General features: G+C 64.9%; 45 protein-coding genes, 3 tRNA genes and 1 pseudogene (1 of these 49 only partly in view). 20 read left to right on the forward strand and 29 right to left on the reverse strand.

Annotated features, from left to right (window positions below; genetic code table 11):
* A protein-coding gene (gene oadA, locus NFI08_RS01400; RefSeq protein WP_108449928.1) for a sodium-extruding oxaloacetate decarboxylase subunit alpha crosses the window boundary here: on the reverse strand, positions 1-1,030 show its 5' portion. 782 nt of this gene lie to the left of the window's left edge; 1,030 of the gene's 1,812 nt are visible here — the first part of the coding sequence; its start codon is at positions 1,028-1,030; the stop codon falls past the left edge of the window.
* A 72-nt stretch (positions 1,031-1,102) separates the two neighbouring features.
* Complete coding sequence (locus NFI08_RS01405; RefSeq protein ID WP_045991122.1) at positions 1,103-1,351, reverse strand: OadG family protein; 249 nt, start codon at positions 1,349-1,351, stop codon at positions 1,103-1,105.
* A 187-nt stretch (positions 1,352-1,538) separates the two neighbouring features.
* Here NFI08_RS01405 and NFI08_RS01410 point away from each other — a divergent pair, with 187 nt between their 5' ends.
* A complete protein-coding gene (locus NFI08_RS01410) occupies positions 1,539-2,570 on the forward strand; it encodes a tRNA dihydrouridine synthase (RefSeq protein ID WP_045991123.1) in 1,032 nt (343 codons plus the stop codon).
* Between the two features lie 52 nt (positions 2,571-2,622).
* Here the strand turns inward: NFI08_RS01410 and NFI08_RS01415 are convergent, their stop codons facing one another.
* The 11 genes from NFI08_RS01415 to NFI08_RS01465 form a co-directional block, all read right to left on the reverse strand.
* Complete coding sequence (locus NFI08_RS01415; protein ID WP_349586680.1) at positions 2,623-3,489, reverse strand: urea carboxylase-associated family protein; 867 nt, start codon at positions 3,487-3,489, stop codon at positions 2,623-2,625.
* A 291-nt stretch (positions 3,490-3,780) separates the two neighbouring features.
* Positions 3,781-3,857, reverse strand: a tRNA-Arg gene (locus NFI08_RS01420).
* Positions 3,858-3,923: 66 nt separating this feature from the next.
* A tRNA-Arg gene (locus NFI08_RS01425) sits at positions 3,924-4,000 on the reverse strand.
* Between the two features lie 83 nt (positions 4,001-4,083).
* A tRNA-Ser gene (locus NFI08_RS01430) sits at positions 4,084-4,176 on the reverse strand.
* Between the two features lie 85 nt (positions 4,177-4,261).
* A complete protein-coding gene (csrA, locus tag NFI08_RS01435; protein WP_045991125.1) occupies positions 4,262-4,456 on the reverse strand; it encodes a carbon storage regulator CsrA in 195 nt (64 codons plus the stop codon).
* Between the two features lie 188 nt (positions 4,457-4,644).
* Complete coding sequence (locus NFI08_RS01440; protein ID WP_045991126.1) at positions 4,645-5,895, reverse strand: aspartate kinase; 1,251 nt, start codon at positions 5,893-5,895, stop codon at positions 4,645-4,647.
* Positions 5,896-6,008: 113 nt separating this feature from the next.
* A complete protein-coding gene (alaS, locus tag NFI08_RS01445; RefSeq protein ID WP_349586685.1) occupies positions 6,009-8,615 on the reverse strand; it encodes an alanine--tRNA ligase in 2,607 nt (868 codons plus the stop codon).
* 183 nt (positions 8,616-8,798) lie between these two features.
* Positions 8,799-9,272: a regulatory protein RecX gene (locus NFI08_RS01450; RefSeq protein ID WP_287164339.1), complete on the reverse strand. Its 474-nt coding sequence runs from the start codon at positions 9,270-9,272 to the stop codon at positions 8,799-8,801.
* 145 nt (positions 9,273-9,417) lie between these two features.
* Positions 9,418-10,488 carry a recombinase RecA gene (gene recA, locus NFI08_RS01455; RefSeq protein WP_045991129.1) on the reverse strand — a complete coding sequence of 357 codons (1,071 nt, stop codon included), beginning with the start codon at positions 10,486-10,488 and terminating at the stop codon, positions 9,418-9,420.
* Between the two features lie 293 nt (positions 10,489-10,781).
* The gene (locus tag NFI08_RS01460; protein ID WP_045991130.1) at positions 10,782-11,282 is read right to left on the reverse strand and encodes a CinA family protein; all 501 of its coding nucleotides are present in this window, start codon (positions 11,280-11,282) and stop codon (positions 10,782-10,784) included.
* Positions 11,283-11,472: 190 nt separating this feature from the next.
* Positions 11,473-11,631 carry a YqaE/Pmp3 family membrane protein gene (locus NFI08_RS01465; protein ID WP_045991131.1) on the reverse strand — a complete coding sequence of 53 codons (159 nt, stop codon included), beginning with the start codon at positions 11,629-11,631 and terminating at the stop codon, positions 11,473-11,475.
* 342 nt (positions 11,632-11,973) lie between these two features.
* Here NFI08_RS01465 and mutS point away from each other — a divergent pair, with 342 nt between their 5' ends.
* On the forward strand, positions 11,974-14,574 hold the full coding sequence (mutS, locus tag NFI08_RS01470; RefSeq protein ID WP_485477605.1) for a DNA mismatch repair protein MutS: 2,601 nt from the start codon (positions 11,974-11,976) through the stop codon (positions 14,572-14,574).
* Between the two features lie 251 nt (positions 14,575-14,825).
* Positions 14,826-15,149, forward strand: a complete 324-nt coding sequence (fdxA, locus tag NFI08_RS01475) for a ferredoxin FdxA (protein WP_045991132.1) — start codon at positions 14,826-14,828, stop codon at positions 15,147-15,149.
* Positions 15,150-15,909: 760 nt separating this feature from the next.
* On the opposite strand, the gene eno is transcribed toward fdxA, so the two are convergent.
* The 12 genes and pseudogenes from eno to pilM all read right to left on the reverse strand — a co-directional run bounded on the left by eno (position 15,910) and on the right by pilM (position 32,320).
* Positions 15,910-17,205 carry a phosphopyruvate hydratase gene (eno, locus tag NFI08_RS01480; RefSeq protein ID WP_108132316.1) on the reverse strand — a complete coding sequence of 432 codons (1,296 nt, stop codon included), beginning with the start codon at positions 17,203-17,205 and terminating at the stop codon, positions 15,910-15,912.
* Positions 17,206-17,308: 103 nt separating this feature from the next.
* Positions 17,309-18,160 (reverse strand): 3-deoxy-8-phosphooctulonate synthase, encoded by an 852-nt coding sequence (gene kdsA / locus NFI08_RS01485; protein WP_108449773.1) that lies wholly within the window; start codon positions 18,158-18,160, stop codon positions 17,309-17,311.
* Between the two features lie 5 nt (positions 18,161-18,165).
* Positions 18,166-19,821: a CTP synthase gene (gene pyrG / locus NFI08_RS01490; RefSeq protein ID WP_045991135.1), complete on the reverse strand. Its 1,656-nt coding sequence runs from the start codon at positions 19,819-19,821 to the stop codon at positions 18,166-18,168.
* A gap of 175 nt (positions 19,822-19,996) precedes the next feature.
* A complete protein-coding gene (locus NFI08_RS01495; protein ID WP_045991136.1) occupies positions 19,997-21,415 on the reverse strand; it encodes a glutamate synthase small subunit GltD family protein in 1,419 nt (472 codons plus the stop codon).
* 34 nt (positions 21,416-21,449) lie between these two features.
* The gene (gltB, locus tag NFI08_RS01500; protein ID WP_108449771.1) at positions 21,450-25,895 is read right to left on the reverse strand and encodes a glutamate synthase large subunit; all 4,446 of its coding nucleotides are present in this window, start codon (positions 25,893-25,895) and stop codon (positions 21,450-21,452) included.
* 554 nt (positions 25,896-26,449) lie between these two features.
* On the reverse strand, positions 26,450-27,568 hold the full coding sequence (aroB, locus tag NFI08_RS01505) for a 3-dehydroquinate synthase (protein ID WP_108449770.1): 1,119 nt from the start codon (positions 27,566-27,568) through the stop codon (positions 26,450-26,452).
* A complete protein-coding gene (gene aroK / locus NFI08_RS01510) occupies positions 27,565-28,113 on the reverse strand; it encodes a shikimate kinase AroK (protein WP_045991139.1) in 549 nt (182 codons plus the stop codon). Before aroK ends, aroB begins: the two co-directional genes overlap by 4 nt.
* A pseudogene (locus NFI08_RS01515) lies at positions 28,113-29,402 on the reverse strand (type IV pilus secretin PilQ); the annotation flags it as partial. The pseudogene NFI08_RS01515 and the gene aroK, both read right to left, overlap by 1 nt.
* A gap of 122 nt (positions 29,403-29,524) precedes the next feature.
* Entirely contained in the window at positions 29,525-30,016 is a 492-nt protein-coding gene (locus NFI08_RS01520) for a pilus assembly protein PilP (RefSeq protein ID WP_108132312.1), read from the reverse strand.
* The gene (locus NFI08_RS01525) at positions 30,013-30,702 is read right to left on the reverse strand and encodes a type IV pilus inner membrane component PilO (RefSeq protein WP_108449768.1); all 690 of its coding nucleotides are present in this window, start codon (positions 30,700-30,702) and stop codon (positions 30,013-30,015) included. Before NFI08_RS01525 ends, NFI08_RS01520 begins: the two co-directional genes overlap by 4 nt.
* Entirely contained in the window at positions 30,699-31,271 is a 573-nt protein-coding gene (locus tag NFI08_RS01530) for a PilN domain-containing protein (RefSeq protein ID WP_108449767.1), read from the reverse strand. The genes NFI08_RS01525 and NFI08_RS01530 overlap by 4 nt, the downstream gene beginning before the upstream one ends.
* On the reverse strand, positions 31,268-32,320 hold the full coding sequence (pilM, locus tag NFI08_RS01535; protein WP_045991143.1) for a type IV pilus assembly protein PilM: 1,053 nt from the start codon (positions 32,318-32,320) through the stop codon (positions 31,268-31,270). The genes NFI08_RS01530 and pilM overlap by 4 nt, the downstream gene beginning before the upstream one ends.
* A gap of 239 nt (positions 32,321-32,559) precedes the next feature.
* On the opposite strand from pilM, the gene NFI08_RS01540 reads away from it, so the two are divergent.
* Complete coding sequence (locus tag NFI08_RS01540) at positions 32,560-35,088, forward strand: penicillin-binding protein 1A (RefSeq protein WP_108449766.1); 2,529 nt, start codon at positions 32,560-32,562, stop codon at positions 35,086-35,088.
* A gap of 147 nt (positions 35,089-35,235) precedes the next feature.
* The gene (locus NFI08_RS01545; protein WP_240184292.1) at positions 35,236-35,940 is read left to right on the forward strand and encodes a DUF481 domain-containing protein; all 705 of its coding nucleotides are present in this window, start codon (positions 35,236-35,238) and stop codon (positions 35,938-35,940) included.
* A gap of 209 nt (positions 35,941-36,149) precedes the next feature.
* On the opposite strand, the gene NFI08_RS01550 is transcribed toward NFI08_RS01545, so the two are convergent.
* Both NFI08_RS01550 and rpmE read right to left on the reverse strand, forming a co-directional pair.
* Positions 36,150-37,421 (reverse strand): malic enzyme-like NAD(P)-binding protein, encoded by a 1,272-nt coding sequence (locus NFI08_RS01550; protein ID WP_108449764.1) that lies wholly within the window; start codon positions 37,419-37,421, stop codon positions 36,150-36,152.
* 502 nt (positions 37,422-37,923) lie between these two features.
* Positions 37,924-38,136 (reverse strand): 50S ribosomal protein L31, encoded by a 213-nt coding sequence (gene rpmE, locus NFI08_RS01555; protein WP_045991147.1) that lies wholly within the window; start codon positions 38,134-38,136, stop codon positions 37,924-37,926.
* Positions 38,137-38,305: 169 nt separating this feature from the next.
* On the opposite strand from rpmE, the gene NFI08_RS01560 reads away from it, so the two are divergent.
* The 13 genes from NFI08_RS01560 (at position 38,306) to tatC (ending at position 50,788) form a co-directional block, all read left to right on the forward strand.
* Positions 38,306-40,531: a primosomal protein N' gene (locus NFI08_RS01560; RefSeq protein ID WP_108449763.1), complete on the forward strand. Its 2,226-nt coding sequence runs from the start codon at positions 38,306-38,308 to the stop codon at positions 40,529-40,531.
* Positions 40,532-40,670: 139 nt separating this feature from the next.
* Positions 40,671-42,356, forward strand: a complete 1,686-nt coding sequence (gene argS / locus NFI08_RS01565) for an arginine--tRNA ligase (RefSeq protein WP_108449762.1) — start codon at positions 40,671-40,673, stop codon at positions 42,354-42,356.
* 3 nt (positions 42,357-42,359) lie between these two features.
* Complete coding sequence (locus NFI08_RS01570) at positions 42,360-43,094, forward strand: SPOR domain-containing protein (RefSeq protein ID WP_108449761.1); 735 nt, start codon at positions 42,360-42,362, stop codon at positions 43,092-43,094.
* Between the two features lie 274 nt (positions 43,095-43,368).
* Positions 43,369-43,887, forward strand: coding sequence for an ATP-dependent protease subunit HslV (gene hslV, locus NFI08_RS01575; RefSeq protein WP_045991151.1), 519 nt, complete (start codon positions 43,369-43,371; stop codon positions 43,885-43,887).
* A gap of 2 nt (positions 43,888-43,889) precedes the next feature.
* The gene (hslU, locus tag NFI08_RS01580) at positions 43,890-45,212 is read left to right on the forward strand and encodes an ATP-dependent protease ATPase subunit HslU (RefSeq protein WP_349586705.1); all 1,323 of its coding nucleotides are present in this window, start codon (positions 43,890-43,892) and stop codon (positions 45,210-45,212) included.
* Positions 45,213-45,335: 123 nt separating this feature from the next.
* Complete coding sequence (locus NFI08_RS01585) at positions 45,336-45,719, forward strand: gamma-butyrobetaine hydroxylase family protein (protein WP_045991153.1); 384 nt, start codon at positions 45,336-45,338, stop codon at positions 45,717-45,719.
* Between the two features lie 128 nt (positions 45,720-45,847).
* Entirely contained in the window at positions 45,848-46,594 is a 747-nt protein-coding gene (gene ubiE / locus NFI08_RS01590) for a bifunctional demethylmenaquinone methyltransferase/2-methoxy-6-polyprenyl-1,4-benzoquinol methylase UbiE (RefSeq protein ID WP_045991154.1), read from the forward strand.
* A 7-nt stretch (positions 46,595-46,601) separates the two neighbouring features.
* The gene (locus tag NFI08_RS01595; protein ID WP_108449759.1) at positions 46,602-47,240 is read left to right on the forward strand and encodes a ubiquinone biosynthesis accessory factor UbiJ; all 639 of its coding nucleotides are present in this window, start codon (positions 46,602-46,604) and stop codon (positions 47,238-47,240) included.
* A complete protein-coding gene (gene ubiB, locus NFI08_RS01600; RefSeq protein ID WP_108449758.1) occupies positions 47,240-48,862 on the forward strand; it encodes a ubiquinone biosynthesis regulatory protein kinase UbiB in 1,623 nt (540 codons plus the stop codon). The genes NFI08_RS01595 and ubiB overlap by 1 nt, the downstream gene beginning before the upstream one ends.
* Positions 48,863-48,884: 22 nt before the next feature.
* Positions 48,885-49,217 (forward strand): phosphoribosyl-ATP diphosphatase, encoded by a 333-nt coding sequence (locus tag NFI08_RS01605; RefSeq protein WP_045991156.1) that lies wholly within the window; start codon positions 48,885-48,887, stop codon positions 49,215-49,217.
* Positions 49,218-49,274: 57 nt separating this feature from the next.
* On the forward strand, positions 49,275-49,538 hold the full coding sequence (tatA, locus tag NFI08_RS01610) for a Sec-independent protein translocase subunit TatA (RefSeq protein WP_349586711.1): 264 nt from the start codon (positions 49,275-49,277) through the stop codon (positions 49,536-49,538).
* A 6-nt stretch (positions 49,539-49,544) separates the two neighbouring features.
* Entirely contained in the window at positions 49,545-50,015 is a 471-nt protein-coding gene (tatB, locus tag NFI08_RS01615) for a Sec-independent protein translocase protein TatB (RefSeq protein ID WP_045991158.1), read from the forward strand.
* The gene (gene tatC / locus NFI08_RS01620; protein ID WP_045991159.1) at positions 50,012-50,788 is read left to right on the forward strand and encodes a twin-arginine translocase subunit TatC; all 777 of its coding nucleotides are present in this window, start codon (positions 50,012-50,014) and stop codon (positions 50,786-50,788) included. The genes tatB and tatC overlap by 4 nt, the downstream gene beginning before the upstream one ends.
* Positions 50,789-50,956: 168 nt before the next feature.
* On the opposite strand, the gene elbB is transcribed toward tatC, so the two are convergent.
* Positions 50,957-51,622, reverse strand: coding sequence for an isoprenoid biosynthesis glyoxalase ElbB (elbB, locus tag NFI08_RS01625; RefSeq protein ID WP_108449754.1), 666 nt, complete (start codon positions 51,620-51,622; stop codon positions 50,957-50,959).
* A 204-nt stretch (positions 51,623-51,826) separates the two neighbouring features.
* Here elbB and hemB point away from each other — a divergent pair, with 204 nt between their 5' ends.
* Together hemB and ppk1 are read left to right on the forward strand one after the other, a co-directional pair.
* On the forward strand, positions 51,827-52,834 hold the full coding sequence (gene hemB, locus NFI08_RS01630) for a porphobilinogen synthase (protein WP_108132299.1): 1,008 nt from the start codon (positions 51,827-51,829) through the stop codon (positions 52,832-52,834).
* A gap of 113 nt (positions 52,835-52,947) precedes the next feature.
* Positions 52,948-55,104, forward strand: coding sequence for a polyphosphate kinase 1 (gene ppk1 / locus NFI08_RS01635; protein ID WP_485477606.1), 2,157 nt, complete (start codon positions 52,948-52,950; stop codon positions 55,102-55,104).
* Between the two features lie 338 nt (positions 55,105-55,442).
* On the opposite strand, the gene NFI08_RS01640 is transcribed toward ppk1, so the two are convergent.
* The gene (locus NFI08_RS01640; protein WP_108449752.1) at positions 55,443-57,572 is read right to left on the reverse strand and encodes a PhoX family protein; all 2,130 of its coding nucleotides are present in this window, start codon (positions 57,570-57,572) and stop codon (positions 55,443-55,445) included.
* Between the last annotated feature and the right edge of the window lie 99 nt (positions 57,573-57,671).

A 57,671-nucleotide genomic window follows, 5' to 3' on the forward strand; every position in this document is an offset into this window, starting at 1 on the left:
TGGGGGTCACCAGCGGAATATAGCCGAGGTCTTCACGGACCCGAGGAATCTCCTTGAGCACCTCATCGAGACGGTCACCGGCGCCCTGCTCCTTCAACTGGCCTTCCATGTTGGTGAGCATGCCACCGGGCACCTGGGCCACCAGAATGCGCGAGTCGATGCCCTTGAGCGAGCCCTCGAAAGCGGCGTACTTCTTGCGCACCTCACGGAAGTAGGCGGCGATATCTTCCAGGGCCTCCAGGTCCAGGCCGGTATCGCGCTCGGTGTCCTTGAGCATCGCCACCAGCGATTCGGTGGGGCTGTGGCCGTAGGTCATCGACATCGAGGAGATGGCGGTATCGACGTTGTCGACGCCTGCCTCGGCGGCCTTGAGCGCGGTCGCCGATGAAAGCCCGGTAGTGGCGTGGCAGTGCAGATGGATGCGAATATTCAGCGCCGACTTGAGTTTGGTGACAAGCTCGAAGGCGTCATAGGGAGTCAGAAGCCCCGCCATGTCCTTGATCGCCAGGGAGTCGGCGCCCATGTCGGCGATGGACTTGGCCAATTCCACCCAGCTGTCCAGGGTGTGCACCGGGCTCTTGGTGTAGGAGATGGTACCCTGAGCATGGCCATCGTTGGCCTTGACCGCCTGGATCGCACGCTCGAGGTTACGTGGGTCGTTCATCGCATCGAACACGCGGAAGACATCGACCCCGTTGGTCTTGGCGCGCTCGACGAAGCGGTCGACCACGTCATCGGCATAGTGGCGATAGCCCAACAGGTTCTGGCCCCGCAGCAACATCTGCTGGGGCGTATTGGGCATGGCTTCCTTCAACGCCCGTATCCGCTCCCACGGATCTTCGCCGAGGTAGCGGATACAGGCGTCAAAGGTGGCGCCGCCCCAGGATTCCAGCGACCAGAAGCCGATCTTGTCGAGCTTCTCGGCGATGGGCAGCATGTCGTCGATACGCATGCGGGTGGCGAACAGAGACTGATGGGCGTCGCGTAGCACGACATCGGTGATGCCTAGCGGGCGTGCAGATTCGCTCATGGCTGGGTCCTTATCGTTATGAAGCGCTTTGTCGAAATTCACGGTCAGGGTCGTCGCCTGGTACGGACGACCTCAGCGACGCTGGCGGTAGCGGTGAACCGCGGCCGAGATCGCCGCCATCACCGCATCGTCCTGTCCCGGCGCGGCGGGTGCCGCCCCGCGCTTGGGCGCCTCGACCGGCACCGGTTCGGGAAAGTAGCGACCGATGACACGAGACATCAGCGTGGTGGTGATCACCAGCACCGTAAGAAAAACAAAAACAAAACCCATGCCGAGCGCCATCAGGCTGAGGCCCTCGTTGAGCAACTGAGTGTCTTGCATGCGGGATCCTCCGCGTTGTAGCGCCAAAGTTGCCTTGATCTTTCTGGATCATACGGCTTGCGCAAAAATTTTGATGCTATACCCTGCCACATCCCCGGCACAGCACCATGGTCTAAAGGTAGCAGTTTTGGTTGTTAAATTACTACATAAACAGGGGTTAGACGAAGGTCGCATCGGGCTCGCGCCCATGGAGGGCGTGATCGACGCCCATACCCGCGACCTGCTGACCCGCGACGCCGGCTTCGACTGGACGGTCACCGAGTTCGTACGGGTGGTGGACGCGCGTCTGCCGCCTCGAGTGTTCTACAAGCACTGCCCAGAACTGGCGACCGAGGGCGTCATCACCCCCAACCACATCCCGGTGCACCTGCAACTGCTCGGCTCCGACCCCGACGCCCTGGCCGCCAATGCCCGCCAGGCGCTACGCCTCGGCGCCATCAGCCTGGACTTGAACTTCGGCTGCCCAGCCAAGCTGGTCAACCGCCATGACGGCGGCGCCTCATTGTTGCGCGATCCGCGACGCCTGGAGCGTGCCGTGGACGCCGTCCACCGTGCCGTGGGCGACAGCATCCCGGTCACCGCCAAGATCCGCCTGGGCTTCTCCGACCGCCGCCGGGCGCTGGACTGCGCCCTGGCCGCCGAGGCCGCCGGCGCCACCCAACTGGTGGTGCATGCCCGCACCCGGGACGAGGGCTATCGCCCGCCAGCCCATTGGGAGTGGATCGGCCGCATCAACCAGCGCCTGCGCATCCCGGTCGTCGCCAATGGCGACATCTGGACCCTCGAGGACTACTGGAAGGCACGCACCCTGTCCGGCTGTCGCGACGTCATGCTTGGCCGCGGCGCCCTGGCCGACCCGAAACTCGCCCCGCGCATCCGCCACTGGCAGTGCACCGGAGAGCGCCTGCCGGCCACGACATGGGCCCAGCGAGCCGGTATCCTGACGTCCTATGCTGCAATGCAGCGTACCACACTCCCGGCAAAAGTGGTGGTATCGCTACTAAAGCAGTGGATGAACCACATGAAGGCGCGCGACCGCGAGGCCGCCTCCCGCTTTCAGGCCCTGCGCCGCATCACCGATCTCGATGAATTCCTTGCGGGGCTCGGCGCCCAGCGCATCGAATCAGACGCAGCGCCAGAAACCGCACCTGACGCCACACTGCGCCAGAATCTCGCCTCACCCAAGCACCGAAGCGAGGCAGTCGCCGCCGCCCAATAGGGATAGGCAGGCCAACCTCCCCTCCCAGAAAGGAATCCGATCGGAGCAGCGCCTAGCTCTTGTCCTTGAGATCGGCCCAATCCACATCGGGATCACGCCGCCCGTGGGCGCCTGCATAGGCCGGAGATTCGGGCGGCTGCCACTGCGCCAGCCGCTCGGACTCGATCTCGAACACTTCCACCGCCAAGGGGTGGCAGGTGGACAGCGGATCCCTGGCGTCCGGCCCCCATAGATCCACCGACAGATCGCCACCGGGACAGCAGGACAGCGCGCACAACAGGTCGATCTCGGCAAACAGCTCAAGATAGTCCCCAGGCCGCGCCGGGCAGGCCTTCATGAAGTACTGGTCATCGTCGTTGAGCCCGGTGCACTGGAAGACATTGAGCACGTCATGCACGTCAAACTCGGTCAACCCCCAGGGCGCGACCGCCCTCACCAGGTTGGAATGGCAGTGAAAGTCGAAGTCCTCGCCGGTCAACAGGCGATTGACGTAGGGATCGCAGCGGGTTCCCAGCAGGTCATGCACACGCCCGCCTTCGGCGTCCTCACCGTAGCCTGCCAGAGTGTCGTCGATGATGGTGGCCATGGGACGCAGAAAGGGCAGCGTCGACCACAGCCTGTCGTAGGTGCTGACATGGGCCCGCTGCAGCTGACGGGTGCGCGAGGCCCACATGCGCTCGCGCGGGTCATGGCGATGCCACATGTTGAAGTCACCGACCTGGGCGCCATCGACGATGGCGATGCGAAAGACCTGCCCCGCCTTGACCTCCCATGCCAGCCCATCACGAATCGGGACCCGGTGACTGGCCACCCGCCGCCGCCTCCCCGCCCGCTCGGTCAGGCCGTCATAGAAGGCGCGATCCACGTCGAGCACTGACCCCCTGGTCGCCTGATACGCCGCCGCCACCTTGCCGCCCATGCGCCGCCCTCCCGATGCGTGAATGTCAGGCTTCAGCCTAGACCAGGCCAGGGGAGACAACGACCGACGCTCGACACAGCACCGTTCATAACGGATCGACACCAGTCAGCCGGTCAGCACGGAACTTGTCTGGACACTTGGCAGGAAACAGCATAAAAAAAGGCGCCCATCCTTCGACAGGCGCCTAAACGATCGCAACCGGCAGTGGTCGCCAGCCGGTCAGCACGAAACTGGACAGGAAACTTGGCAGGAAACAGAAAACCCGCCCTCCGAAGAGAGCGGGTCTGAATCTGGCGCGCCCGGGAGGATTCGAACCTCCGACCACCTGATTCGTAGTCAGGTACTCTATCCAGCTGAGCTACGGGCGCGTAGGCAATGAAACTCATTGCGATGTCGTATTCCAGGAAACTATCGGAATGCAACCTGGGAGAAGATGGCGCGCCCGGGAGGATTCGAACCTCCGACCACCTGATTCGTAGTCAGGTACTCTATCCAGCTGAGCTACGGGCGCGTATCAATCTCTTGATGCACCAGGCATCCAACATGCCTGATCATCGGTACCCATGAAGCCGCTTCACGACATGCATCGTAAAATGGCGGAGAGGGAGGGATTCGAACCCTCGATGAGGCTATAAACCCCATACTCCCTTAGCAGGGGAGCGCCTTCAGCCACTCGGCCACCTCTCCCTCATCGGCACGGTGCGTATCCTACCGAGACGTAAGGCCTTTGTCCAGCCCGAGGCGAAAAAAGTTCTCCGCTCGGCCACCACCTTCACTCATCATCGGCAGCGCCATCGTCAGCCTTCTCGCGCTGGATGCGCTGGTAGATCTCTTCACGGTGGACGGCAACGTCCTTGGGCGCATTCACGCCGATACGCACTTGATTTCCCTTCACCCCCAGAACGGTGACGGTGATATCGTCCCCGATCATCAGGGTTTCGCCGACGCGGCGTGTCAGGATGAGCATGACTGATCTCCTTCTCAGACTTGTTACGTGAGTCGCTACGCCGTCACGCTTCCGGACGACGTGCCCTCTTTCTTGGTGGCGAGCACTAGCGACTCATGACACCTGATTGTGCCGTTTAAGGGAAGCCCCCGGCCGAATTGGCGAGGGGACTCCTTAAAGCGTAGAAGGTGTGCGCCGCGCCGAGAAACTTATTCGCTCTCGATATCGGCCTTGTCGAGACCAAATGCCTTGTGCAGCGCACGTACTGCCAATTCCATCTGCTTCTCGTCGATCACCACGGAGATCTTGATCTCCGAGGTCGAGACCATGCGGATGTTGATGTTTTCCTCGGACAGCACGCGGAACATCTTCGAGGCGACCCCGGCGTGTGAGCGCATACCCACCCCTACCAGAGACACCTTGGCGATATTATCGTCGCCACGCAACTCGCCACCGCCCAGATCGGGGATGACCTGCTGCTCGAGGATGCGCATGGTCTGCTTGTAGTCACCCTTGGCTACGGTGAAGGTGAAGTCGGTGTAGTCACCGGCCGGCGCCACGTTCTGCACGATCATGTCGATCTCGATGTTGGCGTCGGCGATCGGGCCCAGGATGCGCGAGGCCACGCCCGGCACGTCCGGCGTGTTGAGCAGGGTCAGCTTGGCTTCGTTGGCGGTGAAGGCGATGCCTGAGATCAGCGGTTCTTCCATGGAATCCTCGTCTTGTTCGGAGTCTGCAACGATCAGGGTGCCGGGGCCGTCCTCGAAACTGGACAGCACGCGCAGCGGAACATTGTACTTGCCGGCAAATTCGACGGCGCGAATCTGCAACACCTTGGAGCCGAGGCTGGCAAGCTCCAGCATCTCCTCCACGGTGATCGAATCCAGGCGCTGGGCCTTGGAGCAGACCCGCGGGTCGGTGGTGTAGACGCCGTCCACATCGGTGTAGATCTGGCACTCGTCGGCCTTGAGCGCGGCCGCCAGCGCCACACCGGTAGTGTCCGAGCCGCCACGACCCAGGGTGGTGATATTGCCTTCCTCATCGACCCCCTGGAAGCCGGCGACCACCACCACCTGGCCAGCGTCCAGGTCTTCACGCATCTCGTCGGTCTCGATGCGCTGGATACGCGCCTTGGTGTGGGCGCTGTCGGTCATGATGCCGACCTGAGAGCCGGTGTAGGACGTTGCCGGCACGTCCAGCTTGTGCAGCGCCATCGCCAGCAGCGAGATGGTCACCTGCTCGCCGGTGGACACCAGCATGTCCATCTCACGGGGGGTCGGCTCGTCGTTGATCTCGTTGGCCATCCCGATCAGGCGGTTGGTCTCGCCGCTCATGGCGGAGACCACCACCACGACCTGATGGCCCTGGTCGCGGAAGCCCTTGACCTTCTCGGCCACGGCCTTGATGCGCTCCACCGAGCCGACCGACGTCCCACCGAACTTCTGTACGTATAGTGCCATATGCCGTCTTCCTCGCTCGTTGGATTCAATGAATGAAACTGTTGTCTCTGCGAAGTTTTGTCAGGGCAGAAAAAAGGGCCGGGGACCCTCTCGAGCCCCCGACCCCAGAGGGATCACAATTTGGCGTCCACCCAGGCCGGGACGCTCTCCAGCGCCGCCGGCAGTGCATTGACGTCACTACCGCCGGCCTGGGCCATGTCGGCACGACCGCCGCCCTTGCCGCCGACCTGCCCGGCGACGTGATTGACAAGCTCCCCGGCCTTGACCCTGGCGATCAGATCATCGGTCACCCCGGCGATCAGGCTGACCTTGCCGGCGGCCTCGTCGGCCACCCCCAGCACGATGATGCCGGAGCCCAGCTTGTTCTTGAGCTGGTCAAGCACGCCACGCAATTCCTTGCCCGACACGCCATCCAGGTGCGTCGCCAGTACCTTGACGCCTTTGACCTCGGTGGCGCTTGCCAGCATGTCGCTGCCGGCGGCGCTGGCGAGCTTGGCCTTGAGCCGCTCGAGCTCCTTCTCCAGGCCGCGATTACGCTCGACCAGGCTGTCGACGCGCTCCTCGAGCTGCTCGGGCTTGGCCTTGAGGCGCTCGGCCACACGCGCAAGGCGCGCCTCCTGTTCGCCGAAGTAGGCCAGCGCCCCCTCACCGGTGATCGCCTCGATCCGCCGCACGCCTGAGGCGATGCCGCTCTCGGCGACGATATGACAGCAGCCGATGTCGCCACTGCGGGCCACGTGGGTACCACCACACAGCTCGATGGAGAAGTCGTCGGCACCGATGGTCAGCACCCGCACGCTGTCGGCGTACTTGGCCTCGAACAGGGCAGCGGCGCCCTTCTCCTTGGCCTCATCGAGGGTCATGCTCTCGATCCGGGTCGGCGCATTGGCCAGCACCTGCTGGTTGACCAGGCGCTCCACTTCCTTGAGCTGTTCGGCGCTCATCGCCTCGAAGTGGCTGAAGTCGAAACGCAGGCGCTCAGGCGTCACCAGCGAGCCCTTCTGCTGGACATGATCGCCCAGCACAAGACGCAGGGCCTTGTGCAGCAGGTGGGTCGCCGAGTGGTTACGCACCGTCGCCGCACGCAGGCTCTCGTCCACCTGGGGCGTGACCTCGCTGCCGACCACCAGCTCACCTTCGAGCAACACCCCCTGATGCAGGTGATGCCCCGCCTGTTTCTGGGTGTCCTTGACCAGGAACCGTCCGCCCTCGACGTTCAGGTAGCCGGTATCACCGACCTGGCCACCGGACTCGCCGTAGAAGGGGGTGCGGTCCAGCACCACCACGGCGGGATGCTCAGGCGTCAGGCGGTCGAGCGCATTGCCTTCGCTGTCATAGAGCGCGACCACCCTGGCGCTGTCCTCGAGGCGGTCGTAGCCGGTGAACTCGGTCTGGCCCTCGAGCTCGATGGTGGCGCTGTACTCGGCGCCGAACTGGCTGGCCGCCCGGGCCCGCTCACGCTGCGCCTCGAGCTCCCGCTCGAAGCCTTCGGCATCCAGGGTGACGCCACGCTCACGGCAGACATCGGCGGTGAGGTCATAGGGAAAGCCGTAGGTGTCGTAGAGCTTGAACACCGTCTCGCCCGGCAGGGTGTCACCGTCGAGCGCGGCCAGCGCCTGCTCCAGCAGGCCCATGCCATGATCCAGGGTGCGAGCGAACTGCTCTTCTTCCTTCAGCAACACGCGCTCGATCTGCGCGCGAGCCTGGCGCAGTTCCGGGTAGGCCTCGCCCATCTCGGCGTCCAGCGCCGCCACCAGGCGATGGAAGAAGGCTCCCTGGGCGCCCAGCTTGTGACCATGGCGGATTGCCCGGCGAATGATCCGCCTGAGCACGTAACCACGACCTTCGTTGGAAGGCAGCACGCCGTCCGCGATCAGGAAGGCACAGGAACGGATATGGTCGGCGATCACGCGCAGCGACGGCGCCTCCAGGTCGCTCGCACCGGTCGCCTCGGCGGCGGCCTTGAGCAGATTCTGGAACAGGTCGATCTCGTAGTTGGAGTGGACCCCCTGCATGACCGCGGCGATGCGCTCCAGCCCCATGCCGGTATCAATGGACGGCTTGGGCAGCGGCTTCATCTCGCCGCTGGCGTCGCGATCGAACTGCATGAACACCAGGTTCCAGATCTCGATGTAGCGATCACCGTCTTCCTCCGGACTGCCGGGAGGGCCGCCCCACACCTCGGCGCCATGATCGTAGAAGATCTCGGAGCTGGGACCGCAAGGGCCGGTGTCGCCCATCTGCCAGAAGTTGTCTTCGTCCAGCTTGGAGAAGCGCTCGGGATCGATACCGATCTCGTCTTTCCAGATGCGTTCGGCCTCATCATCACTGACGTGGACGGTGACCCACAGCTTCTCCTTGGGCAGTCCCAGCACCTCGGTCAGGAAGGTCCAGGCAAAGCCGATGGCGTCGCGCTTGAAGTAGTCGCCGAAGCTGAAGTTGCCCAGCATCTCGAAGAAGGTGTGATGACGCGCGGTGTAACCGACGTTGTCCAGATCGTTGTGCTTGCCACCGGCGCGCACGCAGCGCTGGGAGGAGGTAGCCCGCACATAGTCCCTGGGGTCACGCCCGAGAAAGACGTCCTTGAACGGCACCATGCCGGCGTTGGTGAACAACAGCGTCGGATCGTTGCCCGGCACCAGCGAACTGGACGGCACGCGGGTATGACCCTGTTCTTCGAAGAACCTCAGAAAGGCCTGTCTGATATCTGCGCTTTTCATGAAATATCCGTGGCGATGAGCGATAGAGCGCGTCGAACCGGCCCACTGCCGTGGCACGCCGGAGCATCCGAGCATGAAACCGCGACCCGGGGCTGTCGCAAAAGGGGACATTATAGCGTAGTTGTCAAGCGACTAAAGTGGGTCGTGCAAAACCGCATCCGAGAAGGCCCGTCTGGCGGCGGTTCAATCATCGCCGAGGGCCCGTATCGCCTCGCGCACATGGTCGAAGTCGAAACCGCGCCCGGCCAGAAAGCGTTCACGTCGAGCACGTTCCCTGGCATCCGCTGGCAGCTCTCGGCCGAAGCGCCGCTCCAGCGCTTCGCTCGCCAGTCGATACCAGTCGACGGACTCCTCGTGCTCCAGTTCTGCCAGCGCCTCCCTGGCCAACGCTCGATCGACGCCCCTCTGGCCCAGTTCCGCCAGCATCTTCACCGGCCCCTGCCCCCGCATCAACCGGCCGCGCAGAAAGCTCTCGGCGAAGCGCCGGTCGCTCTGCAGGCCTTGATCGGCAAGCACTTCCAGGGCCTGGTCAATGTCCTCGAGGACGTGCCCCTTGGCCAGCAATCGCCCTCGCAGCTCTTCACGGCCGTATTCGCGTCGAGCGAGCAGATCGATGGCGTGCTCACGTGGGGACATCTGGCTGGCAGCCTTGTGCATGTCATCTCCTGTTGGCACGGGACGGCGAGCACTGACGGCGCGAGTCCCCTTTCACAAACGCCTCGGGCCCCTGTCGAGGGGCCCGAGGAAAATCGTACGTTGCGACGTCACAGGCCGGCGTGCCGGCCTGCCGCGAGTCGACCTGCTACAGCAGATCGTCGCCAAGGTCGTCGCCAGCGGGCGCCGCGGCTTCCGCTTCCTTCTCGCTCTTCTTCGGCTCCGGCTGGGTCAGCAGCTGGGCACGAATCTGGGACTCGATCTCTTCCATGATGGCCGGGTTGTCCTCGAGGAACTGGGCGGCGTTGGCCTTGCCCTGGCCGATCTTGTTGCCCTGGTAGCTGTACCAGGCGCCGGCCTTGTCCACCAGCTTGCACTGAACGCCAAGGTCCACCACCTCGCCGGCGTGGTAGATGCCCTTGCCGTAGAGGATCTGGAATTCGGCCTGACGGAAGGGCGGCGCCACCTTGTTCTTGACCACCTTGACCCGGGTCTCGTTGCCGGTGACCTCGTCGCCCTGCTTGACCGAGCCGGTACGACGGATATCCAGACGCACGCTCGAGTAGAACTTCAGGGCGTTACCGCCGGTGGTGGTCTCGGGGCTACCGAACATCACCCCGATCTTCATGCGGATCTGGTTGATGAACACCACCATGCAGTTGGCGTTCTTGATATTGCCGGTAATCTTGCGCAGCGCCTGGGACATCAGTCGGGCCTGCAGGCCGACGTGGGAGTCGCCCATCTCGCCTTCGATCTCGGCTCTGGGCGTCAGCGCCGCCACCGAGTCGATGATGATCACGTCGACGCCACCGGAACGCACCAGCATGTCGCAGATTTCCAGCGCCTGCTCACCGGTATCCGGCTGCGACACCAGCAGATCATCCAGATTGACGCCAAGCTTCTCGGCGTAGCTGGGATCGAGGGCATGCTCGGCGTCGATAAAGGCGCAGGTTTTGCCGTCCTTCTGGGCCTGGGCGATCACCGACAGTGTCAGGGTGGTCTTGCCCGAGGACTCCGGACCAAAGATCTCCACCACTCGACCATAGGGCAGACCGCCGATGCCAAGTGCGATATCGAGACCCAACGAGCCGGTGGATACCGACGGCATCACCACCCTGGGAGCGTCTCCCAGACGCATCACCGTACCCTTGCCGAACTGGCGATCGATCTGGGAAAGGGCGGCGTCCAGCGCCTTGCTGCGGTTCTGATCCTGCGCCATTACGGAGCTCCTGTAGACAATGGATCGGGGTCGAGCGCCTTGCCCGAATCCCCATCGGGCCCTGCGCCGGACCCTGGCAATTACTGTATGACTGAACAGTAGTATGACGAAATTTTCGGACGACGACCAGCCCTTCGAGGTGACGAATCGAGCGCATAGGGCAAATCAATAGTGGATGAGGGGTTGATCGCTGCGCTGGCACACCCGCGGGGCCGGAACGCTTGCGCCACACGCCCGGCGCACGGCGCTGGGCGCTACGCCCACGGCCACCTCAAGGGCACCGCCGGCTGGGCTCAGGTCAGGCTCTCGAGCCGCCTGATCAGGCCTTCGAGCGCATGGACCACGGCGGCCTGGCGAACCTCATCGCGACCGCCGGCAAAGCGCTGGCGATCGGCCTCGAGCCGCCCGTCGACGGCGAAGGCAAACCACACCGTACCGACAGGCTTTTCAGCGCTGCCGCCATCCGGACCGGCGACGCCACTGACCGAGACGCCAAGTCGGGCACCACTGTCGCGACAAGCACCCTCTACCATCGCCTCCACCACCGGCTGACTGACGGCGCCATGGGCGTCCAGGGTCTCGCCGGGCACCCCCAGCAGCCGCTGCTTGGCGGCGTTGGAGTAGGTCACGTAGCCGGTCTCGAAGTAGCGTGAACTGCCGGCGATATCGGTAATGGCAGCGGCCACGCCGCCACCGGTACAGGACTCGGCGGCGGTCACCGAGACCCCACGCTCGACACACAACTCACCCAGCCGAATCGCCAGGCGACGAACACGATCGTCTGCATTTGTCATCGCAGGCCCGTCTCTTGTGGTGAAAACAGGGTGTCACGATACGACATCACGACAACAATGACAGGCTCGTCGTCGCCTCGGAAACGTCTTGCCACGACAACCGCGACAACAAGCCGACAGGTACAGCGCCCACCAACGCATCGCGGCGACCGAGGTCGCCGCGACAGTGATACCCGTCATCCAGGCAGGTTCAGCGCTTGGCAATGATCCAGATGGCGTGAACGATACCGGGAATATAGCCCAGCAGGGTCAGCAGGATATTGAGCCAGAAGTGCAGACCAAAGCCCACCTGCAGGAAGACGCCCAGCGGGGGCAGCAGGATCGCGAGAATAATGCGTACAACGTCCATATGACAGCTCCTTTGAATAGTCCGTAAAGACAGTTCCTTGTAGGCGACTCCTTGAGAGAGTCCCGCAAGGGAAGAGAGTTCCTTGAAAATCGCTCCGCACTCACCAGAAAAGGCGTCGACCGATCACCCACAAGGGTAGACGGACACCCTCTGGCCCCACAAATGCTGCATCGTGGATACATCATGCTGACACGCCTGGCCCCCGGGAAGAAAGCCCGAGACGGATCTCGGCACAGCGGTACAGGCGCGCCCTGCGCCCATGCTATCCTTGACGCCTTTCGCCAGCGTCCCTCGCGATGCCGGCCCGCCGCCGACGACTCATCAACATCGCTTCGAGATCCCATGAACGACATGGCCAAGCCCAGCGCCCCCAGCCATACGCCGATGATGACCCAGTACCTGCGGATCAAGCGCGAGCACCCCGAGGTGCTGCTGTTCTACCGCATGGGGGACTTCTACGAGCTGTTCTACGAGGACGCCAAGCGCGCCGCCGCGGCCCTCGACATTACCCTGACCCAGCGCGGGCAGTCCGCCGGCAAGCCGATTCCCATGGCCGGCATTCCCTATCATAGCGCCGAGGGCTACCTGGCACGCCTGGTCAGCGCCGGCGAGTCGGTGGCGATCTGTGAACAGATCGGCGACCCGGCCACCTCCAAGGGGCCGGTGGAGCGCAAGGTGGTGCGTATCGTCACCCCCGGCACCCTCCACGACGAAGCCCTGCTCGACGCCCGCCGCGATAACCTGCTGGTGGCGATCGCGCCCCAGGGGGAGCGCATCGGCCTGGCCTGGCTCGAGGTTTCCAGCGGCCGCTTCAGCGTGCTCGAGGTGGAAAGCGAGGCAGAGATGCTGTCGGAGCTGACCCGCCTGGACCCGGCGGAGCTGCTGGTACCGGAAAGTACCGAGCTGCCGCCGGCGCTTGGCGAACGCCGGGGCCTGCGTCGTCAGAGCGACTGGCTGTTCGACCACGAGAGCGCCCATCGGGTGCTGTGTGACCAGTTCGGCGTGCAGGACCTCAAGGGGTTCGGCTGCGCCCACCTGCACGCGGCGATCATCGCCGCCGGGGTACTGGTGGACTACGCCAGAGACACCCAGCGCAGCGCCCTGCCCCATGTCACCGCCATCGGCGTCGAGAGTCGCGACGACACCGTGGTCATCGACGCTGCCAGCCGGCGCAACCTGGAGATCGACACCAACCTTGGCGGGGGCGGCGACAACACCCTGGCCAGCGTGCTCGACACCACCACCACCGCCATGGGCTCACGCCTGCTCAAGCGCTGGCTCAATCGACCGCTGCGTGATCGCGAGCAGGTCATGGGGCGCCAGGCGGCCATCAGCCTGCTGCTCGACCATGACGGCCATGAGCCTCTGCGCGACGACCTCAAGGCGATCGGTGACGTCGAACGCATTCTGGCCCGGGTGGCCCTCAACAGTGCCCGCCCGCGGGACCTGGCACGGCTGCGCGACGCCCTCAACGCCCTGCCGGCACTCGAGGCGAGCCTTGCCGGCTACGCCGACGGCACCACGCTCGACGGCCTGCGTCAGCACATTCGCCCCTTCCCGGAGCTGGCCGAACTGCTGACCCGAGCCCTGGTCGACAATCCTCCCGTGGTGATCCGCGACGGCGGCGTCATCGCCGAAGGCTTCGACGACGAGCTCGACGAGCACCGGGGCCTGGCCGAACACGCCGGGGACTACCTGGTGAAGCTCGAGACCCGCGAACGCTCGCGCACCGGGCTTGCCGGGCTCAAGGTCGGCTACAACAGGGTTCACGGCTACTACATCGAGATCCCCCGTGCCCAGGCCAAGGAGGCCCCGGCCGACTATATTCGCCGCCAGACGCTGAAGAACGCCGAACGCTTCATCATCCCGGAGCTCAAGGAGTTCGAGGACAAGGCGCTGTCGGCCAAGTCCCGCGCCCTGGCCAGGGAAAAACTGCTGTACGACAGCCTGCTCGACAGCCTCAACGCCGAACTTGCCAGGCTCCAGGCGACGGCCAGGGCGCTGGCCGCACTCGACGTGCTGTGCACCCTGGCGGAGCGAGCCCGGGCGCTGGATTTCGTCCGCCCGACGCTGTCAGAGACCCCAGGCTTCGATATCCGCGGTGGTCGCCATCCGGTGGTCGAACAGGTCAGCGACGGCCCCTTCGTGCCCAACGACCTGCGCATGGACGACGATCGCCGCATGCTGGTGATCACCGGCCCCAACATGGGCGGCAAGTCGACCTACATGCGCCAGGCGGCCCTGATCACCCTGCTCGCCCACAGCGGCAGCTTTGTGCCCGCCGACACCGCCACCATCGGCCCGGTGGATCGCATCTTCACCCGCATCGGCTCCAGCGATGACCTGGCCGGCGGGCGCTCCACCTTCATGGTGGAGATGACCGAAACCGCCAATATCCTGCACAACGCCACCGACCACAGCCTGGTGCTGATGGACGAGATCGGCCGGGGCACCAGCACCTTCGACGGCCTGTCACTGGCCTGGGCCAGCGCCGAACACCTGACCCGTACCCGCGCCTTTACCCTGTTCGCCACCCACTACTTCGAGATGACGGCGCTGGCCACAGAGGCGCCGGCGGTGACCAACGTCCACCTGACCGCCGCCGAACACAATGATGGCATCGTCTTCATGCACCGGGTCGAGGACGGCCCCGCGAGCCAGAGCTATGGCCTGCAGGTGGCCCAGTTGGCCGGTGTGCCCCAGACCGTCATCGCCGAGGCACGGACCAAGCTTGCCGCCCTGGAGCAGCAGGAGATCGATCATGGCCGCAGGAGCGCTGATCCGGATGGCGGAAGCCGACACCACCAGTCCACCCCCCAGCAGGCGGACCTGTTCGCCAGCGCCCCCCACCCTCTGGTGGAAGAACTCGGCGGCCTGGCGGTCGACGACCTCAGTCCACGCCAGGCACTGGAACTGCTGTACCGCTGGAAGTCGGCACTGTGAGGCCCTTGTGAGGCATACTCTTGCCCGATAGCGGCGCGAGGACTAGAATGTGGCACCCAAGGACCGTAGATTATAAAAAGCCATTTCTATATAACATTAAGGCTTAAGACGCGCCGGCATGTTACGCCGGACGCGAAGGTTGCATGGCCTGCATGGGCGCCACGCCGCACGCACGTCACCAACGACCCGGGCGAAAGCCACCACTGTACAGAGAGGCCGGCAAGGCGCTGGCCCGAGGAAGGGAGACTGGCATGACATTCGTCGTCACCGAAAACTGCATCAAGTGCAAGTACACCGACTGTGTCGAGGTCTGCCCGGTGGACTGCTTCTACGAAGGCCCCAATTTCCTGGTGATTCACCCCGACGAATGCATCGACTGCGCCCTGTGCGAGCCGGAATGCCCGGCCGAAGCGATCTACTCGGAGGATGAACTGCCCGAGGGCCAGGAACAGTTCCTGGAGATCAATACCGAGCTGGCGGAGGTGTGGCCCAACATCACCGAGAAGAAGGATCCGCCGGAAGACGCCGAGCAGTGGGACGGCAAGCCGGGCAAGCTGGAAAAGCTCGAGCGCTGAGCCTAGCCGCCAGGCAGTACCTGAACAAACGCGACAGCCGCCTTATCCGGGCGGCTGTCGCGTTTGTGTAACGGCAATCTTGAAGGAGGGTGTCCGGCCCTCTCGCCCCCGGACAAGCATCGACCGGCGCGGATTTCTGCCTGACATCGGCGCAGGAAGGACGTGGTGCAATGGCCTTTCGAAGCAGGTGCCCGACAGGCAGGCATAAAAAAAGGCGGCCCGTAGGCCGCCCGCTCCAAGCGTTTCCTTGGGCGGCTCCCTCCGCCCTACTCCCTGAGCGCCCTCCGTGCCCAGAAGCGACTTCCTGTCGCACCAGGCGCGCTCTTGACTCCTGAACGCATCCCGAAAACACCTACCTGAACCGAAGAGTGGCAAGTCCGGCCCATCCGGGTGTCAACCACCGAGGACATCCATGCCCCTTCACTGCCGACGTCGACTCCACCTCCTTGCGGAAACGATGCCGAAACAATGAAGTTTCCGTGGGACAGACGGGCGACTTGCCGCCGCGAAGCCTGACCTCTCGATTCGTGTGGCCATTCTGTCAGTTTCTGGGGTCATCACAAGCACCCTGCTTTTCTCACCCATGACGCAGACCGAGAGGGCTTGGCGGGAAAAGTAACTAAAAATCAATATGATAAAAAAGACTCGCAGCACGACTGCGAGCCTTTTCGACGCCAAAATAGTCAATGTCTTACAAGAACTGTAGTCAATCTCTTACAAGACGCGTCGACACTAGCACCATCGGTGCCTTGCCAAGGGCCTACGCCTGCCCCTTGATGGCGGAGCGGCCCGGATAGCTCGCACGCTCACCCAGCTCCTGCTCGATGACCAGCAGACGGTTGTACTTGGCCACACGATCGCTGCGGCACAGAGAGCCGGTCTTGATCTGACCGGCACAGGTGCCCACGGCCAGGTCGGCGATGGTGGTGTCCTCGGTCTCACCGCTGCGGTGGGAGATGACCGCCGTGAAGCCGGCGTCCTGAGCCATGCGAATGGCATCGAGGGTCTCGGACAGGGAGCCGATCTGATTGAACTTGATCAGGATGGAGTTGCCGATGGACTCGTCGATGCCGCGCTTGAGAATGCGGGTGTTGGTCACGAACAGGTCGTCACCCACCAGCTGCACGCGATCGCCGAGCTTGGCGGTCAGCGACTTCCAGCCGTCCCAGTCGGACTCGTCCAGACCATCCTCGATGGACACGATCGGGTACTCGTCGCTGAGGCCCACCAGGTAGTCACCGAAGCCCTCGGCGTCGAAGCTCTTGTCCTCGCCGGCCAGCAGGTACTGCCCGTCCTTGTAGAACTCGCTGGCGGCACAGTCCAGCGCCAGGGTGACGTCCTTGCCCAGCGCGTAACCCGCATCCTCGACGGCCTGCTTGATGACCGCCAGCGCCTCGGCGTTGGAGGCCAGGTTGGGGGCGAAGCCGCCCTCATCACCGACGGCGGTGGCCAGACCACGCGCCGACAGCACCTTCTTCAGCGCATGGAAGATCTCGGCACCGACGCGAAGCCCTTCGCGGAAGCTCGGCGCGCCGACCGGCTGGACCATGAACTCCTGGATGTCGACGTTGTTGTCGGCGTGCTCGCCACCATTGAGGATGTTCATCATCGGCACCGGCATCAGGTACTTGCCCGGCTGGCCGTAGAGCTCGGCGATGTGCGCGTAGAGCGGCACGCCCTTGGCGTTGGCGGCGGCCTTGGCCGCGGCCAGGGAGACCGCCAGGATGGCATTGGCGCCCAGGTTTTCCTTGTTGTCGGTGCCGTCGAGCTCGAGCATGGCATCATCCAGCCCGCGCTGATCGCGTGCGTCCATACCCAGCAGACGCTCACGGATCTTGCCGTTGGCCGCGTCCACCGCCTTCAGCACGCCCTTGCCGAGGTAGCGGCTCTTGTCACCATCACGCAGCTCCAGCGCCTCGCGAGAGCCGGTGGAGGCGCCGCTCGGTGCGCAGGCGACACCGATCGCGCCGCTTTCCAGGCGGACTTCCGCCTGCACGGTGGGGTTGCCGCGAGAGTCCAGCACCTCGAGGGCACGAATATCGACGATCTTGGTCATCTTGAGGATCCTTGTGGGTGAAAAACTCGTGTCAGCGTTGTCGATCCGCCCGGGTGACACCATAGGCCCCAGGGCCAGAACACACGATCCAACGGAGGTAGCGTCAGCGTATCTCGATCGACGGTAGTTTTTTTACTACGTCATCCAGCGCCTTGATCTGCGACAGGAAAGGCTCGAGCTTATCAAGCGGGAGTGCACAGGGGCCGTCGCATTTTGCTGAATCGGGATCGGGGTGGGCTTCCAGGAACAACCCGGCGATGCCCACTGCCACCCCGGCCCTGGCCAGGTCCAGCACCTGGGCGCGGCGGCCATCGGCACTGTCACTGCGCCCGCCCGGGCGCTGCAGCGAGTGGGTCACGTCGAACAGCAGCGGGAAGCCGGTGTCCTTCATCTCGCCGAAGCCGAGCATGTCCACCACCAGGTTGTTGTAGCCGAAGCTCGAGCCGCGCTCGCACAGCAGCAGCCGCTCGTTGCCGGCTTCCTGGAACTTGGTGATGATGTGGCGCATCTCGTGGGGGGCCAGGAACTGCGGTTTCTTGATGTTGACCACCGCACCGGTCTCGGCCATCGCTACCACCAGGTCGGTCTGGCGAGCCAGAAACGCCGGCAGCTGGATGACATCGGCCACCTCGGCCGCCGGCGCCGCCTGGTGCGGTTCGTGGACATCGGTGATCACCGGCACCCCGAAGCGCGACTTGACCTCATCGAGGATCGCGAGCCCCTTGTCCAGGCCAGGGCCCCGGTAAGAATGCACCGAGCTGCGGTTGGCCTTGTCGAAGCTGGCCTTGAACACATAGGGGATGTCGAGCTTGCCGGTCACCTCGACGTAGGCCTCGGCGACCTCGAGGGCCAGCTCACGAGATTCGAGCACGTTCATCCCTGCAAACAGCACCAGAGGCAATGAATTGCCGGCCCTCAGGCCGGCAAATTCGATGGTACGCTGGGCGTCTGACATGGCGATCACTCCTGATGCGCGGACTGGGCGCGGGTGCGCTTGGCCTTGTGACCCAGGGCCGCGTTGACGAAGCCGGTGAACAGCGGGTGGCCATCACGCGGCGTCGAGGTGAACTCCGGGTGGAACTGACAGGCCACGTACCAAGGGTGGTCCGGCAGCTCGACCATTTCCACCAGGGAGTTGTCGACGCTGCGTCCGGAGACCACCAGGCCTGCCTTTTCCAGGTCCTCGATGAACTGGTTGTTGACCTCGAAGCGATGACGATGACGCTCGACGATGATGTCGTCACCGTAGGCCTCGCGGGCCTTGGACCCCTTGGCCAGACGGCACTCCTGGCCACCCAGACGCATGGTACCGCCCAGATCGGAGGCCTCGTCACGCACCTCGATCTTGCCCTCGGGGTTGAGCCATTCGGTGATCAGGCCCACCACCGGGTGCTGGGTGTCGTGGGTGAACTCGGTGGAGTCGGCATCGTTCCAGCCGGCCACATGGCGCGCGTACTCGATCACCGCCACCTGCATGCCCAGGCAGATGCCCAGGTAGGGAATGTCGTTCTCGCGGGCGAAACGCGCGGTGGCAATCTTGCCTTCCACACCGCGCTCACCGAAGCCGCCGGGCACCAGGATGGCGTCCTTGCCGGCCAGCCGGTCGGTGCCGTGACGCTCGATGTCCTCGGAGTCGATGTAGTCGACGTTGACCTTCACGCGGGTCTGTATGCCGGCGTGGATCAGCGCCTCGTTCAGAGACTTGTAGGCGTCCAAGAGCTCCATGTACTTGCCGACCATGGCGATGTTCACCGACTTGAGCGGGTTGAGCTTGGCGTCGAGCACCTTGACCCACTCGCTGAGGTCGGCCTCGTCGGCCTCGAGGCGCAGCTTGTCGCAGACGATGTCATCGAGCCCATGCTCGTGCAGCATCAGCGGAATCCGATAGATGGTATCGGCGTCCTGCAGCGGTACCACCGCGCGTTCTTCCACGTTGGTGAACAGCGCGATCTTGCGACGCTCGGTCTCTTCCAGCTCGACCTCGCTGCGGCAGATCAGGATATCCGGCTGGATACCGATGGAGCGCAGCTCCTTGACCGAGTGCTGAGTCGGCTTGGTCTTGGTCTCGCCGGCGGTCTGGATGTAGGGCACCAGCGTCAGGTGCATGAAGATGGCGTTGCTGGCGCCCTTCTCGCTGCGAATCTGACGGATGGACTCGAGGAACGGCAGCGACTCGATGTCACCCACGGTGCCACCGATCTCCACCAGTGCCACGTCGAAGCCCTCGCCACCTTCGTAGACACGACGCTTGATCTCGTCGGTGATGTGCGGGATGACCTGTACCGTGCCGCCCAGGTAGTCGCCACGACGCTCCTTGCGCAGCACGTGCTCGTAGACCCGGCCAGTGGTGAAGTTGTTGGACTGGGTCATCTTGGTGCGGATGAAGCGCTCATAGTGGCCCAGGTCCAGGTCGGTCTCGGCGCCATCCTCGGTGACGAACACCTCGCCGTGCTGGAAGGGACTCATGGTGCCCGGATCCACGTTGATGTACGGGTCGAGCTTGAGCATGGTGACCTTGAGGCCGCGAGCCTCGAGAATCGCCGCCAGCGAGGCCGACGCAATGCCCTTGCCAAGAGAGGACACAACGCCGCCGGTCACGAAGATATATCGTGTCATGGAGAACCTGTCGAAACGTGATCGGTAGGCCCGGCAGGAAGCCGCGCCAGGATGGGACGACAGACTAGCAGATATCGACTAACGGCTCAATTTGCACAACAGGAAGTCATCCTGGAGAAACCGCCCCGCCCCTCCGCCATGGTTCTCACAACGGGGGACGGGGCTCGGCAGAGCCTCAGATGTCGAGGTAGTCGAGGATGCCCTCACCGGCCTGGCGACCTTCATAGACCGCAGTCACCACCAGATCGGAGCCGCGCACCATGTCGCCACCGGCAAAGATCTTCTCGTTGGTGGTCTGGAAGGCGAAGCTGCCATGCTCAGGCGCCTTGACCCGGCCACGCTCGTCGACCTCGATGCCCACCGACTCGAACCAGGGCGCCGGGCTCGGCTGGAAGCCGAAGGCGATGACCACGGCGTCGGCGGGGATGATCTCCTCGGAGCCCGGCACCACCTCGGGACGGCGACGGCCGTTCTCGTCGGCTTCGCCCAGGCGGGTACGCACCACCTTGACGCCTTCGACCCGCTCTTCACCGACCACCGCCACCGGCTGACGATTGAACAGGAAGTCCACGCCTTCCTCGCGGGCATTGGCCACCTCACGCCGGGAGCCCGGCATGTTCTCTTCGTCACGGCGGTAGGCGCAGGTCACCTCACGGGCGCCCTGGCGAATGGCGGTACGGTTGCAGTCCATGGCGGTATCGCCACCACCCAGCACCACCACACGCTGACCTTCCAGCGAGACGAAGTCCTCGGGATTCTTCTCGAAGCCCAGGCGGTGGTTGACGTTGGCGATCAGGTAGTCGAGCGCCTTGTGCACCCCGGGCAGGTCCTCGCCGGGGAAGCCACCTTCCATATAGGTATAGGTGCCCATGCCGAGGAACACGGCGTCGTACTTCGCCAACAGATCCTCGAAGGCGACGTCCTTGCCCACCTCGACGTTGAGGCGGAACTCCACGCCCATCTCCTCGAACACCGCACGACGACGTTCCATTACCGTCTTCTCGAGCTTGAATTCGGGGATGCCGAAGGTCAGAAGGCCGCCGATCTCGGCGTACTTGTCGAAGACCACCGGCTTGACGCCGTTGCGCACCAGGATGTCGGCGCAGCCGAGGCCAGCGGGGCCCGCGCCGATGATCGCGACCTTCCTGTCGGTCCAGGTCACCTGGCTCATGTCCGGGCGCCAGCCCATGGCGAAGGCGGTGTCGGTGATGTACTTCTCCACCGAACCAATGGTCACCGCGCCGAAGCCGTCATTGAGGGTGCAGTCACCCTCGCACAGGCGGTCCTGGGGGCACACCCGGCCACACACTTCGGGCAGCGAGTTGGTGCGATGCGACATCTCCGCCGCCTCGAGGATGTTGCCTTCGCTGACCAGCTGCAGCCAGTTGGGAATGTAGTTGTGGACCGGACACTTCCACTCGCAGTAGGGATTACCGCAGTGCAGGCAGCGATGCGCCTGGCTGGCCGCCTCCATGGGCTTGAACGGCTCGTAGATCTCGGCGAACTGGCGGGCGCGGGTGCGCGCCGCCTTCTTCTGCGGATCCTGACGACCGACGTCGATGAACTGAAAGTCGTTGTTCAAACGGTTTGCCATGATGTTCTCCTGCCTTGTTCGGGACGCCGTCGGGTTATTCGGGCTGACGCGTGGACTGGGCCAAGAGGCCATTCAGGCTCGCCGCCTTGGGCTTCACCAGCCAGAAGTGGCGGATAAAGTCGCTGAAGTCCTCGAGGATCGCCTGACCGCGCAATGATCCGGTCTCGGCCACATACTCCTCGATGGTTTCCCTGAGGTGTCTCCGATAGGCCTCCATGGCCTCGGTGTTGACCCGATGGATCTCCACCAGTTCGTGGTTGTAACGGTCGACGAAGCAGCGATCCTCGTCGAGCACGTAGGCGAAGCCGCCGGTCATGCCCGCACCGAAGTTGACGCCGGTCTCGCCGAGCACGCAGACGATGCCGCCGGTCATGTACTCGCAGCAGTGATCGCCCGAGCCTTCGATGACCGCGTGGGCGCCGGAGTTGCGCACGCCGAAGCGCTCGCCGGCGGTACCCGCGGCAAACAGCTTGCCGCCGGTGGCGCCGTACAGGCAGGTGTTGCCGATGATCGCCGTCTTGTGGCTCTCGAACTGACTGCTCTTCGGCGGGGTGATGACGATCTTGCCGCCATTCATGCCCTTGCCGACGTAGTCGTTGGCGTCACCTTCCAGGTACAGATTGAGACCACGGGCGTTCCACACCCCGAAGCTCTGACCGGCGACACCGGTGAAGCGCGCGGTCACCGGCGCGTCGTCAAGACCCGCCTCGCCGTAACGCTTGGCGATGGCACCGGAAGTCAGCGCACCCACCGAACGATCACAGTTGGTGATGGTGAAGGACACGTCGGCCCCGCCTTTGGACTCGATGGCGTCCTTTAGCGCCTCCAGCACCTCGAGGTTCTTGGCACCCGGGTCATGCGGCACGTTACGGCTGACCTGGCAATACTGAGGGGCATCTGCCGGCACATGGTCGTTGGCCAGCAACGGCGTCAGGTCAAGCTTGTGCTGCGAAGGCGTCAGCCCCTCGAACACCTCGAGCAGGTCGGTGCGCCCGATCAGGTCGGTGAGCTTGCGCACACCCACCAGCGCCATCAGCTCGCGCACTTCCTCGGCGATGAAGCGGAAGTAGTGCTTGACCATGTCGACGGTGCCACGGAAGTGCTCGTCGCGCAGGTACTGCATCTGGGTGGCGACACCGGTGGCGCAGTTGTTGAGGTGGCAGATGCGCAGGTACTTGCAGCCCAGCGCCACCATCGGTGCGGTACCGAAGCCGAAGCTCTCGGCGCCAAGAATCGCCGCCTTGATCACGTCCAGGCCGGTCTTCAGGCCGCCGTCGGTCTGCAGCCGGATCTTGTCGCGCAGGCCGTTGATGCGCAGCGCCTGATGCACCTCCGGCAGGCCCAGCTCCCAGGGTGAACCGGCGTGCTTGATCGAGGTCAGCGGGCTCGCCGCGGTGCCGCCGTCGTAGCCGGACACCGTGATCAGGTCAGCGTAGGCCTTGGCCACGCCGGTGGCGATGGTGCCGATGCCGGGCTCGGAGACCAGCTTGACCGATACCTGGGCGTCGGGATTGACCTGTTTGAGGTCAAAGATCAGCTGGGCCAGATCCTCGATGGAGTAGATGTCGTGGTGCGGCGGCGGCGAGATCAGGGTCACCCCCGGCACCGAATAACGCAGCCGGGCGATCAACTCGTTGACCTTGCCACCGGGAAGCTGGCCACCCTCGCCGGGCTTGGCGCCCTGGGCCACCTTGATCTGCAGCACCTCGGCGTTGACCAGGTAGGCCGGGGTGACACCGAAGCGCCCGGAGGCGATCTGCTTGATCTTGGAGCTTCTGATGGTGCCGTAACGCGACGGATCCTCACCACCCTCACCGGAGTTGGAGCGCCCACCGGCCTCGTTCATGGCCTGGGCCAGGGCCTCGTGAGCCTCCGGCGACAGCGCACCCAGCGACATGCCGGCGCTGTCGAAGCGTGGCAGCAGGTCCTCGACCGGTTCGACTTCCTCGAGCGGCAACGCCTCGGCGGCGGGCTTCAGCTTCAGCAGGTCACGGATGGTGGCGGGCGCGCGATCATTGACCAGCTGCGCAAACTTCTTCCACTTGGCGTAGTCGCCCTCCTGCACCGCCTCCTGCAACGCCTTGACCACATCGGGGTTGTAGGCGTGGTACTCGTGACCATGGACGTACTTCATCAGGCCGCCCTGGGAGATGCCCTTGCGCGGCTTCCAGGCGTCCTTTGCCAGCGCCACCTGAGTCAGCTGGATCTCGTTGAAGCCGGTGCCCTCGATGCGCGAGGCCATGCCGGTGAAGCAAAGATCCATCACCTCGGAGGACAGACCCACCGCCTCGAACAGCTGCGAACCACGGTAGGAGGCCAGGGTCGAGATGCCCATCTTGGAGAGGATCTTGAACAGCCCCTTCTGCAGGCCCTTGCGGTAGTTCTCGCGGGCGTCCGCCGGATTGCCTGACAGCTCACCGGTGCGATGCATGTCGGCCATCACCTGGTAGGCCAGCCACGGATAGACCGCGGTGGCGCCCACTCCGAACAGCACCGCCATCTGGTGGGCGTCACGGGCGTAGCCGGTCTCGACGATCAGGTTGACCCGCGGGCGCAGGGCCTTGCGACCGAGTTCGTTGTGGATCGCGCCCACCGCCAGCGCCGGATGGATCGGCACCTGCCCCTGGGGCAGGTCGGCATCGGACAGCACCAGGATCACCTTGTTCTCGTGAACCGCCGCCTCGGCCTCGCGACACAGTTCGAGCAGCGCCGCCTTGAGCCCTGTCTGCTCCGGGTCATAGCCCAGCGACAGACGCTGGCTGGCAAAGGCCGGGTCGTCCTGGCCTACCAGAGCGGTGAACTTGCGCGGCGACAGGATCGGGGTCGTCAGCACGATACGGTGGGCATGCTCCGGGGTCGCCTTGAACACGTTGCGCTCGGCACCGATGCAGGTCTCCAGCGACATCACGATGGCTTCGCGCAGCGGATCGATGGCCGGGTTGGTGACCTGGGCGAACTTCTGACGGAAGTAGTCCGACAGCATCCGGTGCTTGCCGGAGAGCACCGCCATGGGGGTGTCGTCACCCATGGAGCCCACCGCTTCCTGGCCGCTCTCGCCCAGCGGACGCAGCACCTGGTCACGCTCCTCGAAGCTGACCTGGAACATCTTCTGCTGCACCTGAAGGGTGTCGGAGTCCATGTTCTTGAAGGCGGCGAGCTCGGTCAGCGCGGACTCCAGGAACTGAGCCTCCTGCTTGAGCCAGCGCTTGTAGGGATAGGCCGACTTCAGCCGCTCGTCGATGTCGCTGGTGTGCAGCACTTCGCCGGTCGCGGTGTCCACGGCGAGGACCTGACCGGGGCCGACACGGCCCTTGGCCACCACGTCCTCGGGCTTGTAGTCGTAGGTACCGATCTCGGAAGCCAGGGTGATGAAGCCGTTGCGGGTGATCACCCAGCGCGCCGGGCGCAGGCCGTTGCGGTCGAGCATGCACAGGGCCTGACGGCCATCGGTCATGACCACACCGGCGGGTCCATCCCAGGGCTCCACGTGCATGGAATTGTACTCATAGAAGGCACGCAGATCGCCGTCCATGATCTCCACGTTCTGCCAGGCCGGCGGCACCATCATGCGCACCGCCCGATGCAGCTCCATGCCGCCGGTCAGCAGCACCTCGAGCATGTTGTCCATGCTCGAGGAGTCGGAACCGGTGGTATTGACGATCTGGTCGAGGCTGGCGATGTCGGGCAGCCGCTCGGAGACGAAGTTCTCCTTGCGCGAGTTGGCCCAGCCACGGTTGGCCTCGATGGTGTTGATCTCGCCGTTGTGGGCCAGCAGACGGAACGGCTGAGCCAGCGGCCAGCGCGGCGCGGTGTTGGTGGAGAAACGCTGGTGGAACACGCAGATGGCGGTTTCCAGGCGCTCGTCACCCAGGTCCTGATAGAAAGCCGGCAGGTCCACCGGCATCACCAGTCCCTTGTAGGAGACGACGTCGCTGGACAGCGAGCTGACGTAGAAGTCCGGCTCGTCGATCAGCGCCTGCTCGGCCAGTCGGCGGGCCATGAACAGCGAGACGTCAAAGGCTTCCTCGGCGTCACCGGGCTCGACGAACAGTTGACGGATACGCGGCAGGCACTCCAGCGCCATCGGGCCGCACACGCTGGGGTCCACCGGCACCTCGCGCCAGCCGAGCACCTTGACACCACGCTCTGTCAGGCTCGCCTCGAGCACCTGGCGGGCGCGCTCCTCACGCTGGTCGTCGTCGGGCAGGAAGATCACGCCCACGGCATAGCTGTCGCCCAGTTCGATACCCAGGCTTTCCTTGGCGGCGTGGCGCATGAAGCCGTCGGGCATCTTCAACAGCAGGCCACAGCCGTCACCGGTCTTGCCGTCGGCAGCGATACCGCCACGGTGGGTCATGCAGGTCAGGGATTCGATGGCAGTACTGAGCAGTTCATGGCTAGCCTGCCCTTCCATGTGGGCGATCAGGCCAAACCCGCAGTTGTCACGGAACTCGCCGGGCTGGTGAAGACCTCTGTTCATGGGCGCGCCTCAGGTGAAAGGGTTGTAGTCACAGCATAATCGCGATATTATTATCGGTTTTTCTTTTGATTTTAAGCCCTTAAGGGCTTTCGCTAACTGCACGAAAAATGGGTACCCAGCATAGCCAGCCCCCCGCCCTCGCGCAATCTCCCCGCCGCGCACGCCCGATAAAAAAACACCGTAAATCTGATGCTTGCACCAAGGCTTCGAAAAAAAACCTTATCAGGTCAACGACTTGGAAGCCGTTTCCAGCAAGTCTTGCTGTACGCCTTTCGCCACTAGACTTTAGTCGCAAAAACTGTCGACACCCCATGCCGATCAGGCATACGACATACAGATCCACGCATGAGCGGCGCCTATTCCCCCTATCCCGAAGCCGTCGACAGCACCTCGTAGCGCACTCCGTAAAGCCGTGCTCAGGCGATACCAGCGCCTGCCTCTTGCCACGCCAAAGCCACCCGTGCCGAAGCCAACCTTGCCGCTCGGCATGCCCCAGACACGACAACGCCCGCGCAAGGCGGGCGTCGCAGTCGATACGCTGGAGACTGACATCATCAGGCCCGCGGGTAGGCCTCGATGCATTCGCCGAGCAGCGCCGGCGGGGTCTGATCGTAGACGCAGGCCTCGCCGAGCGCGCGCATCAGCACCAGGCGCATGCGGTCATCGGTATTTTTCTTGTCGAGCTTCATGCGCGACACGAAATCCTCAACCGTCATCTCCCTGGGCGCCGCCACCGGCAGACCCGCCCGCTCGATCACTCGACGGGTGCGCGTCACATCGGCCTGCTCGATAAAGCCCTGACGCATCGACAGGTCCGCCGCCATCAGCATGCCCACACCCACCGCCTCGCCGTGCAGCCAGGTACCGTAGCCCATGTAGGCCTCGATGGCGTGCCCGAAGGTGTGCCCCAGATTCAAAAGCGCCCGCACGTCCTGCTCGGTCTCGTCGAGGGCGACGATCTCGGCCTTGATCGCGCAACTACGTTCGATGGCCTTGGCGAGCACAACATCGTCGAGGTCACGCAGCGCAGCCATCTCATCTTCCAGCCAGCCGAGAAAGTCACTGTCATGGATCAGTCCGTACTTGATCACCTCGGCAAGACCCGCGGACAGCTCCCGCTCGGGCAGGGTCGAGAGCGTGGCGGTATCGATCAGCACTGCGCGGGGCTGCCAGAAGGCGCCAATCATGTTCTTGCCCAGCGGATGATTGACCCCGGTCTTGCCCCCTACCGAAGAATCCACCTGGGACAACAGAGTGGTGGGCACCTGAATAAAGGAGATGCCGCGCTGATAGGACGCCGCGGCGAAGCCGACCATATCGCCGATCACCCCGCCGCCCAGCGCTACCAGCGTGGCCTTGCGGTTGAAACCGGCCTCCAGCAGGGCGTCCCAGATGCGCGAGACGCCATCGACATTCTTGTGGGCTTCACCATCCGGCAGCACCAGGGTCTCGATCCTGAGGCGGTCGTCGGCCGCTGCCAGCGCCGAGGTCAGCCGCTCGAGATAGTGCGCGGCAACGGTGTCGTTGGTCACCACCATCACCTGGCGACCGCTGAGATAGGAGGCCAGACGCTCACCGTCATCGACCAGCCCCGGTCCGATATGGATGGGGTAGCTGCGATCGCCCAGGGCGACGGTCAGGGTCAAGGGATTCACGGACGTGGGTGTGCTCATGATGAGGCCTTGCAGGTGAGAGGGTCGAGGAGGCGATGGACGCGACGAACGATATCGTTGACCACCGAGCGCGGCCCGCGGCGGTCGGTGCGGATCACCAGGTCCGCGGTGGCGCGATACAGCGGGTCACGCAGGGCGAACATGTCGCGCAGCAGTTGCTCGCGATCACCGCGCTGCAGAAGCGGCCGGTTGCGATCCTTGGCGGTGCGCTTCAACTGCTGCTCCACGGTAGTGAACAGATAGATGACGGTACCGCCCTCGCGGATACGCTGGCGATTTTCCTCGCGCAGCACCGCGCCGCCGCCAGTGGCGATCACTACCTTGTCGTAGTCCACCAGCTCGCTGATCATGGCGCTTTCCCTGTCACGAAAGCCGCTCTCGCCCTCGACATCGAATATCCAGGGGATATCCGCGCCACAGCGTGACTGAATCTCGTGGTCACTGTCGTAGAACGGACGTGACAATTCGGCCGCCAGCAGGCGGCCGATGGTGCTCTTTCCCGCCCCCATGGGGCCTATCAGAATCAGGTTGGGTACTTCCTGCATCAGTGAGTCGCCAGGCCGTCGTCGAGTATCCGGGGAGTGATGAATACCAACAACTCTACCTTATCGTTGACGTCCTCGGTATAGCGAAACAGCTTTCCCAGCCAGGGGATATCGCCAAGCCAGGGCGTCTTGTACAGCGTATGCAGCTGCTGGGTGGTGAGAATCCCCCCCAGCACCACGGTCTCGCCGTCCTCGACCAGCACCTGGGTCTGGATCTCGTTGGTATCGATGGCCGGCTCGCCGTCGAAGCTCTGCTCGGCCAGGGTGTCGTTGTTGATGGTCAGATCCATGACGATGCGGTCATCGCTGGTAATCTGCGGGGTGACCTCCAGCGCCAGCACCGCCTCCTTGAACTCCACGTTGGTGGCACCGCTGGAGGTGGACTCCTGGTAGGGGATCTCCTTGCCCTGCTTGATCAGGGCGGTGTGCTGATTGGCGGTAATCACCCGCGGCTCGGAGATGGTCTGGCTCTTGCCCTCGCTCTCCAGCGCATGCAACTCCAGATCCAGCAGCACATCCCCGGCCAGATAGCCGAACTTGAAAGAGCTTCCCGGATCCAGGGCATCGCCCAGATCCACCCCCAGGCCACCGTAGGCATCCCCTCGATTGCCGAAGACCCCATCACCGATCTGTACCGATTCACCCAGCGCCCCGGACAGGGCACCGTCGCCGCTCCCCACAGGCAACTTGTCGTGGCGGCTGCGCGCGCCCCAGTTGACGCCAATCTCCTCGGCGGTGTTGTCTCGGGCCACCACGATGCGCGCCGAAATCTGCACCTGGCGTACCGGCACATCCAGGCGCGCCAGGGTCCAGCGAATCTCGTCAAGCTGACTGGCCACGTCCTGGACCAGCAGGGTATTGGTGCGCGGATCGGTGGCCACGCGCCCGCGATCGGACAACAGCCCGAAACCGTTCTCGCCACGCAGCAAGGCGGCGAGCTCCGCCGCCTTGGCATAGCGCACTTCGATGTGTTCGGTCACCAGGGGCTCAAGCTCGTCCAGCCGCGAGGCCGCCTCGAGCTTGAGGCGATCACGCTCGGCCAGTTCCGAGGCCGGCGCCACCAGCAGGATGTCGCCCTGCCGACGACTATCGAGCCCCTGGCTCTCCAGCACCATGTCCAGCGCCTGGTCCCAGGGCACCGCTTCCAGGTTCAGGGTCACCCGCCCAGCGACGCTATCACTGGCGACGATATTGAGGCCGGTGAAGTCACTCAACACCGACAGCACCGAGCGCACCTCGACATCCTGAAAGTTCAGAGTGATCGGCGCGCCCTGATAGCCCTCGCCCTGCGCCCAGCCCGGCGACACCAGCAGCACACCGACCACCAGCCCCACCAGCCACCGCGCGATCGCCTGCCCAGGCGAAAACGCCGATTCGCCTGTCCGACATGAACCGATATCAGGTCGCCTGCTCACTCGCCTACCCTCATGACACGCTCCTTCCAGCGATAGTCCTTGCCTGCAACCGCCTCCAGCCTGACGGCCTCAGCGCTGATCGCCGCGACCCTGGCGGGCGGATTGGCCAGCATCTCCCCTTGCGCCACCCGATAGAGATGACCATCGGGCGCCTCGAACAGCGCCCAATGCCGCTGCCCTCGACCCAGCACTCCCACCAGTTCAAGTTCGTCCAGGGAAAAGGCAGCAAGACCGCTGCCTTGCCCAAACCGCTGACCGCCGAAGCCCTGGCCCTCGAAGCGAAAGGGGCTTCTCGCGTTGGCGTAGCGATACTGAAGCACCGGCAGGCTCACCACCTCGGGCAACGCTACCGGCCGCCGATCGAGCTCCGGCGCCAGCGCCTCGGCCAGACGCCGATCCAGGGCGTCGAGGTCCGCCTGCTGGCAACCCGTCAGGGCCACACCCAACAAGGCGCCCATCAGCACGCCCACCAGCCGGCGCCGCCTCATGAATCCTCCACCAGCGCATCGGCGGCATCCGGCGTCGAATCCGCGACGCGCGCGCCGTCACCAATACTGTAGGTCTGCGCCAGCGCGTGCAGCTCAAGCCCTCCCTCGACCGGCGACAGGCTGAAATCGTGCAACGTCACCAGTCGGGGCAGGTTGGCCAGATCAGCCACGAAACCACCGATGGCGTGGTAGTCGCCCCGCACCCGCAGATCAAAAGGCCGCTCGACATACAGCTCCAGGGGACGCGCCGGCCTCAGTTCGAGCTCCTCCAGCGATAGCCCGCGACGCTTGGCCACCTGGCCGATGCCTTCCAACAGCGATGGGATGGCGGCGCCATCCGGCAACATGCGCCGCCGCTCGCTGACACGCTGATCGAGATCCACCAACAGCCGCTTGAGGCGATCAAGCTCCGCCAACTCGCGTGCGCGACCTTCGAAGTCGGCGACCACCTCTCGCTCCTGACGCTGCAGCTCCACCAGACGCTGTGACAGGGGATGCAGATAGCCCACCACCATGGCCACCAGGGCGAGCACGAAAGCCAGGATCGCCACCAGGGTCCGCAGCGACATCGGCCAGCGCCCGGCCTCACTCAGCTCCAGCCGACGCCAGTCCAGCGCCTTGAGCCGGCGCCACTCATCGAGCCAGCGCTCACGCCAGCTGACGTCACCGCCCTGCTCTGAATTCATGGCAAGGGCTCCAGCGCCGGCAATGCCGCGAGGGTCATCTCCAGCGCAAAATGCTGATAGCCCTGCTCGGCCCCCACCCGCGACAACAGCGGTTCGGCAAAGACCTGCGCTCGCTCGAGGGAGCGCAGCTGCTCGACCAGCCTGGCGCTGTCCACGGCCTCGCCCTCGAGCATCAATCTGTCGCCGATGCGCTCGACACGCTGATAGCGGACCCCCTGCGCCAGGGTGGCTGCCAGGGCGTTGACCACCGCAAGCGTCTGGCGCCGCTCGTCCTGCAGCCGCTCGAGCAACGCCTGTTCCTGATCCAGCAATGAGAGCTGGCGTTCGAGATCTACCATCTCGGCGGACTTTTCTTCCAGACGCTCGACGGCAGCGGCGACATGTCGCTGGCGGGCCTCCATCTGCCTCAACCCCCACTGCAGCCAGAGCGTCGCCATCAACGCGAGCCCGACACCCGCCAACGCCGACAGCGCCACCGCCAGCCAGAAGCGTCGCGTGCGCCTGGCGCGAGCGGCCTCGCGCCAGTCAAGCAGATTGACCTGGACCTCGTTGATCGTCACATCTTTCATGGTCGTCCTCGCATGGCCAGGCCGCAGGCGGTCAGCAGGGCCGGCGCTTCGCCGCGTAGTGCCGCCGCGTCCAGCGATGGCTTGAGCGCCATCCCCTCCAGCGGGTCCACCTGGCTGACCGGCAGGCCGAGGGCCTGGCTCAGACGATCGGCAAGCCCCGCGACCAGGCTGCCACCTCCCGTCAACAGCAGTCGCTCGAGCGGGCGCACATGGTCCGACACCTGATACAGCTGCAACGATCGCTGGATGTGCTCCACCAGGGTCTCGACGAAGGGCCCCAGCACCGTCTGCGAATAGTCGTCCGGCAAACCGCCCCGTTTCTTGCCGAAGCCGGCCTCATCCATGCCGATACCGTAGTGACGCTGGATCGCTTCGGTGAGCTGCATGCCGCCGAACAGGCTGTCATGGCTGTAGACGATGCGCCCGGCCACCACCACGTGCAGCGTGTTGAGGTAGGCGCCCACGTCCACCAGGGCCAGGGCGCCGTCCCCCAGTCGGCGACGACGGCAAAGGCCAGCGATGGCCCGCTCGATGGCGAAGCTCTCGACATCCACCGCCGCAGGCATGAGCCCGCTGGCCTCCAGCGCCTGGGTCAATTGCTCGACGTCCTGGCGACGACAGGCCACCAGCAGTACCTCCTGCCACTGCGGATCGTCGGAGCAGCGCCCCAGGCGATAGAAGTCAAAGGCCACCTCACGGAACGGAAACGGTATGTGCTTGTCTGACTCCCATTCGATACGGGCCTCGATCTCTTCATCATCGAGCGCTGCCGGATAGCGCAGTACCCGGGTTATCGCCGCGCGGGATGGCACCGCCACGGCGGCCTCTCGACTCCCTGGAGAGGCCAGCTCGACCACCCGCGACAGCACCTCGATGACCTCGCCCATATCACGTATGCGGCGCTCCACCACGGCCCCTTGACGCAGCGGTCTGACCGCGTAGCCGGCCACGCGGTGGCCGGCGTCGTCCTCCACCAGCTCGATCAACTTGACCGAGGCGGAGGTGATATCGACACCGACCAGACCCTTGTCCTTCGAGGAAAACCACATGAGCCCATCACACTGCCACCATGGCACCGCGCCCGATGCACGACGCTGTGGCGCCAGCCTAGCCAAAACCGAGCCGGGCCTTACTGATCCATGACGGCACTTTGTGCAACAAGACGGGCAATTCGTCACAATGGTGGTGACAGGCCCTCCCAGTTCCTATAATGGCCGACGCAAAGGACTGCCTTACCCCATCTCTTCGCCCCGCCGTTTTTCGTTCTCAGCATGGACACCGCGATTTCATGAAGTATCTCAGAACGCTCATTTTCTCCGCCGTGTGGCTGGTGATATCGCTTGGCGCCGCCGCGGCCCTGGGCGTCGTCGGTGCCGCCCTCTACTTCGCTCCTGGGCTTCCCGATGTCCGTCAACTGCAGGACTTCGAGCTGCAGACGCCACTGCGCATCTACACCCGCGACGGTCAGCTGATCGGCGAATTCGGCGAGGAACGCCGCATGCCGGTCGACTTCGAGGACATTCCCGAGCCAATGCTCCAGGCACTGATGGCAGCAGAGGATTCGGCGTTCTTCGAACACCCCGGCGTCGACCCCAAGGGCCTGGCCCGGGCCGCAGTGGAACTGGTGTCCAGCGGTGGCGATATCCAGTCGGGCGGTTCGACCATCACCATGCAGGTGGCGCGCAACTATCTGCTGACGCTGGACCGCACCTTTACCCGCAAGCTGCGTGAGATCCTGCTGTCGCTGCAGATGGAACAGATCCTGAGCAAACAGGAAATCATGGAGCTCTATGTCAACAAGATCTTCCTGGGGCACCGTGCCTACGGCATCGCCGCCGCCGCCGAGGTCTACTACGACAAGCCGCTCGATGAGCTGACGCTGGCCCAGCACGCGATGATCGCAGGCCTGCCCAAGGCGCCTTCGGCCTTCAACCCCCTGGCCAACGCCGAGCGCGCGCTGATTCGCCGCAACTGGATCCTGTTTCGCATGCGCGAGCTGGGCTACATCGACCAGAGCGCCTACGACGAGGCGGTGCAGGCACCGATCACCGCCAGTCGCCACGTGGCCAAGGCCGAGGTTCAGGCCGACTATGTCGCCGAGATGGCCCGTCAGTTCGCCACCGATCGCTTCGGAGACGAGGCCTACACCGGCAGCTATCGCATCACCACCACCATCGACAGTGAGCTTCAGCCCATGGCTCGCCAGGCGCTGGCCAATGGCCTGATCGCCTACGACACACGCCATGGCTGGCGCGGGCCTGAGGACACCGAGATTCCCCAGAGTCTGGCCGAAGCCCAGGAAAAGACCGAGCGCACCGGCCTGGAGGAAGAGCTGTCCGAGTCCCCCGAGGTCATGGAAACGGCCCGTCGCGCGGCCGAACGCAGCCAGACCAGCGTCGAGGGCGTCGACGGCGACGTCAGCAACTGGCTGCAGGTACTGGAGCGCACCCCGACCTACGGCCCGCTGGAACCCGCCATCGTGGTGAAGAGCGAAGGTCGCGAGATGCAGGTTCTGGCCCATGAGGGCGAGCTGATCACCCTGGCCTGGGACGGGCTGGACTGGGCCGCGCCCTACAAGAGTGCCCGCTATCGCGGCGCCTCACCGTCCTCGGCCTCAGAGATCGCCAGCCGGGGTGACCTGGTACGCATCCTCCAGCGCGAGGACGGCAGCTGGCGCCTGTCCCAGCAACCGGGAGCCGAGGGCTCACTGGTAGTGATGGACCCGCAGACCGGCGCGATCCTCGCACTCCAGGCCGGCTTCGACTTCGACGCCAGCAAGTTCAACCGCGCGATTCAGGCCCGTCGCCAGGCCGGCTCCATCTTCAAGCCGTTCATCTACCTGGCGGGCCTGAACAGTGGCGAGGTGACCCCCGCCACCGTCATCAACGACGCCCCGGTGGTGCTCAACGACGGCAGCAACGAACTGTGGCGCCCGTCCAACTCCAGCGGTGACTTCCTCGGCCCGACCCGACTGCGGGTCGGCCTTGCCCGCTCGCGCAACCTGGTCACCATTCGCCTTCTGCAGAACATCGGGCTGAGTCGCACCATCGACTTCCTGGTGGACTTCGGCTTCTCCCGTGATCGTCTACCCAACGGCCTGTCGCTGGCACTGGGCAGCGCCAGCCTGACCCCGCTGGAAATGACCAACGCCTACGCGGTGCTGGCCAACGGCGGCTTCCGGGTGTCGCCCTGGTTCATCGAGAAGATCACCCAAGGCGAGCAGCAGACCCTGGTGGAAGAGGCAAGCCCCCGCGTGGCCTGCCGCGAATGCAGCGAAGGCCAGACCACCACAGAGATCGACGGCAAGACCTACGAGGTGGCGCCCAGGGTCGCCAACGAGCGTGCCGTCTACCTGCTGCGCGACATGCTGCGCGACGTGGTCGAGCGCGGCACCGCCCGCCGCGCCCTGGCACTCGAGCGCACCGACATCGTCGGCAAGACCGGCACCACCAACGACCAGCGTGATGCCTGGTTTGCCGGCTTCAACGGCGACTACGCTACTACCGTGTGGGTGGGCAAGGACGACAACACCCCCACCGCCGAGTACGGCGCCCAGGCCGCCTTGCCGATCTGGGTCGACTTCATGGGCCAGGCGCTGGCCGGCAAGCCGGAGAACATCCCCGAACAGCCGCCCGGCATCATCACCGCCAGGGTCGACGCCAACAGCGGTCGCCTGCTGCGCGACGGCCAGGGTGGCGGCGTCGAGGAACTGTTCGACGAAGACCACATGCCCACCGTACAGCCCCGTCGTGTCGAAAGCGCCGTCGAGCGCCACAGCGGCTCCCAGGGTACCGGCGCCTACGAAGCCATCTTCTAAGGCCATTACCCCTCCTTCCCGTCGGGAAGGAGGGGCCCCTTGTCACTTCGCGCTACCCAGCACGCCTTGAACCTTCCTAGAGACCACCTTATGGTGATTTCCCGTTTTCATTTGCCCGCGACGGCACTATGCATTTTCGGGCTTTTTGTGCCGATAAAAGCCTCCCTGGCAGATACCTTCTACGCCCCGACTCCCGTCCATGACGACTCGCCGGACTTTCTCGGCCATGTCGAGTTCGGCTACACCCATCTGTCGGGCAACTCCAACAGCGAGACCTTTCTCGGCAAGGCCCAGCTCACCTGGCTGCAGGGCGCCTGGCTGTCACGCCTGCGCGGCGAGGCCCGCCACGCCAGCGAGGACAGCGAGACCAGTGCGGAGCAGTATCTGGTGTCCTTTCGCCAACGCCGGGAACTGGTCGGCCCGCACTATCTGTTCGGCTTCGGCCGCTGGGAGAAGGATCGCTTCAGCGGCTACGACCACCAGTTCACCGCCATTACCGGCTACGGCCGCCAGCTGATCGACGACGATCGCGCCCACCTGGCGCTGGAGGCAGGCCCCGGCTATCGCGCCGACATCCTGCCCGGCGAGAACGACCAGCGTCTGGCGGTGGCATACGGCGCCCTGGAGGCCGGCTATGCGCTGAGCGATAGCGCCACCCTCGAACAGGAACTGTCGCTGGAGACCACCCGCAAGAACTCGACGGTGCGCTCCTATACCGCCCTGGATACCCGCATCAACGCCCATATGTCGCTGCGCCTGTCCCACGAGATCAAGCACAACTCGGATCCCCCCGAGGACGCCGAGGCCAAGACCGACCGCATCACCTCGGCCTCGCTACGCTACGAGTTCTAGCGACCAAGAACCGACCGGCTCCTCGGCCTCGCTACGCTACGAGTTCTCAAGCAGCTCCCACCCCTTGAGGACGCCGAGGCCAGGACCGATCGGATTACGGCCACCAGACGCGACAAGGCCCTCCACTGGAGGGCCTTGTCGTTGCTGTCGAGACGTCTGGATCTATCGGCGTCTGGATCTAGCGGCGCCTGGATCTATCGGCGCCTGGCTCAGCCGCCGTAGACGTCGTCGATGGTCTTGAGCGGATAGTGCGACGGGTAGGGCTTTCTGGCCACGCCGGAGTCCACCGCCGCCTGGGCCACCGCCGAGGTCACCCGCTCCAGCAGACGCACGTCCACCGGGGTCGGAATGATGTACTCACGGCCGAAGCTCATGGCGTCCTTCTCGTAGGCTTCCAGCACCGCCTGGGGCACCGGCTCCCGCGCCAGGTCCTTGAGCGCGTGGACGGCGGCAACCTTCATCTCTTCGTTGATGCGGGTGGCGCGCACGTCCAGGGCACCGCGGAAGATAAAGGGAAAACCGAGCACGTTGTTGACCTGGTTCGGATAGTCCGAACGTCCGGTGGCCATGATCACGTCCGGGCGGGTCTCCCGCGCCAGGTCGGGATGGATCTCCGGATCCGGATTGGTGCAGGCGAAGACGATCGGGTCCTTGGCCATCTTGCGAATATGATCGGCGGTCATCAGACCAGGGCCGGACAGACCGATGAACACATCGGCGCCATCGATGGCGTCAGCCAGGGTGCGCTTGTCGGTGTCCACCGCAAACATCGCCTTGTACTGGTTGAGGTCCTCACGACCTGTATGGATAACGCCCTTGCGATCGAGCATCACCAGGTTCTCGGGGCGAGCACCACAGGCCACCAGCAGCTTCATGCAGGCGATCGCCGCGGCGCCGGCGCCCATGCACACGATACGCGCCTGATCGAGGGACTTGCCGGCAATTTCCAGCGCATTGAGCATACCCGCCGCCGTGACGATGGCGGTGCCATGCTGATCATCGTGAAACACCGGGATCTTGCAGCGCTCGACCAGCGCCTGCTCGATCTCGAAACACTCCGGTGCCTTGATGTCCTCGAGGTTGATGCCGCCCCAGCTGTCGGCGATCCGCGCCACGGTATCGATGAATGCCTGGGGACTCTCGGCGTCGACCTCGATATCCACAGAGTTGATGCCGGCGAAGCACTTGAACAGCACACCCTTGCCTTCCATCACCGGCTTGCTCGCCAGCGGCCCCAGGTTACCGAGGCCAAGGATGGCGGTGCCGTCGGAGATCACCGCCACGGTGTTGCCCTTGCCGGTATAGCGATAGGCGTTTTCCGGGTCCCGCGCGATCTCTCGCACCGGCTCCGCCACGCCGGGACTGTAGGCCAGCGCCAGGTCCTTGGCCGTGGCGGTCGGCTTGGTCAGTTCGACCGACAGCTTTCCGGGAATGGGGAGGGCGTGATAGTCCAGCGCAGCCTGCTTCTTTGCGTCCGTCATGCTTGGTGTCCGGATGTCCTTGTGGAACGGTGGCAACACAATATAGAAAAATATTCCATTTCTCAACATGATTGAGAAAAGCGTCAGTTATACGCCCGTTTCAGGATTTTCGCTGACAATGTCGACAACTTTTGCTGCATTGCACCAACCCTTGTCATGAAGAAAGATGCAAGGAAGGTGAGCGCAGAGATGGGCCAAGGGTGACGCTGGAAGCTCACCGCTCGGGCAAGCGTGAGTTCGCCCATTGACAACGATGAGGCCCGACCATCGCCTCCCTTTGCTGCTTGAAGCCTAGTCGCCCGCCGCGCGTTGCGCATTGATGCAACGCAATAACGGGAACGCTCACGCGGTCGCGGGCCCTGCCCTTTGCCCCCTGTCCTTTCCCCACGTTCCTCTGCGCAACCCCAGACGCAACGAACCCGCCATGAAGGCGGGTTCGAAGGGGACATTGCCCGAGCATCGTCGACCAGCGTTTCTCGCTGGCGCGTTCAGCTCCGTACGATCAACGCTTGAGCGCGGCACCGAAACGCTTGTTGAAGCGCTCGACGCGACCACCGGTGGTGGCCTGCTTCTGCTTGCCGGTGTAGAACGGGTGGCACTGAGAGCAGACGTCCAGGCTCAGGTCGTGGCCAGCGGTGGAACCGACCTCGAAGGTGGCGCCGCAGGAACAGGTCGCATTGACCGTCTTGTAATCCGGGTGGATACCTTGTTTCATCGTGAACCTCACTTTTCGGTATGCCGCCACCTGATCCATTGCCAGGCACCGCATACGGGTAATGGCACGGGCACTCGTTGGTGCGTCGTCAAGCCCCTGTGCCGGCCGGTGATCCGCTCCCATCAAGGAAGCGGCGGAGTATTCTAGCAGACTTCATTGTGGAGGCCAATTGGCTGACTCTCCTGCCCCGCGCGTGCTGCGGATCGCCATTCCATCCCCCCTTCGCCGCCTGTTCGACTACCTCCCCCAGGGGGCGCCCCCGCCAGGGGGCTGGTCGCCGGGACTGCGCGTGCGCGTCGAGTTCGGCCGCCGCCAGGTGGTGGGCGTCATCGTCGACTGTCGTGACGACAGCGACCTGCCGCTGGCCAAGCTGAAGCCGATCCAGGCCTGTCTGGACAAGGCGCCGCTGCCAGGCGATTGGCTGTGGTTATGTCGATTCACCTCGCGCTACTACCAGCACGCCCTCGGCGACACCCTGGCCCATGCCATGCCGGTGTTGCTGCGTCAGGGACGCCCGCTGGAGGCGCGGGTACGCGAACGCTGGCAGGTCGCTTTGAACGGCGATCCTGCCCGCCTGGGCCGAGCTCCGCGCCAGGCCGAACTGCTGGAGATGCTGCGCCAGCATCCCCAGGGCCTCACCACCCAGGTGATCCAGGCGCAATCCTTCACCCGCGACCAGCTCAAGGCGCTGGAAGCCAAGGGGCTGGTGAGCTGCCACGAGGAAACCCTCACCGGCCCCACCCCCGACGACAGCCAGGGCCTGCTGGCGAGCCCGGCGCTGGCCCTGAACGACGAGCAGGCCAAGGCGCTGAACCAGCTCCACCAGGGGCTCGATCGCTTTCACCCTTGCCTGCTGCACGGGGTGACCGGCAGCGGCAAGACCGAGGTCTACCTGCAGTTGATCGAGGCGGTGGTGGCCAAGAAGCGCCAGGCGCTGGTGCTGATTCCCGAAATCGGCCTGACTCCGCAGACCCTGGGGCGCTTTCGCCAGCGCTTCCGGGTCCCGGTGGTGGCACTGCACTCGGGGCTGACCGACCACGAGCGCCTGGACGCCTGGGAGGCGGCGGCCAGCGGGAGGGCGCCGATTGTCATCGGCACCCGCTCGGCCATCTTCACCCCGCTGGCTCGCCCAGGCCTGATCATCGTCGACGAAGAGCACGATGGTTCGTTCAAGCAGCAGGACGGGCTACGCTACCACGCCCGCGACCTGGCGGTGGTGCGCGCCAAGCGCCATGGCATTCCGCTGCTGCTGGGGAGCGCCACGCCGTCGCTGGAGAGCCTGCACCGCGCGCGCACCGGTGACTACGCTCACCTGCGGCTGACCCGGCGGGCCACTCGCCACGCTCCCGCTCGACTGGAGCTGGTCGACCTCAAGGGGCGCCCTCGACGCGGCGGTCTGATTCCGCCGGTCATCGACGCCATCAAGGCAACGCTGGATGCCGGCCACCAGGTGCTGGTGTTCATCAATCGCCGCGGTTTCGCCCCCACCCTGGCCTGTCACGCCTGCGGCTGGATGGCCGAGTGCGACCACTGTGACGCACGCATGACCTGGCACCGCCAGCCGCCGATGCTGGCCTGCCACCACTGCGACCGCCGCCGGGTCATTCCCGACGCCTGCCCGGACTGCGGCAGCGCCGACCTGCGTCCGCTGGGTAGCGGCACCGAGCGTACGGAGGAGAGCCTGGCCGAAACCTTTGCCGAGACCCCGGTCCACCGCATCGACCGCGATAGCACCCGGGCCAAGGACGCGCTCGAGAAGATGCTCACCGAGGTCCGGCGTGGCGAACCAGCGATCCTGGTCGGGACCCAGATGCTGGCCAAGGGCCACCATCTGCCCCACGTCACCCTGGTCGTGGTGGTCAACGCCGACGCCGGCCTCTACGCCAGCGACTTTCGCGCGCTGGAGCACTCGGCCCAGTTGCTCGAGCAGGTGGCCGGGCGCGCCGGCCGCGCCGCCCACCCTGGCCGAGTGCTGGTGCAGACCATGCACCCGGACGACCCCAGCCTTCGTCTATTGGCCGAGCGCGGCTACGACGCCCTGGCCGAGTCGCTGCTGGAAGAACGCCGCATCGCCGCCCTGCCGCCACTGCGCTTCATGGCCCTGGTCCGCCTGGAAGGCCCGCGGGAAGACGCCCTGACGGCACTCGCCCGGGAGATCGCCGGCGAATTGCGCGAGCAGGTACGTAGCCTGGCTCTGGATCTCGACTGCCTCGGCCCGGTACCTGCCCCCATGGAGCGCCGTCAGAACCGCTACCACCTGCAGATCGCGCTGATGGCGGAGCGACGCAGTCAGCTGCACCCCGCGCTCGAATGGCTGGCCCACCGTCTGGAAGCCTGGCCCGAGGCGCGGCGTATCCGCTGGTCCATTGACGTCGATCCGCAGACCCTGAGCTGAGGTCCGATACGCTGAGCTTTGCCGCCCCGGCCTTTAAAGGCCAGGCGCAATCATCGATAATACGCGGTCTGCCCGCCGACAGGTGCTCCCGCCAGGATTCGCCACGCTCGGCCACCGTGCCACAGGACATAGACGCCTCATGAAAGACACCATCGTTGCGCTGCTGGATGCCGCTCTTGCCGAGCTCAAGCAGCAGGAAGTCGTTCCCCAGGAGCTTTCCCCGGCCTACAAGGTCGACCCGACCAAGGACAAGGCCCACGGCGACTACGCCACCAACCTCGCCCTGATGCTGGCCAAGCCGGCCAAGGCCGCACCGCGCCAGCTGGCGGAAAAACTGGTAGCGGCCCTGCCCGAAAGCGCCGCCGTGTCCAAGGTCGAGATCGCCGGCCCCGGCTTTATCAACTTCTTCGCCGCCACCGACGCCGCGGCCCAGGTGGTGCGCCAGGTGCTGGACGCCGGCGACGCCTTCGGCCGCAGCCTGGCCGGCGCTGGCGAAAAGGTGCAGGTAGAGTTCGTTTCCGCCAACCCCACCGGCCCCCTTCATGTCGGCCACGGCCGAGGCGCCGCGGTGGGCGACTGCCTGTGTCGCCTGCTCGAGGCCACCGGCTACGACGTCACCCGCGAGTTCTACTACAACGACGCCGGCGCCCAGATCACCAATCTGGCGCTGTCGGTGCAGGCCCGCGCCAAGGGGCTGGACCCGGACAGCGACGGCTGGCCGGAGGACGGCTACCGCGGCGGCTACATCGAGGACGTGGCCAAGGCCTACCTGGCCGGCGAGACCATCCACGCCGACGACCGCCACGTCACCGCCAAGGCTGACCCGGAGGATCTCGACGCCATCCGCGAGTTCGCCGTGGCCTACCTGCGTCGCGAACAGGACCTGGACCTGCGCGCCTTCGGCGTCGGCTTCGATGTCTACTTCCTCGAGTCCTCGCTGTACCAGCAGGGCAAGGTCGAGGAGACCGCCCGTCGCCTGACCGATAACGGCCACACCTACGAGCAGGACGGCGCCCTGTGGCTGCGCACCACCGACTTCGGCGACGACAAGGATCGGGTGATGCGCAAGAGCGAAGGCGGTTACACCTACTTCCTGCCCGACGTGGCCTACCACCTCGACAAGTGGCAGCGCGGCTTCACCAGCGTGATCAACGAGCAGGGTGCCGACCACCACTCCACCGTGACCCGGGTACGCGCCGGCCTGCAGGCGCTGGATGTCGGTATCCCCCAGGGCTGGCCGGACTATGTGCTGCACCAGATGGTGCTGGTCACCCGTTCCGGGGTCGAGGTCAAGCTGTCCAAGCGGGCCGGCAGCTACGTTACCCTGCGCGACCTGATCGACGAGGTCGGCCGCGACGCCACCCGTTTCTTCCTCGCCGCCCGTCGCGCTGACTCGCAGCTGACCTTCGACATCGATCTGGCGCGCTCGCAGTCCAATGACAACCCGGTGTACTACGTCCAGTACGCCCACGCCCGGGTGTGCAGCGTGCTGCGCAAGGCCGAGAGCGAAGGCCTGGCCTTCGACCACGCCACCGCCATGGCCAACCTGGGCCTGCTCGAGGCAGACCAGGAAAAGGCCCTGCTCAATCGCCTGGCGCGCTATCCCGAGGTGGTCGAGCACGCCGCCAAGGCCCGCGAGCCGCAGCAGATCGCCCAATATTTGCAGGATCTGGCAGCCGACTTCCATAGCTGCTACAACGCCTGCAAAGTCATGGTCGACGACGACGCCCTGCGCAATGCGCGCCTGGCGCTGGGCCTGGCCGCGCGTCAGGTGCTGCGTAATGGACTCGACCTGATGGGCGTCGGTGCACCGGAGGAGATGTAAGCCATGGCCACTCGCAAGGCGCCCCCGCGCAAGCGCGGAGCAACCACCAGCCAGAAGCGCAGGCAAGCACCCAAGCAGGCCCGCGGGGGTATCCCAGGCTGGCTGTGGGCCGCCGTCGGCGTGGCCGCAGGCTTCCTGCTGGCTCACCACCAGAACGGTACCGCTCCCTGGCAGGATCCCCGTTCACCGGTGGCGGCGGTGCTGCCCAAGCCCTCCAGCGGCGAGCAGCAGGGCAGCAATGCGAGTGGCAGTGCACAAGGCGGACAGACCAGCGAAAGCGAGCCGCCGATGCCGACGTTCGAGTTCTATACCCTGCTGCCGGAGTCCGAAGTCATCGCCTCCGATGAGGAGATGCCGGCGTCCACTGCCAAGCGCCCCGAGGCGGCCCAGCCGAGCGAGGACGAGATCTCCTCGGACGACCCCATCGCCGCGGTGATCGCCGCCAACTCCCGCGAAGAGGAAGCGTCGTCCACGCCATCCGAGACCCCGCGCAGCGCCGAACGTCGCTACATGCTGCAGGCGGCCTCCTTCCGCGAGGTCAACGATGCCCGACAGCTCGCCGGGCGACTCAAGGACTTCGGCCTGCTGGCCAAGATCAGCGAGGTCGAGGCCACCGGCGGCGCCACCTGGCATCGGGTGCAGGTCGGCCCCTACAGCGATCGCAATGAACTGTCGCGGGCCCAGGATCTAATGAGCACTCAAGGCATCGAGCCGCTGCTGATCCAGCTGCAGAACTGACGTCGGCACACCTCCTCCTTCTGAAGCTACGCCCACCAGGCCCAGAACGTCATGTCTGGGCCTGGTGGGTGCTGGCCACCGCTCAAGCACCCATCGTGGCGGTATCTCTCGTCCTTCTGCTGCGCCGTCTTCTCGTCGAAGCGAGCCGCATTCCCGAGTCGCCCGCGCTTGAAATCCTTGCGACCCGCCCGCACCTACCAGCCTATCGCTTATGCAGAGGGCTCTGCCCCTCGACAGTCACCGGAGGCCTCGGCTTCCCCAAGGAGAATTCTCCATGACCACGATCGTTTCCGTTCGCCGCGGCGACCAGGTGGCATTGGCCGGCGATGGCCAGGTGTCACTGGGCAACACGGTGATGAAGGGCAACGCCAGCAAGGTGCGTCGCCTCTATCACGGCCAGGTGCTGGCCGGTTTTGCCGGCGGCACCGCCGACGCCTTCACCCTGTTCGAACGCTTCGAGGCCCAGCTGGAGAAGTACCAGGGCAACCTGGTCAAGGCCGCGGTGGAGCTGGCCAAGGACTGGCGCACCGATCGCGCCCTGCGCCGCCTCGAGGCGCTGCTGGCGGTGGCCGACAAGAAGGCCTCGCTGATCATCACCGGCAACGGTGACGTGGTGGAACCCGAGCGTGGCATCATCGCCATCGGCTCCGGCGGCAACTACGCCCTGTCCGCCGCCCGCGCGCTGCTCGAGAACACGGAACTGTCGCCCCGCGAGATCACCGAGAAGTCGCTGGAGATCGCCGGTGACATCTGCGTGTTCACCAACCATCACGTGACCCTGGAAGAGCTTTGATCATGACCCAGATGACGCCCCGCGAAATCGTCCACGCGTTGGATCAGTACATCGTCGGTCAGCAGGATGCCAAGCGCTCCGTGGCCATCGCCCTGCGTAACCGCTGGCGCCGCATGCAGCTCGACGGCGAGCTGCGCCAGGAGGTCACCCCCAAGAACATTCTGATGATCGGCCCCACCGGCGTCGGCAAGACCGAAATCGCCCGGCGCCTGGCCAAGCTGGCCAAGGCTCCCTTCATCAAGGTCGAGGCGACCAAGTTCACCGAGGTGGGCTACGTCGGCCGTGACGTCGAGTCGATCATCCGTGACCTGACCGAGGCAGCGATCAAGCTGGTACGCGAGCAGGCCAAGGAAGAGGTCGGCCACCGCGCCGAGGACGCCGCCGAGGATCGCATCCTCGACGCCCTGCTGCCGCCGCCCCGTGGCCAGGAAAAAGAGCCGCGCGAGGACTCCTCGACGCGCCAGATGTTCAGGAAGAAGCTGCGTGAAGGCCAGCTCGACGACAAGGAGATCGAGATCCAGGTGTCGCCCCAGGCACCCAACCTCGAGTTCCAGACACCGCCGGGCATGGAAGAGATGACCAGCCAGCTACAGAACCTGTTCTCCGGCATGGGCAAGGGCAAGACCGAGACCCGCAAGGTCACGGTCAAGGAGGCCTTCACCATCCTGCGCGACGAAGAGGCCGGCAAGCTGGTCAACGAGGACGACATCAAGTCCCGCGCGGTGGAGGCGGTGGAGCAGAACGGCATCGTCTTCCTCGACGAGATCGACAAGGTCGCCAAGGGCAGCGGTCAGTCCAGCGGCGGTGAGGTCTCCCGCGAGGGCGTCCAGCGCGACCTGCTGCCGCTGATCGAAGGCTCCACGGTGTCGACCAAGTACGGCATGGTGAAGACCGACCACATCCTGTTCATCGCCTCCGGCGCCTTCCACCTGTCGCGTCCCTCGGATCTGATCCCCGAGCTGCAGGGCCGTCTGCCGATCCGTGTCGAGCTGTCGGCGCTGACGCCGGACGACTTCAAGCGCATCATGACCGAGCCGTCCGCCGCCCTGACCCGTCAGTACGAGGCGCTGCTGGCCACCGACGGCCTCGAAGTGCGCTTCACCGATGACGGCATCGAGCGCATCGCCGAGATCGCCTTCAACGTCAATGAAGGCACCGAGAACATCGGCGCCCGTCGCCTGCACACGGTAATGGAGCGGCTGCTCGAGGAGGCCTCGTTCAAGGGCTCGGATCTCGGCAACCCGCTGATCATCGACCGTGCCTACGTCGATTCTCAGCTCGGCGAACTGGCCATGGACGAGGATCTGAGCCGGTATATCCTGTAACCACCGGCCAAGCACCCTCGATGACCGGGCCGCCGCGCACTGCGCCGCGGCCCGGTCGTGCTTTCGATGCCGCAAATGCTGAAGTCAGGGCACGCCCACCGTGCTGAAACAGAGAGGATCGCCATGAGCGCCCCCACTCCGACCCTGGTGCACTACCACAGAAAGGCCCGCGAGCTCGAGATCGGCTACGCCGACGGCTCCCGCCACCGCCTGTCGGTGGAGTACCTGCGGGTGTTTTCTCCCTCCGCCGAGGTCCGTGGCCACGGCGGCGACACCGCCACCCTTCAGGTGGGCAAGAAGGACGTGGGCCTTGCCGACATCACCCAGGCGGGCCGCTACGCCCTCAAGCTGCACTTCGACGATGGCCACGACAGCGGCCTTTACAGCTGGGACTATCTGGACTGGTTGATCCGCGAGCGCGAGGCCAACTGGACCGACTATCTCAAGCGTCTGGACGAGGCCGGCGCCAGTCGCGAGCCGCTGGGTATCGAGATCCGTCAGCTTTAGCGATCGACACCGGTGTGGCGACAAGCCGGGTGACGGTCAAAGACAAGCCACCTCGGCAAGGCTACAATGGCCGCTGCCAAAGAGCCCCCATCGGCTCTTCTCGCAATCGCTCACGACTCGGGAGTCCCATGGATAAGCGCACCACCCACTTCGGTTTTCAGGACGTGCCGGTCGAGGAAAAGGCCTCACGTGTCGCCGATGTCTTCCACAGCGTGGCGGCTCGCTACGACGTGATGAACGACCTGATGTCCTTCGGTATCCATCGGCTGTGGAAGCGCCTGACCATCGAACGTTCCGGCGTCCGGCCTGGTCATAGCGTACTCGACATCGCCGGCGGTACCGGCGACCTGGCGCTGAAGTTCTCGCGCATGGTGGGACCGCGCGGCAAGGTGGTGCTGGCCGACATCAACGCCTCCATGCTTGGGGTGGGACGCGACAAGCTGATCGACCGTGGTGTCGGTGGCAACGTCGAGTACGTCCAGGCCAATGCCGAATGCCTACCATTTCCCGACAATACCTTCGACTGCATCACCATCGCCTTCGGTTTGCGCAACGTCACCGACAAGGACGCCGCCCTGGCCTCCATGGCGCGCATCCTCAAGCCCGGCGGCCGCCTGCTGGTGCTGGAATTCTCCAAGCCCGACAATCCGCTTTTGACCCGCGCCTACGACGAGTACTCCTTCCGTCTGCTGCCGAAGATGGGCGAACTGGTGGCCGGCGATGCCGACAGCTATCGCTATCTGGCCGAGTCGATCCGCATGCACCCGGATCAGGAAACGCTCAAGGGCATGATGGAAACCGCCGGACTCGAGCGCGTCGAATACACCAATCTCACCGGCGGCATCGTCGCGCTGCATCGCGGCATCAAGCTTTGAGGACATGATGGCCTTGACCCCGACCCTGCTGCTGGCCGGCATCGAGAAGACCGTCAACGCCCTGCTCGCACGCGACCCTGCCTCGCCTTCTCGGCTGCGCTCGCTGGCGGGCCAGCGGGTGCTGATGTGCCTGGAGTCCCCGCGTGTCCAGCTGGCGCTGTGCTATCACCCCCAGGGGGTTGACCTGCTGCTGGTGGACGAGGTCGATGAAGGCGCCTGGGACGCCATCGTCGAGCTGGACAGCGACACCCTGGGCCGGCTGGCCGGCGGCGCCGACATGGAACGGCTGATGTTCGAGGGCCGTCTCGCGGTGCGCGGCAAGCTCCACCTGCTCGAGGCGACCCGCGACCTGCTGCTGGATCTCGACCTGGACTGGGAGGCTGAGCTTGCCCGCTATCTCGGCGACCTGCCGGCTCACCAGCTCGCCGAAGGCCTGCGCGGCCTGTCCCGCTGGGGCCTGCGCACCCACCGTGAGCTGTGCGCCGACGTCTCCGAGTACGTCTTCGAGGAAGCCCGCTGGCTGCCCGGCCGCCATCAGCTCGAGGCCATGCGCGAGGCGCTGACCGAACTGGAGCTGGCCACCGACCGTACTGAGGCACGTCTCAAGCGCCTGACCCGTCGCCTGGCCCGGGAGAACGACGTCTAATGATCCTCCGCCCGCTGCGCATCATCTGGGTCGTCACCCGCTACCGTCTCGACACCCTGCTGCCGCTGGAAAAGCTGCCCTGGTGGTTGCGGCTGATATTCACCTGGTCGCCGCTCAAACTGATTCCCGTCGGCGAGCGCTCCCGCGGCGAACGCCTGCGCCTGGCGCTGGAGTCACTGGGGCCGATCTTCATCAAGTTCGGCCAGATGCTGTCGACCCGTCGCGACCTGTTCCCCGACGATATCGCCAATGAACTCAAGCGGCTGCAGGATCAGGTACCGCCCTTCCCCGGCGAGCATGCCGAGGCACTGATCGAAGAGTCCCTGGGCGAGCCGCTCGAGGTACTGTTCGCCGAATTTTCCCGTGAGCCGCTGGCCTCGGCCTCGATCGCCCAGGTCCACACCGCCAGGCTGCCCGACGGCCAGGACGTGGTGGTCAAGGTGATTCGCCCAGGCATCGAGCGGGTCATGCGCCAGGACATGGCGCTGATGTACCTGGTGGCGCGAGCGCTCAACAAGGTGCCGGAAGCGCGCCGGCTGCACCCGGTGGAAGTGGTCCGCGACTACGAGACCACCCTGTTCGACGAGCTCGACCTGACCAAGGAAGCGGCCAACACCTCCCAGCTCAAGCGCAACTTCGACAAGTCGCCACTGTTGTATGTGCCGTCGATCCACTGGCCGCTGACCCGCCACAAGGTGATGGTCCAGGAACGCATCCACGGCGTGCCGGTGGCCGACATCGAGGCGCTCAAGGCCCAGGGCACCGACCTGAAGCGCCTGGCCGAGCGCGGCGTGGAGATCTTCTTCACCCAGGTGTTCCGCGACAACTTCTTCCACGCCGACATGCACCCGGGCAACATCTTCGTCTCCCGCCAGGCACCGTCCGACCCCCAGTATATCGCCATCGACTGCGGCATCGTCGGCAGCCTTACCCGGGAAGACCAGGACTACCTGGCGCGCAACCTGCTGGCCTTCTTCCACCAGGACTACTACGAGGTCGCGGCGCTGCACATCGAGTCCGGCTGGGTAGCCGAAGATACCCGCGCCAACGAGTTCGCGGCGGCGGTACGCACGGTATGCGAGCCGATCCTCGAGAAACCGCTCAAGGACATCTCGTTCGGCCAGGTGCTGCTGGGCCTGTTCCAGACCGCGCGGCGCTTCAACATGGAGGTCCAGCCCCAGCTGGTGTTGCTGCAGAAGACCCTGCTCAATATCGAGGGCCTGGGCCGTCAGCTCTACCCGGACCTGGACCTGTGGGCCACCGCCAAGCCCTACCTGGAGCGCTGGATGAAGGAACGCGCCGGCGCCCAGGGCCTGTGGGAGTCGTTCAAGCGGCAGGCACCGGAGCTGACCCGACAGCTACCGGAATTGCCGGTGCTGGCCCACCAGGCGCTGTCCCAGACCGAGAAGCGATCGCGCCAGATCACCCAGCAGGGCGAGGTCATGACCCACATTCTCGGCCAACTGACCCGCCAGGCCAGGCGCATACGCCGGACCCGACTGGGGCTCGCCCTGGCCGCGGTGGCGCTGGCCTGGCAACCGCTGTCCGGCTGGTTGACCGATCAGCCCTGGCCGGTCCTGGTCGCTGCGGGCATCGGCACACTGCTGGTGATCTGGAACTGATCTTTTAATGGAATCTTCACCGATGAGCGATATTCTGAACCAGCTCGACGCCGCCCTCAGCGAACGGCGGCACGCCGACCCTGACACTTCCTACGTTGCCTCCTTGCATCACAAGGGGCTGAACAAGATACTCGAGAAGGTGGGCGAAGAGGCGGTAGAAACCGTGCTTGCCGCCAAGGATGTTGACGCGGATCCAGCCAGTCGCGAGGCGTTGATCGCCGAAACGGCAGACCTGTGGTTTCATAGTCTGGTGATGCTCTCGCACCTGGGACTCGACCATCGGCAGGTGCTGGATGAACTCGCCCGGCGCTTCGGCGTATCGGGGCATGAGGAGAAGGCCTCGCGCCGCTCCTGAGCCTCGGCGGGAACCAACGATTCACGGCGCCTGGCGCCGCATATTGAGGAAGTTCTTATGTTAGGTGGTATCAGTATCTGGCAACTGCTGATCGTACTCGGCATCATCATCCTGATCTTCGGCACCAAGAAGCTCCGCAACGTTGGCAGCGACCTGGGTGGCGCGGTCAAGGGCTTCAAGAAGGCCGTCAGCGAGGATGAGGACAAGACTGACGAGGCCAAGCCCCAGGCCCAGGTCCGTCATGACGAGACCGATACGCCCAATAACACCTACGACGTCGAGGCGGAGCGCAAGCCCGAGTCCTCCGACGAGCGCAAGTAACGCCACATGTTCGATATCGGCTTTCTGGAACTGCTGATCATCGGGGTGGTGGGACTGCTGGTGCTGGGTCCCGAGCGGCTGCCCAAGGCCGCGCGTACCGCCGGCCTGTGGATCGGACGCATCAAGCGTTCGGTGGCCGGCATGCAGCGCGAGATCAGCGCCCAGCTCGAGGCCGAGGAACTGCGCCAGAAGCTCAAGGAGCAGGAACGCAAGCTGGACGACAGCGTCAACCAGGCCAAGCGCAGCGCCGAACAAGCCAAGCGCAGCGTGGAATCCATCGCCGACACCCCGAACAAGGGCAACGGCGGGCAGGCGGATTCCACCGGCGCCCAGTCTGCCTCGGCCGGCCAGCGGCTGGACGACGCCGTCGACAGCGCCGCACGCGCCTCGTCGTCCAGCGCTTCGGCTTCCACGCTCTCCCCCGCTCCCAGCGATGACACCGCCTCTTCCGAGCACAAGGACTCCGCCACCCGATGAGCGATACCGGTGACACTCCGCCGTCAAGTCAGGGCCACGCCCCACTGATCGAACACCTGGTGGAGCTGCGCTCGCGGCTGATGCGCGCCGTGATCGCCATCCTGGTGATCTTCCTGGCGCTCTACGCCTTTTCCAACGACATCTACCAGTTTGTCGCAGACCCCCTGATGGAGCTGCTGCCGGAAGGCTCCCAGATGATCGCCACCGAGGTGGCGTCGCCCTTCCTGGCGCCGTTCAAGCTGACCCTGGTAGTAGCGGTGTTCGTGGCCATTCCCTTCGTCCTGCACCAGGCCTGGGCCTTCGTGGCGCCAGGGCTGTACGACAAGGAAAAGGCCCTGGCGCTACCGCTTCTGGCCTCGAGCGTGCTGCTGTTCTATCTCGGCGCGGCCTTCGCCTACTACGTGGTCTTTCCCCTGCTGTTCGCCTTCTTCACCCAGACCGGGCCGGAGAACGTGCAGGTGATGACCGATATCAACCAGTATCTCAACTTCGTGCTGAAGCTGTTCTTCGCCTTCGGTATCGCCTTCGAGATCCCGATTGCCACCTTCCTGCTCATCCTCACCGGCGCCGCCAGCGTCAAGAGCCTGAGCGCCAAGCGCCCCTACGTCATCCTCGGCTGTTTCGTCATCGGCATGCTGATGACCCCGCCGGACGTGGTCAGCCAGAGCCTGCTGGCGGTACCCATGTACCTGCTCTACGAGGTCGGGCTGCTGTTCGGCCGGCTGGTTAAGAGGCGGAGCAGCGATGACGAGGAAGCGCCGGACGAGGCGTGATCGCCACACCGGCAGAGCCCCCGTCAGCAGAATGCACAAAGCCCGAGGCATTGGCCTCGGGCTTTGCTTTTTTACCGCTCTCGCACCGGTGGTATTCAAGGCGCTTGGCGACAATGATCCGCCATCGTCTGGCGTCTCAGCGGGGCCTGGCCCCGCTGCCTACAGCGCTCAGGTGTTGACGTCCATCATCTCGTCGATGCGATCCACCAGCTTGTTGATGCCCAGCGCCGCCTCGCTGATGCGGGTGGCCAGCATATAGGCGGGGGTGGTCACCAGGCGATGCTCGAAGTCCACCACGATATCGTCCACCGCACAGCTGCGATGCAGGCCGCCCATGGCGCTGATGCAGCCACACACCTCGGGGTCGGTACCGATGGTGACGGCGATGCCCGGCCCCAGCACCTTGGGCACCAGCACCGGCGCGATGCACATCAGGCCGATCGGCTTGCGCGCATCGTGAAACTCGATCAACAGCTCGGCCAGGTCTTCGTGGACCTCCATCTCGGACTTGGCCGTGGCGTAGTTCGAAAGATTCTTGGCCACCCCGAAGCCACCGGGCAGGATCAGGGCATCGAAGTCCGATGCCGACAGTTCGTCCAGCGGCGAAATCTCGCCCCGGGCCAGGCGGGCGGACTCGACCAGCACATTGCGCGACGCCTCGACGGCCTCCCCGCTGTGGTGGTCGATCACCTCCTGGTGAGCAATATCCGGGGCAAAACAGCGATAGGCGATGCCCAGCTGGTCCAGGCGCAGCAGGGTCAGGGTGGTCTCGTAGATCTCGGAACCATCCTGTACGCCGCAGCCCGACAAGACGATCGCTACCTGTTTACTCATGTCATTCTCCTTTATAGCGCGTCGCGAACGGGGCCGGACGCGGCCAAGACTGCCACTACTCTAGAGAGTCGCCACGGGTGCGACAAGACGTGACTTTCGGCGAACGGGAGAGGAGGAATATACTCAATCAATGTCATGCTTTTGTCATGAAGTGCCACCAGACTAGCGCGTGGCGCCGAATCCCTGCTTCCGTGGAGTGCCGTCTTGAGTGCCATTACCCCTCGTCTTTACCCCGCCAGCCGTCCTCGCCGCATGCGCAAGGACGACTTCTCCCGCCGCCTGATGCGCGAGAACCAGCTGAGTGCCGACGATCTGATCTGGCCAGTCTTCGTGCTCGAGGGCGAAGGCCGACGCGAGGCTGTACCGTCCATGCCCGGGGTCGAGCGCCTGTCGCTGGACCTGTTGATCGAAGAGGCCCGCGAGGCCGTCGAGCTGGGCATTCCCGCCATTGCGCTGTTTCCGGTGGTCGACGCCGACAAGAAAAGCGAGCTGGCGGAAGAAGCCTACAGCGCCAGCGGCCTGGTCCAGCGTAGCGTACGCGAGCTCAAGGCCGCCCTGCCCGAGCTCGGCGTGATCACCGATGTTGCCCTGGACCCCTACACCAGCCACGGTCAGGACGGCATCCTCGATGAAGACGGCTATGTGGCCAATGACCGCACCGTCGAGACCCTGATCAAGCAGGCGCTGTCCCATGCCGAGGCCGGGGCCGACGTGGTCGCCCCTTCTGACATGATGGACGGGCGTATCGGTGCCATCCGTGAACTGCTCGAGCGTGAAGGCCTGCCCAACACCCGCATCATGGCCTACAGCGCCAAGTACGCCTCGCGCTACTACGGCCCCTTCCGCGATGCGGTGGGCTCGGCGGCCAACCTGGGCAAGGCCGACAAGTCGACCTACCAGATGGACCCCGCCAACAGCGACGAGGCCCTCCACGAGGTCGCCATGGACATCACCGAAGGTGCCGACATGGTGATGGTCAAGCCCGGCATGCCCTACCTGGACGTGGTCCGCCGGGTCAAGGACGAGCTGCGCGTGCCCACCTACGCCTACCAGGTGAGCGGTGAATACGCCATGCACATGGCTGCCTTCGACAACGGCTGGTTGGACGCTGACACTGTCATCCTCGAGTCGCTGATGTGCTTCAAGCGTGCCGGCGCCGACGGCGTGCTGACCTACTTTGCCAAACGCGCGGCCAGGTTATTGGCCCGCTGATCAGGGGAGGGAGCGGCGCCCTTCCCGAGCCCCGATGAGGAACCACCATGGAAGACGCGCAGAGCGACAATACCACGATTGAACATGCGACCCTGGGCAAGTCCGACGTCTCGATGAGCGACGCGCCCCAGGCCGATACCCCGGTGCCGCGCCTTAACCAGACGCGCACCGGCATCAAGCCCAAGGCAATGCCGGACCCGGAGGCCGACCTCACCGACCCGAGCCTCTACTTCAATCGCGAGCTGTCGCATCTGCAGTTCAACATCCGGGTGCTGGAACAGGCGCTGGACCAGGCGCACCCGCTGCTCAACCGCCTGATGTTCCTGTTGATCTTTTCCTCCAACATGGACGAGTTCTTCGAGATCCGGGTGGCCGGACTGAAGAGCCAACTGGCCGTGGGCGACGACGCCACCGGTGCCGACGGCCGCAGCCCACGTTCGGTGCTCGACGAGATATCGAAGATCGCCCACGAACACGTGGAGCGTCAGTACCGCATCCTCAACGAGCAGCTGATCCCTGCCATGGAAGCCCACAACATCCGCTTCCGTCGGCGTGGCGACTGGACCAAGCAGCAGCGCAAGTGGGTCCATGATTACTTCTCCACCGAGATCATCCCGGTGGTCAGCCCCATCGGGCTGGACCCCTCGCACCCCTTCCCGCGGCTGGTCAACAAGAGCCTCAACTTCATCGTCGAGCTCGAGGGCAAGGACGCCTTCGGCCGCGAGGGCGGCCTCGCCATCCTGCCGGCGCCACGTTCGCTGCCCCGGGTCATCGCGCTGCCGGAAGAGCTGTGCGAGGAAGGCTTCACCGAGTACCTGTTCCTGTCGTCGATGATCCACGCCCACGCCGACGAGGTGTTCCCGGGGATGAAGGTCAAGGGCTGCTACCAGTTCCGTCTTACCCGCAACGCCGACATGACAGTGGATCCCGAAGAAGTCTCGGACCTGGCCTCGGCCCTGCGCGGCGAGTTGCTGGCCCGGCGCTACGGCAGCGGCGTGCGCCTGGAGGTGGCCGACAACTGCCCCGAGGAGCTTTCCGACTTCCTGATCAAGCAGTTCCAGCTCGAACCCAGTGACCTCTATCGGGTCAATGGCCCGGTCAACCTGACCCGCATGATGTCGGTACTGGGTGACGCCGACCGGCCCGATCTGATGTACCGCTCCTTTACCCCCGGCGTGCCCAAGCAGGTCAAGCAACCCAACTCCATCATGCAGTCGATGCAGGAAGGCGACATCCTGCTGCATCACCCCTTCCAGTCGTTCACCCCGGTGGAGGACCTGCTGCGCGAGGCCGCCCGCGACCCCGACGTGCTGGCGATCAAGCAGACCCTGTATCGCACTGGTGCCGACTCACCCATCGTCAACGCCCTGGTCGAGGCCGCCGGCCAAGGCAAGGAAGTGACCGTGGTCATCGAACTGCGCGCCCGCTTCGACGAAGCCGACAACCTGGCGCTGGCCTCGCGCCTGCAGGAGGCCGGCGCCATCGTCATCTACGGGGTGATGGCCTACAAGACCCACGCCAAGATGATGCACATCGTGCGCCGCGAGAAGGGCGCGCTGCGCCACTACGCTCACCTCGGCACCGGCAACTATCACTCCAAGACGGCCAAGCTCTACACCGACTACAGCCTGCTCACCGCGGACCCTGTGCTGTGCGCCGACGTGCACAAGGTGTTCCAGCAACTGTCCGGCATGGGCCGCACCCGCCAGATCGAGAAGCTGCTGCACGCCCCCTTCACCCTGCACGAACGGGTCGTCGAAATGATCGAGCGGGAGGCAAGCTACGCGCGCAAGGGCAAGCGCGCCCATATCATCGTCAAGTGCAACTCACTAACCGAACCCAAGCTGATCCAGGCGCTCTACCGCGCCTCCCAGGCCGGCGTCGAGTGCGACCTGATCATCCGCGGCATGTGCTGCCTGCGCCCTGGCCTGCCCGGCATCTCCGAGAATATCCGGGTGCGCTCGGTGATCGGTCGCTTCCTTGAACACACCCGGGTGTTCCACTTCCACAACGACGGCAAGCCCGAGATATGGGGCTCCAGCGCGGACTTCATGGCGCGCAACATGTTCCATCGGGTCGAGACCTGCTTCCCGCTGCTCGACAAGAAGCTCGCCGCCCGGGTGCGCAAGGACCTCGAGACCTATCTGGTCGACAACTGCCAGAGCTGGCTGCTGCAGGCCGACGGCACCTACATCAAGCAGGATCCGGGCGAGGCCGCACCGATCTCCGCCCAGGAAACGCTGCTGTACGCCTACGCCGCCCGGGCTTGAGTAAAGCGGCGCGTTAAAGCGCCACAGACGCACCGGCAACACCACCCAGGCCCCTCGCCCCCGGCGGCGGGGGCTTCTTCATGTTGTCGTCATGTGTCCTGACGGCTGCCGGGCGCCGCTTGGCCCGCGCCTTGGCCGACCCAAGCGGTCCCCGGACCAACCGCCTCCCGCTTCAGGCTGCCGATCATCCAGCCCTGGACACCCAGACCCTAGAAAAAACACCCCGGCTCCCTGAAAAGGGAGCCGGGGTGCTGGGGCGGCGCAAGACGTCAGACGTAGAGAACGCCCCTGGAGGTTGCCCGAAAGGCCGACGCAAGCCGACACCTTTCGGACACGTCCTAGACGCCGATCTGGCCGCCGTCTTCGCGCTGGATCACCACCGTGGCGGCGCGCGGGCGCACGCTGGCATCAGGCGCCTGGGTCGCGTCGTCACTGGCCGGCCAATTGCCCGGATGCTGGATATTGATAAACAGCGCGGTCTTGTCCGGCGTGGGGAAGATGCCGGTGACCTCGCAGCCGTTGGGGCCCACGCAGAAACGCTTGAGCTTGTCCTGGTTGGCCCCGGAGATCACTGCGGCGGCACCATCGGCACGCTCGAGCTCCGCCGGCACGACCGCCAGCACCTGGTCATTGGTGCTCTCGGTAACGCCCTCGTAGCCGTTGTCGGTCTGGATCCACAGGATGCCCTGGCCGTCGCCGCGCTCATCGAAGTAGAGCCCATCGGGACTGGCGAATTCGTTGTCGGCGGTCAGCCCGGACAGGTTGTTCTGGTCACTGGCCGCGGCACCGAACACGAATACCTCCCAGTCGAAGGCGGTGGCGTCGCTGCCCTCGCGCCAGCGGATGATCTGACCGGCCTCGTTGTTCGCCCGCGGGTTGGCCGCATTGACCGGTGCCGTGGCGTAGCCGTTGCCCAGCGCGGTGATGTTGTCGCCGTCGCCGGTCAGGGTCGCCTCGGTGCCGTCTTCGGTACGCTTCGAGTTGTTGGTCAAGGTCATGTAGACCTCGCCGGTGGACGGGTCCACCGCGCCCCACTCCGGGCGATCCATCGGCGTGGCACCCATCAGGTCGGCGGCGTCACAGGTGTGGATGATCACCCCGGCCAGGTCATCGGCGTCGAGTTCGAGCGCCTCGGCCAGGGTACGGCCATCCTGGGTGGTGGCGTCCGGCGTCAGCGGCAGCCACTCGCCGCTGCCATCGGCGTTGAAGCGAGCGACGTACAGGGTGCCGCTGTCCATGTACTTGTCACCGATCGCCAGGCGGTCGGCCTCGGCGCCAGGAGCGATGGCATCCGCCGGGTCCCAGGCCGCCTCGGAGACAAACTTGTAGATGTACTCGTTGCGCGAGTCGTGACCGGAGTAGAACACCACCGGCTCGCCTGCTACCAGCTTGCCCGGCCAGCACCCCTCGTGGCGGAAGCGGCCCAGCGCCGTGCGCTTGATCGCCTGCCTGCCGGTATAGGGGTCGATCTCGACGATATAGCCGAACTGACGCGGCTCGTTGCGGTAGTCACCGCTGGCGTCGTCGGCGACGGGGTCGCCGATCAGACGGGTAAATTCGTCGTCGCGTTCGCTGTCATCGCCCGCGGCGGTCTCCCAGCCGTAGCGTCCGCGCCCGCTGGCGATACCAAGTCGGTCATCGTCCAGGGTACGGCCTTCGTTCTTGACGAAGTAGGCCGGCCAGTTCTCCTCGCAGGTGAGGTAAGTTCCCCAGGGCGTGTAGCCGTGGGCACAGTTATTGTTGGTGCCGCGGGCCTGGGTGCCGCCCGGGGAATACCTGGTCTTGACGTAGTCGCTGCCCGCCACCGGCCCTGACAGGTGCATCGGGGTGGCGCTGGTGTAGCGACGGTTATGGGCGGAACCCTTGACGTGGCTCCAGCGACCATCGGCGTCCTTCTTCACCTCGACCACGGTCACCCCGTGGGCGTTGATCTCGGTGCGCACCTCGTCCGCCGGACGCTTGCCTTCGGTCATGTTGGTAGGGCCGCCCTGGGGCGCCCACAGCGCGTTCTCGTCGATGTATTCGTTGTTCATCACCAGCAGGAAGCGCTCGGAGGCCGTGCTCTCATCCAGCGCGAAAGGATGCATGCCGTCGTGATGCATGCCGACGCTGGCCGCCTGGGCCTGGGGCGTCATCGTCAGATCTTCGCTCCATTCGGGCGCGCTGTCGTCAAGCGGCGTACCCCAGGGCACCAGCACCTGGGCGGTATAGCCCGGCGGCACCACCACGGCGTCGCTGCGCGAACCGGCAATCGACTCGAAGGCCAGCGCCAGCGGCGTCTTGGCCATCCCTGACGACGGCTCGTTGGCGAAGGCCGAGAGACCAAAGCTTCCCAGCATGGTCATGGCCGCCATGCCCATGCCCCCCTTCATCACCGCTCGCCGGGAAAGACGACGGTCGAGCACCGAGGAGAAGGGTTCGTTTCGGCTGGGGTTCAATAGACGATGATCTTCAATTTCCTTGCTCATTGCGCAGTCCTCTTCTTGCAGCCCTCTGTTCGCCGTCAAGGCGTGGGCTGTCGGTGCCAGTCACTGTTGCCGGCCTCGGGTATCGGAGGGAAAGTCGAT

Origin of the sequence: Halomonas sp. EF61, assembly GCF_040147045.1 — a bacterium.
Lineage (GTDB): Bacteria > Pseudomonadota > Gammaproteobacteria > Pseudomonadales > Halomonadaceae > Halomonas > Halomonas litopenaei.

What these genes read in the sequence shown, in the direction of transcription:
- recA (WP_045991129.1), bottom strand. Translation starts at nt 10,488, where the DNA reads ATGGCGCAGGATCAGAACCGCAGCAAGGCGCTGGACGCCGCCCTTTCC.
- NFI08_RS01540 (WP_108449766.1), top strand. Translation starts at nt 32,560, where the DNA reads ATGAAGTATCTCAGAACGCTCATTTTCTCCGCCGTGTGGCTGGTGATA.
- NFI08_RS01495 (WP_045991136.1), bottom strand. Translation starts at nt 21,415, where the DNA reads ATGGCAAACCGTTTGAACAACGACTTTCAGTTCATCGACGTCGGTCGT.
- NFI08_RS01530 (WP_108449767.1), bottom strand. Translation starts at nt 31,271, where the DNA reads ATGAAAGATGTGACGATCAACGAGGTCCAGGTCAATCTGCTTGACTGG.
- ubiB (WP_108449758.1), top strand. Translation starts at nt 47,240, where the DNA reads ATGATCCTCCGCCCGCTGCGCATCATCTGGGTCGTCACCCGCTACCGT.
- pyrG (WP_045991135.1), bottom strand. Translation starts at nt 19,821, where the DNA reads ATGACACGATATATCTTCGTGACCGGCGGCGTTGTGTCCTCTCTTGGC.
- hslV (WP_045991151.1), top strand. Translation starts at nt 43,369, where the DNA reads ATGACCACGATCGTTTCCGTTCGCCGCGGCGACCAGGTGGCATTGGCC.
- NFI08_RS01640 (WP_108449752.1), bottom strand. Translation starts at nt 57,572, where the DNA reads ATGAGCAAGGAAATTGAAGATCATCGTCTATTGAACCCCAGCCGAAAC.
- tatC (WP_045991159.1), top strand. Translation starts at nt 50,012, where the DNA reads ATGAGCGATACCGGTGACACTCCGCCGTCAAGTCAGGGCCACGCCCCA.
- NFI08_RS01570 (WP_108449761.1), top strand. Translation starts at nt 42,360, where the DNA reads ATGGCCACTCGCAAGGCGCCCCCGCGCAAGCGCGGAGCAACCACCAGC.
- pilM (WP_045991143.1), bottom strand. Translation starts at nt 32,320, where the DNA reads ATGTGGTTTTCCTCGAAGGACAAGGGTCTGGTCGGTGTCGATATCACC.
- csrA (WP_045991125.1), bottom strand. Translation starts at nt 4,456, where the DNA reads ATGCTCATCCTGACACGCCGCGTCGGCGAAACCCTGATGATCGGGGAC.
- NFI08_RS01440 (WP_045991126.1), bottom strand. Translation starts at nt 5,895, where the DNA reads ATGGCACTATACGTACAGAAGTTCGGTGGGACGTCGGTCGGCTCGGTG.
- NFI08_RS01520 (WP_108132312.1), bottom strand. Translation starts at nt 30,016, where the DNA reads ATGAGGCGGCGCCGGCTGGTGGGCGTGCTGATGGGCGCCTTGTTGGGT.
- kdsA (WP_108449773.1), bottom strand. Translation starts at nt 18,160, where the DNA reads ATGTCAGACGCCCAGCGTACCATCGAATTTGCCGGCCTGAGGGCCGGC.
- ppk1 (WP_485477606.1), top strand. Translation starts at nt 52,948, where the DNA reads ATGAGCGACGCGCCCCAGGCCGATACCCCGGTGCCGCGCCTTAACCAG.
- NFI08_RS01415 (WP_349586680.1), bottom strand. Translation starts at nt 3,489, where the DNA reads ATGGGCGGCAAGGTGGCGGCGGCGTATCAGGCGACCAGGGGGTCAGTG.
- NFI08_RS01525 (WP_108449768.1), bottom strand. Translation starts at nt 30,702, where the DNA reads ATGAATTCAGAGCAGGGCGGTGACGTCAGCTGGCGTGAGCGCTGGCTC.
- eno (WP_108132316.1), bottom strand. Translation starts at nt 17,205, where the DNA reads ATGACCAAGATCGTCGATATTCGTGCCCTCGAGGTGCTGGACTCTCGC.
- tatA (WP_349586711.1), top strand. Translation starts at nt 49,275, where the DNA reads ATGTTAGGTGGTATCAGTATCTGGCAACTGCTGATCGTACTCGGCATC.
- tatB (WP_045991158.1), top strand. Translation starts at nt 49,545, where the DNA reads ATGTTCGATATCGGCTTTCTGGAACTGCTGATCATCGGGGTGGTGGGA.
- NFI08_RS01465 (WP_045991131.1), bottom strand. Translation starts at nt 11,631, where the DNA reads ATGGACGTTGTACGCATTATTCTCGCGATCCTGCTGCCCCCGCTGGGC.
- NFI08_RS01450 (WP_287164339.1), bottom strand. Translation starts at nt 9,272, where the DNA reads ATGCACAAGGCTGCCAGCCAGATGTCCCCACGTGAGCACGCCATCGAT.
- NFI08_RS01410 (WP_045991123.1), top strand. Translation starts at nt 1,539, where the DNA reads ATGGAGGGCGTGATCGACGCCCATACCCGCGACCTGCTGACCCGCGAC.
- NFI08_RS01585 (WP_045991153.1), top strand. Translation starts at nt 45,336, where the DNA reads ATGAGCGCCCCCACTCCGACCCTGGTGCACTACCACAGAAAGGCCCGC.
- rpmE (WP_045991147.1), bottom strand. Translation starts at nt 38,136, where the DNA reads ATGAAACAAGGTATCCACCCGGATTACAAGACGGTCAATGCGACCTGT.
- NFI08_RS01595 (WP_108449759.1), top strand. Translation starts at nt 46,602, where the DNA reads ATGGCCTTGACCCCGACCCTGCTGCTGGCCGGCATCGAGAAGACCGTC.
- argS (WP_108449762.1), top strand. Translation starts at nt 40,671, where the DNA reads ATGAAAGACACCATCGTTGCGCTGCTGGATGCCGCTCTTGCCGAGCTC.
- ubiE (WP_045991154.1), top strand. Translation starts at nt 45,848, where the DNA reads ATGGATAAGCGCACCACCCACTTCGGTTTTCAGGACGTGCCGGTCGAG.
- NFI08_RS01460 (WP_045991130.1), bottom strand. Translation starts at nt 11,282, where the DNA reads ATGACAAATGCAGACGATCGTGTTCGTCGCCTGGCGATTCGGCTGGGT.
- elbB (WP_108449754.1), bottom strand. Translation starts at nt 51,622, where the DNA reads ATGAGTAAACAGGTAGCGATCGTCTTGTCGGGCTGCGGCGTACAGGAT.
- hslU (WP_349586705.1), top strand. Translation starts at nt 43,890, where the DNA reads ATGACCCAGATGACGCCCCGCGAAATCGTCCACGCGTTGGATCAGTAC.
- aroK (WP_045991139.1), bottom strand. Translation starts at nt 28,113, where the DNA reads ATGCAGGAAGTACCCAACCTGATTCTGATAGGCCCCATGGGGGCGGGA.
- fdxA (WP_045991132.1), top strand. Translation starts at nt 14,826, where the DNA reads ATGACATTCGTCGTCACCGAAAACTGCATCAAGTGCAAGTACACCGAC.
- alaS (WP_349586685.1), bottom strand. Translation starts at nt 8,615, where the DNA reads ATGAAAAGCGCAGATATCAGACAGGCCTTTCTGAGGTTCTTCGAAGAA.
- mutS (WP_485477605.1), top strand. Translation starts at nt 11,974, where the DNA reads ATGAACGACATGGCCAAGCCCAGCGCCCCCAGCCATACGCCGATGATG.
- NFI08_RS01605 (WP_045991156.1), top strand. Translation starts at nt 48,885, where the DNA reads ATGAGCGATATTCTGAACCAGCTCGACGCCGCCCTCAGCGAACGGCGG.
- aroB (WP_108449770.1), bottom strand. Translation starts at nt 27,568, where the DNA reads ATGAGCACACCCACGTCCGTGAATCCCTTGACCCTGACCGTCGCCCTG.
- gltB (WP_108449771.1), bottom strand. Translation starts at nt 25,895, where the DNA reads ATGAACAGAGGTCTTCACCAGCCCGGCGAGTTCCGTGACAACTGCGGG.
- NFI08_RS01550 (WP_108449764.1), bottom strand. Translation starts at nt 37,421, where the DNA reads ATGACGGACGCAAAGAAGCAGGCTGCGCTGGACTATCACGCCCTCCCC.
- NFI08_RS01405 (WP_045991122.1), bottom strand. Translation starts at nt 1,351, where the DNA reads ATGCAAGACACTCAGTTGCTCAACGAGGGCCTCAGCCTGATGGCGCTC.